We start from the raw sequence: 55,221 nt of genomic DNA, 5'->3' as shown, positions 1-55,221 counted from the left end.
CGGGCTGGTCGGCGCCGTTGCCGCCAAATATGGCGCGCCGCCGCAATGGACGGAAAAGAAGCCGAAGCCGGCCGCTGCTTATTGACCGCGTGCTCAGCCACACCCCGAGGCTGGGCTGACGGGACGGGCGGAGCCGGGATGGAAAAGCCTTGCTCCGTCCGTCCTTTGCGGGTGTTTTTCTCAGGCGTGTGACAGCAAAAGCCCCGCATCTTGATGCGGGGCTGGCTGTTGGGATTGTCATACCCGATCAGCGGCACTGACGGCGCGGGCCGTAATTTGGCTGATAGGTGTTGTCATAGGCGCGGTACGACCGATAGCGGGCGTAGCAATATTCGGCATGGGAGCTATAGCCACGCGAACCATAGGCTCGCGGTTGCGAGGCGATGATGCCGCCGATCAGAGCGCCGGCCGCCAGGCCGCCGATGATGGCCCCGGTATTGTCATGACGGTGATATCGCCGGTGATAGCGGCGATCCCAGCCGTAGCGGTCGTCACGATAGTAGTCGCGGTCGCGATAGTAGCTGCGGTCACGGTAGTAACGGCGATCGCTGTAATGTCTGCGCCTTTCACCATAGCGCGAGCAGACGATCGAGAACCTGCTGCAGCCGACGGTCATGATCCGGGCATCGTTATCCTCCGGCGCCGGCTGGGCCGCCGATTGCACCTGGCTCGGCACGAAGACCGGGCCTGCCGAAACCTGCGTTCCGGAGAAGGCCGTCGCTATCGACAGGGCAATGATGGCGAATCTGTTCATTTCACTTACCTTGCGTAAACGGATGTATCGAGGGCATAACGCGAGGGTAGGGATTTAGTTTCATTCTGGGAATGATGGAGGCATTTCTCGCCGAAATATTCGGCAGGAAGTTCAAATTGAAAGCAGTTGCTCAATTAGATCTTTATGGGCTTGCTGGTTCAATCCTGATGCAACGGCACTCCAGTGCGGAAGGATTATCATGCGGCTCTCCAGGCTTCTCGGCGTTCTCTGTCTCTCCACGACAGTGGCGCTTTCACCTCTCACCATTCTATCTACCGATCTCTCGCCTGCATTCGCCAAGGGCGGCAACGGAGGCGGCGGCGGTAACGGCGGCGGAGGAGGAGGCGGCGGCGGCAACGGCGGTGGCGGCGGCCATGGCGGCGGGAGCGGCAGCGGCAACAGCGGCGGAAGCCACGGCGGAGGCAGCGGCGGCAGCGGCAGCGGCAGCGGAAAGAGCAGCACCCACTCCAGCGGCAAGACCGAGAATGGCCGCAGCGCCAAGGGCGCCGGCAAAGCGGTCCAGACCGGCCAGGCCAGCAGGGCGAAGTCTGCCAAGCCGACCGTCAGCACGAAGGGCTCGGCCAAGAAGACGACCATCGCCTCGGCCCCTGCGGCAAAGTCGGCGAAGAAGCCAGCGGCCGAGCTTGCCAGTCTCAATTCACTCAAACGCAACTTCCATGCCCTGATGAACACGGCGGATCCACGCATGGCGGCGATCTCGGCATTCGCCACTGCCTATGCGCAGTACGAACTGGCCAACGGGGCTGCCCCGCCGGCCGACGATCCCGCTCTTGGCGACGCCGCGCTGGCGGCCGCGCTCGCTTCCGCTACCAAGACCGGCACGGTCAGCCCTGAGGCCCTAAGCTGGGCACAGGACGCACTCGGCGTCGGCACGGCGGTCGGCACGATTGACCAGATGCGGGAGACCATGGCGGTGCAGGCCCCGGCGGCGGAAACCCCTGCAGAGGGAACCGAAACCGAGACTAGCGATGCGGTCGAGGGCAGCGAGACGACAGATCCTACCGTGACCGCGGAAACGCCGGAAGCCGACACCGGCAGCGCCGAAGAGGTATCGGGAACGACCGAATCCACGCCGGCCATCGATCCGACTGAAACTTCGGCGTCGACGAGCGCGGAAACCACCGGCCTCTGATCTCACGTCTGGCATGACGTGCCCGATCAGCCTCGCTTGCCGCCGGCAAGCAGGCGAAGCTGGGTCTCGTCATGCACACCCTGCCGGTAAAGCTCGATGATGAGGGCGCCGAGACGATCGGCTTCCTCGCTTGACCTGTCGATATCCAGCCCGCTGCAAAGGGCTTCGTGGACACGCCTGCAAACAGCGAGGTCCTCCGAAGCGAGCGGTTCGTCACGCGTGCTGAACAGCTTGTCTGACATCGCCGTCTGCCCTTTTTCGATGCCGTGAATCGCTATTGCGAAAAAAGATAATTTCGCAAACCTTGCTTCGCAAGATGGGCGAACGTCTGAAATGAAAAACCACTGCAACGGTTCAAGATGTTGCAGCGCCCTATGCGTGTCCGAAAAAACACCCGGCGTTGAAATCGAGGCGTGCGAAGACGCGGGCGAGGGCATGGAGGTGGGCGGACTGACGGCATCAGCACGGATCTACCTGGTTGCCGGGTCCTTGCCGCCCTGCTGCGACAAGCGCAGTTCTTTCAGCCGCTTGGTCTTTTCCCGACGAGCCCGCTGCTCCGCCTCGATGGTTTCCTTGGCGGCTCGCTCGGTATTTTCGAAACGATCCTGCCGGTAAGCCTTTGATGAGGGTTCGCGTTCTCTTTTCATGGCCGCTAAACGCAAATCGGCGAAAACGGTTTCATGCGAAAGCCGTTTTACCGGAAAACGGCATGGCCGGCGGGCGCCTCGCCAGGCACCCGACGGCCTGGGTATCAGCCCTTGATGAAGGCGAAGATGTCGGGGTTTATGATATCGGCATGGGTGGTGCACATGCCGTGCGGGAGTTTCTCGTAGACCCTGAGCGTGGCGTTCTGCAGCAGCTTGGACGAGAGCAGGGCGGAAGCGGCGATCGGCACGATCTGGTCGTCGTCGCCATGCATGACGAGGGTCGGCACGGTGATGATCTTCAGATCCTCGGTGAAGTCGGTTTCCGAGAACACCTTGATTCCGTCGTAATGCGCCTTGGCGCCGCCCATCATGCCCTGGCGCCACCAATTGTTGATGATTGGTTCCGACACTTTCGCGTCCGGCCGGTTGAAGCCGTAAAACGGGCCGGCCGGCAGGTCGTGGTAGAACTGCGAGCGATTGGCGGCGAGCTGCTGGCGCAGGCCGTCGAAAACCTCGATCGGCAGACCGCCGGGATTGGCATCCGTCTTGACCATGAGCGGCGGCACGGCGCCGATGATGACGAGCTTGGCAACACGGCCCTGCGGCTGGCCGTGGCGAGCGACATAATGCGTCGCTTCGCCGCCGCCGGTGGAATGGCCGACATGAACGGTGTTCCTGAGATCGAGATGCTCGACGACAGCTGCGGCATCGGCGGCGTAATGATCCATGTCGTGGCCGTCGCCGACCTGGGTGGAGCGGCCGTGGCCGCGCCGATCATGGGCGACGACGCGGTAGCCCCTCTCGAGGAAGAACAACATCTGGGCATCCCAGTCGTCGGCGCTCAGCGGCCAGCCGTGGTGGAACATGATCGGCTGGGCGGTCTTCGGCCCCCAGTCCTTGTAAAAAATCTCGACGCCGTCCTTGGTTGTGACTGTGCTCATGTCATGACTCCTTGATTGGTTGGATTGGACTAAAACAGACCGTTGCAGGCGGGATCGACAAGGCCACTGGCAATCGTTACGCCAGGGGCCGGAGAACCGCGTCTGCGGGGATCAACATCGACTCAAGATAGGATGATGTGCTTATTGAGCACCTAGCTCTATTTTATTGATATGACAGATGTTTGATACTGCTTCGCGCTGCGAACATTCGTTTTATCCCCGGCATCTCGGTCGGGGCAAGCGGCCGAGATGCCGGCTGATGTCAGCAATGAGCCATTTTATTTCCAATCGTTCAATATATCTGTCGCGGTAGTTCGATATATCCGTTCGGCTAGGGTCGCGTTCCCTGTTGTTGTGCCGGGATTGCAGGCTGCGCTCGCGCTCACTTGAACGCGGATCGACGTCCAACCATCTATTTCTCTCGGAACAGCGCCATGGCGAACGATCGCAATCGCGATTGCTTGCCGGCGGCGGGACGGCCGTTGCTGCCGCCAGAGGATCAGATCATGGGCTACATGGATAAGGACATCGCCGCCGGGGATGACGGGGCGCTGATCGATGCCTATTCGCAATCGATCGCAGCCGCCGTCGACATGGTCGGGCCGGCGGTCAGCCGGATCGAGCGGGTCGGAGGCCGGCAGGGGCACGGGTCGGGCTTTGCCGTCTCGCCCGATGGCCTGATCGTCACCAACAGCCATGTCGTCGACGACGCCAAGCTCGTTCGCATCACGACGCCGGACGGATTCATCACCGAGGGGCGTGTGCTCGGCCGCGATATCGATACCGATATCGCCCTTGTTCGGACCAATGCGAGCACCGGGGCCTGGGCGAAGCTCGGCGATTCCCAGCGCCTGCGCAGGGGTCATATTGCGATCGCGATCGGAAACCCGCTGGGCTTCGAATGGACCGTCACTGCCGGCATCGTCTCGGCGCTCGGCCGCTCGATGCGGGCGGCAAGCGGCCGCCTGATGGAAGATGTCATCCAGACCGATGCCGCGCTTAATCCCGGCAACTCCGGCGGGCCGCTGGTGTCTTCGGGCGGCGAGATCATCGGGGTCAACACCGCCGTGATTCAGGGCGCGCAGAGCATCGCCTTTGCCGCGGCGTCGAATACGGCCAATTTCGTCGTCTCGGAAATCCTCCGCTACGGCCAGGTGCGGCGTGCTTTCATCGGGATTGCCGGCGACACGATCGTGCTGCCGCGCCGGGTGGCGCTTGCGGCGGGCACGGTGCAGACGACCTCCGTTCGCATCCGGCGTGTCGAGCCGGACGGGCCGGCGGCAAAGGGCGGGCTGCAGGAGGGTGATTACATCCTCGCCATCGACGCCAGCCCGGTCGGCGGCGTCGACGATATTGTCAGGCTGATGGATGGCAGCCGGATCGGCAGAGAAACGGAAATCCTGGTGTTCTCGGTGGCCGGACGGATCGAGAAGAAGATCTTGCTGTCGATGGCGCGGTCTTAAGCCGTGGGTGGCGACGAAGGCATAACGTTACGTCAGGCGCTGACCGCTTCCTGCTCCGTCCCGGAAAAATCCACGGCCGCGAAGGCCGCGGCCAGCACCTCCGGTCCGGCGCCGTTTTTTGCCGCGTCGGTGGAGAGGATCTGGCGGTAGCGCCGGGCGCCGGGCAGGCCGGTGAAAAGGCCGACCATGTGGCGGGCGACGTGCTGCAGCCGGCCGCCGCCGGCGATATGGCGCTCGGCATAGGCCATCATCCGCTTACAGAGCGCCGGCCAGTCAGGTTCTGCCGCCGGCGCGCCGAAGAAGCGGTGGTCGACGTCGGCAAGCACGGCCGCATTCTGGTAGGCCGCCCGGCCGAGCATGACGCCGTCGACATGGGCGAGGTGGCTCGCAGCCTCGTCCAGCGTGCGGATGCCGCCGTTGATGCCGATGACGACCTCGGGCCAGCGCTGTTTCATCCGGTAGACGATCTCGTAGTCGAGCGGCGGGATCTCGCGGTTCTCCTTCGGGCTGAGGCCCTTCAGCCAGGCCTTGCGCGCATGGATCCAGATCGCATCGGCGCCGGCATCGAGAACACGAGAGATAAGCGCGGGCAGGGCCTCTTCCGGCTCCTGCTCGTCGACGCCGATGCGGCATTTCACCGTCACCGGCACGGTCGCGACCGCCTTCATCGCCGCGACGCATGCGGCCACCGTCTCCGGCGTCAGCATCAGGCAGGCGCCGAAGGTGCCCGATTGCACGCGGTCGGAGGGGCAGCCGACATTAAGGTTGATCTCGTCATAGCCATAGGGTTCGGCGATCTTCACCGCCTCGGCAAGCTTGGCCGGATCCGATCCGCCGAGCTGCAGCGCCAGCGGATGTTCCGCCACGTCATGGCCGAGCAGCCGTTCGCGCGGGCCGTGGATGATCGCATCGGCGACCACCATCTCGGTATAGAGCAGCGCCTGGCGGCTGATCTGGCGGTGGAAATAGCGGCAATGCCTATCCGTCCAGTCGATCATCGGGGCGACCGCAAAAATCGGCCTTTTCTGCATCATCGACGTTTCTTGTTCCTTTGGTCGCAGGCTGCCGTGGCAGGGCGCCGCTCCTGCCGCGCGCCGGCGGATTATCGTAAAAGGCGCATATAACACCTGCCGATGCGATCGACAAATCGCCGCTGCCCGGAAACAGAAACGGCGCCCCTTGCGGAGCGCCGTCCATGCCGCAAAAAGCGGAAATCTGACTTACGAAGCCGAGATGTTGACGGCCTTCGGGCCCTTGCCCATGCGGTCCGGCTCGGTGTCGAAGGTAACCTGCTGGCCTTCGCGCAGCGACTGGATGCCAGAAGCCTGCAGCGCGGAGATGTGGACGAAAACGTCCTTTGCGCCGCCGTCCGGCGTGATGAAACCAAAACCCTTGTCCTGGTTGAAGAATTTTACGGTGCCTTTGGTGGCCATTGGGATCGTCCTTTTCCCTTAGTCTGTCTAGTATCCGCGCCCCCGAGAGGAAGCGGACGGCTTTAGCTTTCGCCCCGAATCGATGGGACGAAGGGTCAGTCGGAGAAGTCACGTACGGGGAAAGAACGTCTACGCAGGCGGGTATTCCCGCGTCTCCTTCCGTAACGGAAGGGATTGCCACATCAGTCCAGTCACCGGCATGCTAATGCCCGAGTAGGTGGATTCGTGCCATCATTTCGGTCAAAAGGCAAGCGCCATTATTGTGGCATGCCGCTTATCGTGACAGGAAATGCCGAAGATTCAGTTACTTGACGAAAAGTTGGCAGATGCTTGCACGGCTGTGCCATAGCGGGATCGGCGTGCCGAAACGGAACGAGGCGGTGCGCAGCAACCCTGCATTGCTCTTTGCTCGCGCTCGGTGCATGCGCTCTCTCTTTGCTGACATGCCGGGCACGCTTCTCTGACGAGCAGAAGAGGGGCAGCCCGCTTGGGTCTGCCGCCACCTACTGCGCATCCCCTAACAGCGCGGTCAGGCTCCAGGGAGCATCGCCTTTCTGATTGGCGATGTCGTCAACCTTCCAGCCGCCGTGTTCGCGCACCAAAGTATAGAAGAGCGTCACTTCCTCGCCGTTTTTGAACTGCACTTCCACCTCGGCCTTGTCGTCCAGCAGGATCGGCTGGCCGATCCGGACGTTGCTCGCTTCTCCGTCCTGGCCTGCAATGACAGGATCGAAATCGACCGCACCGACATCACCCTCCGGCGTGTTGTCGAGATCGGCCTGGAGAAGCTTGTTCAGGTGGTCGGAAAAGAAGATCGAATAGGGCGAGGGCGCCTCGGCATCGCTTCTATCGGTGTCGTAGCTGTAAAGCGCCTTGAGCAGCGCTTTCGGCGTTTTGTAGGTCTCCGCCGAGGCGGGCAGAGCCGCGAATGCCGAGACGGCAAGGGCGAGGATGAATGTGTGCAGACGCATGCGGCTCTCCTCGGATGGGTGGGGAATCATAGCCGAAACGGGCGTCGACGTGGAGCGGCATTTTCGGAGGCTACCGCATGGCCGCCGGCCTCGCCGTTTCCGGGCGGTGCCCGCGACGACCACCGGAAGAGTCTCACCGATGGGGCTTGCAAGACTGCTAGCCCCATCGCTGTTGAAAGCCGCCTACGACGCATCCCTGTGTCGGCGGCAACTGTCGTGCTAGATCAGCGCCTCATGCGCGAGGCTCGAAGACGACAGCTCGAAGACGTCCTTCACGGCCAGCGTGAAGTCGTGGCTGGTTGCGTTGCCGGCCGCGTCATAGGCTTCGGCGGTGAAGGTCAGGCTGTGGGTGCTTTCGTAGTCGATCGCCGCCTTGGTCTGGATCTTGTTGCCGACGAGCTTGAAGATGCCGTCGGCATTATCGGTCAGCCGCCACTTGACCACGCCGCCTTCCGGGTCGACGGCCGAGAGCAGGCCGACCGAGGTGCCGACCGCGACATTCTCGGAGATCGAGCTGCGCGAGAAGGCGAGCTTGATCGGCGCCTGGTTGGCGGGGGCCTCGTTGACGTCGAGGACGTTGATGGTGATGTCCTTCTCGACCGTGACCTTACCATCGGAGACGGCCACCTTGATCGTGTGCGACTTCGCCGTCTCGTAGTCCAGCGCCTTCGAGGTGACGACGCGATTGCCCTTCAGCCGGAAGTGATCGCCGGCGCCATCGATGAGCGTGTAGGTGAGGGCGTCACCATCGGCATCCTTGGCGCTGAGCAGGCCGACCGTCGTCCAGATCGGGGTGCTCTCGGAAAGGGCGGTTTTCGAGAGCTGGATATTGGTCGGTGCGGCGTTGTGATCGGCTGTGAACGTTCCCTTGGTGAAATCGTAGACGCCATCGGCAAAACGTGCGAACTCGACGTTGTTTAGCCGATCCGTCCCTTCCTTGGCGCTCGTCAGGAAGTGATCGCCGTTGTTCGTCGAGAAGGAATAGTTAGCGAAATTGCCGGAGAAGACCGCCGTGTCGATGCCGGCGCCGCCAAACAGCACGTCGTTGCCCGCGCCGCCTTCGAACCTGTCGTTGCCGTCAGTCCCGAAGAAATAGTCGTCGCCGCCGCCGGTCTTGACGTCCATGCCGAAGGCGCTGCCGAAAACATCGACGTGGCGGTTTGCCAGCTCGTCGGAGAGGTCGACATGGGCGCTGTCCGTCAATACCAAGGAGAGCACATCGCTCTCATAGCCCGGCTTGTCGTATATGACGATCTTGTCGAAGCTATCGAATTGGGCGGCCGAAGCGAAAACCTGGGCTCCTGCTGTTTCAAGAATTTCGACGTTTTTGATCGTGAATCCGGCAAGCCCGATGAACTCCTCTCCAGGGCCTAAAGTCGGCTCGATCACACGCAGCGTATCCGTGCCGGCGCCACCGTCGATCGTTCCGGAAAGCGCGGAAGAGTGTGACTGCAGGTTGATGGCATCATTGCCGTCGCCGGCGTCGATATCGAAGGCCTCAGGAGCGGTGGAAACATTGTCGCCGTCGGTGATTTTGTCATCGCCCGCGCCAGCCCGGATGACGTCATTTCCAGCGCCGCCGGAGATCTGGTCTTTGCCCGTGCCACTGTCGAAAATGTCGTTACCACCAGCGCCGGTCAATCGGTCATTGCCGCCGCCGGTCTTGACGTCGATGCCGAAGGCGGTGCCCTTGATGTCCGCCCCATGGTTTGCAAGTTCGTCGGAAAGATCGAGATGCGCGCTGTCGGTCAACGTCAGCTGGGCGAGGGGGTTGTTCTCGCCCTCCTTATTGACAATCTTGTTGAAGCTCTCGAACTGCGCGGCCGACCCGGAAACTATCGACCCCGCGGTTTCAAGAATTTCGACATTCTTGATCGTCAGGCCGGTAAGCCTGGAAGTCTGCAGCTTGTCGGTGCCGGCGCCGCCATCGATTATTCCAGAAAATGTGACAGCGTAGGTCTCCAAGTCGATGCTATCATTACCGTCACCCGCATCAATATCGAAGACTCCGGACTGTTCGATGGAAAAGACATCGCCATCGACGATTATATCGTCGCCCGTTCCGCCCCTGATGACGTCATTTCCGGCTCTACCGTAGATATAATCGTTGCCCTCACCACCGATCAGCAAGTCATTGCCATCCTTGCCGTCTAAGACATCATTTCCCGCGCCTGCGTTGAAAATGTCGTTGCCGTCCGTCCCGTAAAAGCGGTCTTCGCTGCTCCCGGTCGTAACGTCGATGCCCGAGACTCTGCCATAGATGTGTACTGTGCCGCTTGTCAGTTCGTCGGAGAGGTCGACATGGGAGCCATCTGTCAAGCTCATGGTGATGTCCATGCCTTGATATTGACCGACGATCTTGTCGAAGCTTTCAAGCTGTGCGGTCGATGCGAGCACAGTCTGTGGCCCGGTTTCGAGGATTTCGAAGTTCTTGATCGTCAGGCCCGTGATATCGGCGGCTTGCAGTTTGTCGGTGCCGGTGCCGCCGTCGACTGTTCCGGATACCGTAGTGAAGGTACCCTTCGATACAGCCACAGTGTCATTGCCAATACCGCCATCGATATTGAAAGTCTCAGGGACGTCCGAAAAAAAATCGCCATCAACAATTGTGTCGTCGCCCGCGCCACCCTTGATGACGTCATTGCCGAGGCCGCCGAACAGCCGGTCATTTCCGTCCCCACCATTCAGCGTGTCATTGCCGGTTCCACCATCGAGCAAATCGTCGCCGATTCCGCCGCTCAGCGTGTCTGCGCCGCCGCCACCCCGTATGGTGTCCTTGCCTGCGCCCGTTGTGATGACATTGGCACTTGCTGAGCCTGTCACCTCCGCGGAAATTGCTCCCAGCTCATCGGCGAGGTCTGCCGCGCCGGAACCCGAAACCTGAAGGGTGACCGCGGCGAGAGGATTCGCTTCGGAGTAGCGGATCACGTCGTAAGCTTCGAACTCGGCGCCGGTTTTAGTAATCGGTGCGCCGTTCGTATTCAGAACATTCAAGGCCATATTCAAACTTTCCAAAAGATGTGTTGCTCTCTGAAAGAGCGGATGACGGGACGGTGGCCTCATTCGGAGATTCGGCAGCCGTAAGTTGGAAGCTGCCAGCACTGGAGCGGTGCTGGTTTAAGCGGGGCGCGCGCCGACGCATTCTGTCGGCGCGGCTGATTTGATCGAGCCGTTCGGAGGGGGCCGCGTCCAAGGGCATAGGGTGCGCCCTTGATCGGCGGTGGCGCGGGCTAGATCAAGGCGTCGTGCAGCAGGCTCGACGGCTCGAAGACATCCTTCACGGCCAGCGTGAAATCGTGGCTGGTGGCGTTGCCGGCCGCGTCATAGGCTTCGGCGGTGAAGGTCAGGCTGTGGGTGCTTTCGTAGTCGATCGCCGCCTTGGTCTGGATCTTGTTGCCGACGAGCTTGAAGATGCCGTCGGCATTATCGGTCAGCCGCCACTTGACCACGCCGCCTTCCGGGTCGACGGCCGAGAGCAGGCCGACCGAGGTGCCGACCGCGACATTCTCGGAGATCGAGCTGCGCGAGAAGGCGAGCTTGATCGGCGCCTGGTTGGCGGGGGCCTCGTTGACGTCGAGGACGTTGATGGTGATGTCCTTCTCGACCGTGACCTTACCATCGGAGACGGCCACCTTGATCGTGTGCGACTTCGCCGTCTCGTAGTCCAGCGCCTTCGAGGTGACGACGCGATTGCCCTTCAGCCGGAAGTGATCGCCGGCGCCATCGATGAGCGTGTAGGTGAGGGCGTCACCATCGGCATCCTTGGCGCTGAGCAGGCCGACCGTCGTCCAGATCGGCGTATCCTCGGAGAGGGCGGTTTTCGACAGCTGGATATTGGTGGGTGCGGTATTGCTAGCTTTGAACGTTTCCGTCGCGAAATCATAGACGCCGTCGGCAAAGCGGGCGAATTCGATGTCCGTCAGCGTATCCGTCCCTTCCTGTGCGCTCGTCAGGATGTGATTGCCGTTGTTCATCGCGAAGGAATAATTGGCGAAATTGTTTGAGAAGACCGCGGTGTCGATGCCAGCGCCGCCGATCAATTTGTCATTACCGGTACGGCCGTTGAGGGTGTCGTTGCCGCCGCTGCCGTCGAAAATGTCGTTGCCGGCGGTGCCGACAAGCTCGTCGGCGCCGCCGCCGGTCTTGACGTCGATGCCGGAGGTACGACCGGTAATGAAGGATCCAAGATCTCCCAGTTCGTCGGAAAGATCGAGGTGCGCACTGTCCGTCAAGGCTAAGCGAGCGCTCTCATTGTAGGCCGGATCGGCCCACCGGACGATCTTATCAAAGCTTTCGAACTGTGCGCTCGTGCCATCGACCAAAAATCCTGCTGTTTCAAGGACTTCGATGTTCTTAATCGTCAGACCTGCCAACGTGGAGGCTTGCAAGGTATCAATACCAGCACCGCCATCGATTGTTCCGGAAACCAGCGGATAATACCTTTGTACAGTTATGGCATCGTCGCCGTCGCCTGCATCGACGTCGTAGACCTCAAGGGCAACATCAAACAGTTCACCATCGGTGATAAGATCGTTGCCCGCGCCGGCTCTGATGACGTCATTCCCGGCGTTGCCCGAGAGTTGGTCATTACCGTCACCGCCATTCAGAATGTCATTGCCATCTCCGCCCGTGAGCAAATCACTGCCATCGCCACCATTCAGAGCGTCGTTGCCATCCCCCCCATGGATCCAATCGTTTCCGGCGCCGCCGTTCAGCATGTCTGCGCCGTAACCGCCCGCGATTTTATCGCTGCCTGCGCCCGTGGTGATGATCGAATCGCCGCCGCCGAAGTCGGTTACATCCGCAACCGCCGAGCCCAGTTCGTCGGAAAGGTCTACCGTCCCGGAATCTGAAAGGAACAGAATAACCGGGGAGAGAGGGTCGGTTGGCGAGTTGCGGATGACGTCGTAGGCTTCGAACTCAGCGCCGGTCATGGTTGTTATGAAACCATACGTGTTGAGGATATTCAGAGGCTCATTCGGTGGAGTGTCGCTGATTGTGAAGCTTTCCGTGGCGAAATCGTAGAAACCATCGGCAAAGCGAGCGAATTCAACGCCTATCAGCGTATCCGTCCCTTCCACAGCGCTTGTCAGAATGTGATCGCCATTGTTCAACGCAAAGGAATAATCGGCGAAATTGCCGGCGAACAGCGCCGAGTCGATGCCGAGACTGCCGTCGATGGCGTCGTCACCAGCGCCGCCGGTCAACTTGTCATTGCCGGCATTGCCGTTGAGGATATCGTTGCCGCCGCTGCCGTCGAAAATGTCGTTGCCGATGGTGCCCGTAAACGCGTCGTCGCCGTCGCCGGTCTTCACGTCGATGCCGAAGGCATCGCCGGCGATGAACGATCCGAGATTTCCGAGTTCATCGGAGAGATCGAGGTGAGAGCTGTCCGTCAGTGCCACAGAGGCGCGAAAATCTTCGAACGGATCGGTCGACCAGACGATTTTATCAAGGCTCTCGAATTGTGCGCTCGAACCGGCGACCGCTACTCCTGCCGTCTCAAGGACTTCGATGTTTTTGATCGTCAGGCCCTGGAGCGAAGTGGCACGTAAGATATCGATCCCGGCGCCGCCATCGATCGTTCCGAAATTCCATGGAGCGAATGTTTCTATGGCTATGTAATCGTCGCCGTCTCCGGCGTCGATGTCGATGACCTCCGGGGTCGAGCCGAAAAGCTCACCATCGTCGATCGTGTCGTTGCCCGCGCCGCCTTTGATGACATCGTTTCCGACGTCGCCGGAGATCCGGTCATTGCCATCGCCGCCATTCAGCGCGTCGTTGCCAACTCCGCCATCGAGCCTGTCGTTTCCTGCGCCGCCGTTCAGCGTGTCTGCGCCGTCACCGCCTGAAATGGTGTCGTTTCCTGCGCCTGTCGTGATCACATTGTTGCCGCTTGAGCCCGTCACATTTGCGGAGCCCGAGCCCAGTTCGTCGGAGAGGTCAACCGTCGCGGAATCCGAGATGACCAGGTCAGCCGCGACGAGAGGATTGCTTTCAGAGTGACGGATGACGTCGTAGGCTTCGAACTCAGCGCCAGTCTTGGTAACCGTGGTGCCGTTGGTGTCCAGGATATTCAGCGGCGTCCCCGGCTCGGTGTTGTTGACCGTGAAGGTTTCTGTCGCGAAGTCGTAGACGCCATCGGCAAAGCGCGCGAATTCAACGCCCGTCAATCTATCCGTGCCTTCCAGAGCGCTCGTCACGACGCGGCTGCCATTGTCGATCGTGAGGGAATAAGCGGTGAAATCGCCCGCGAAGACCGCCGTGTCGATGCCATCGCCGCCATTTACGGTGTCGTTGCCGCCGCCGCCGGTTAATTTGTCGTTGCCGGCATTGCCATCGATGGTGTCACTGCCGCCGCTGCCGTCGAAAATGTCGTTGATGTCACTGCCGTTGAAAACGTCATTGCCGCCGCCGGTCTTGGCGTCAACGCCGAAGCCGGTGACAAAAGCTCCGAGATTTCCCAGCTCGTCGGAAAGATCGAGGTGGGCGCTGTCCGTCACCGCCAATGATGGGCGAGCATCAGAGAACGGAATGGTCGATCCGACGATCTTATCAAAGGTTTCGAACTGCGCGCTCGAACCGAGAATCGGAAATAAGTCCGCTTGAAGGATTTCGATATTCTTGATCGTCAGGCCATTGAGCGATGAGGCTTGCAACGTGTCGATCCCGGCGCCGCCATCGATCGTCCCTGCTATCTGTGAAGCGAAACGCTCGATGGTTATGGCATCGTTGCCGTCGCCGGCGTCGATGTTGATGATTTCCGGCTGCGGCCCGGCAGGACCCCATACAAAGCCAAAACCACCATCGGTGATCCGATCGTTGCCGTTGCCGCCCATCAATTTGTGATTACCGGCATTGCCAGAGATCGTGTCGTTTCCATCTCCACCGTTCAGCGTGTCATTGCCGTCGCCGCCCGAGATGGTGTCGTTGCCCGCTCCCGTGGTGATCGTGTCGTCGCCGCTCGAGCCGGTGACGTTTGCCGAGACCGAACCTAATTCATCGGCCAGATCCGCAACGCCGGAATCGGAGACAACTAGAGTAATAGGTGCGGAAGAATTTGCTGCGGAGTAACGAATGACGTCGTAGGCTTCGAACTCGGCGCCGGTCTTGGTGACTGTGGCGCCGTTGGTGTCCAGTATATTCAAGGCCATATTTAAAATTATCCCCAATAGATGCGTTGTACTTCGAAAAATCAGAACTCCGCGGAAGAACTGTTTTATTGGTTCGGCGGAAGACAACCCCACGGGGATCTATGCCAATCATTAATGATGTTTTCAATGAAAAATTGTGATTTTTTCTTGATTTTTTAACGAAAAACTAAGGCTGAAATACTGGCAAATAACTCTGAATTCGCAAACCAAAAGTGGTATTTTAGTCTTTTAATTTATACGTCCTTCCTGCATATATAATTCTCGCTATAAGTGCGACTATTCTTCCCGGCGTGCTTCAGCATTGCCGCTCAGTAAGACCGGCGATCGGCCTGCCCGTCCCGGCACCGGGCGGGAGGGGCATTCCGGCAAGCGCACAACTAACGCTTTGTTGACCGGACTTGGTTCCGGAACATAATAAGAACATCTAATATTCTGTCGGCAGCGAGGGCCCATGTGCGGACGCATTTTCGTCAAGACATCGCTTGAAGAATTGATCAGCAATTTTCCCTTTGCCGTGAAGAGCGGGGATATCGATGGACTTGGAAATCGCTTTCCCCGCTGGAACGGCGCGCCGTCACAGGATTATCCCATTATCATCAGGGACATTGTGCGCGAACCGGATACGTCAGGCCCTATGTTCGTCGTGGCGCGATGGGGTCTGATGCCCTCCTGGGCCAAGCCCGGCGGCCGGCCGCCGCCGGTCAATATCCGCTGCGAAGGGATCAGCTCCAACGGCATGTTCCGTGCCGCCTACCGCTCGCGCCGCTGCCTGGTGCCGATCAATGGCTTCTTCGAATGGAAGGACATTCACGGCACCGGCAAGAACAAGCAGCCCTATGCCATCGCCATGAAGGACGGCTCGGCCTTCGCGCTCGCCGGCATCTGGGAGACCTGGAAGGACGAGAAAGGCGTGTCCATCCGCAACTTCGCCATCGTCACCTGCGCGCCGAACGCGATGATGGCGGAGATTCACGATCGCATGCCTGTTATCCTGCATCGCGAGGATTACGAGCGCTGGCTGTCTCCCGAGCCGGACCCGAACGATTTGATGAAACCTTTCCCGGCGGAACTGATGGTGATGTGGAAAATCGGCCGGGATGTCGGCTCGCCGAAGAACGACAGGCCCGACCTCATCGAAGAGGTCGAGGACGATTCCGAGCCGACGCTGATCTAGGATACTTCCGGCAAGCCGCGGCGATCTTGCGTCCGGAATTGCTCTGATGTCACCGGCTCGGGCGGGAGCCATTCACGAAACCATGCGGCAAACACATCCTCACGAGGAGAGGACCACGCATGCAAGACGATATCGCAACACTCCTGCGGTCGTTCCTCAACAATGCCCTTCGCAAACAGTCTCAGCGCCGCATTCGGGATTTCGGCGGCTATCAGGTCGGCAAGCGCCGCAACCTGCATGTCATCGAACCGATCGCGCGGGATACCGCGGAATTTCTCTGCACCTATCTCTGCATCAGCCTGCGCGGCGAACCGGCGAGCAAGGAAGGCGTCGCCTCCGCCATCGCTGCAGCCTTGAGGAACGTCTCCGACGAGCTTGCCTTCAAGCTGACCCGGCACAGTGACGAGGCGTGGACGACCCTCTGTCATTCTGTGGCGGAGTTTCTGGAGGGCTGCCTGCAGATCGATCATAGGCCCTATGACGGCTCCCTGACCGCGCAATCGGACTATAATGGCTGGAAGAGCTGGGAGTTGATCACCAGTGGCGAGAAGCCGAAGGGCAAATGGAGGCACGCCTGGAAGGAAAAGCCCGGCGACGATTTCATCGGTTTTGACGGCGGTGCCTGCATGGGACGGATCTTCAAGATCGACCTGATGGATTCGAGTGAGCGCTGGTATTGGCTGATCGCCGCCGATGGCAGCCCCCGGCGCGGCTGGCCGGCGGCGGGGTATGAAGCGAGTGCGAGGAGTGCAGCCTGTCGGGTGGAGCGAATTTATTTTGCGCTGGCGAGGGGCGAGGAGAGGATGGGGTTTGGGTGAGGGGAGGCTAGGCCAGCTTGATGAGGCCGGCTTCGGTCGGACGGAAGCCGCAGGTGCGATAGAAGGAGGTCAGGTGCGGCTCGAAATCGACATGCAGCCATTCGGCGCCGCGCTCGCGGGCAATCCGCGTGGCTTCCCTGACCAGTTGCGTGGCGATGCCCTGCCGGCGCATGTCGGGGTGAACGCAGGTGTCGAGAAGGAAGGCATGAATGCCGCCGTCCCAGGCGACGTTGACGAAGCCGACGAGCCTGCCGTCGTGATAGGCGCCGATATGGGCGAGGCTGCGGGGCAGGATACTGGTGAAGTCAGGTGCTTCCGATGTGTTCCAGGCGGCGTACCAGAGTGTGGTGAGTTCGGCGGTCGAGGGGAAGGGGTCAATGCGGAGGTCGGGCATGGGTAGGAACCGGTTCGTTTGTCGCGGCGCTTGCTGGGTTTTTCTGCCGATTGCGGTCACTTCGCAATAGGTTTCATCTCTGCGGCGGGCAAACTCCCTCTCTGCCTTGACATGAGTCGGGTCACTTCTCCTCCGTCATTCCTGTGCTTGTCACAGGAATCCAGCCACGGCGCGTCCGCGCCGTGAATGACACTCCCACTGAAAAGGAGTCTCCCGCGCCCAAGGACTTAGGCGCACTGGATTCCTGCGACAAGCAGAGGAATGACGGAGGAGTGGGGCGGCGGCCGAGGAAGGCGTCGCCAGTCTTTCAGGAGCAAAGAAATTTGCCGAGATCACGGTGCGCTTTTAACGTTGAAGTTCACCGCCCCGGCCGCCCGGTCTTCCCCCTCGTACGCCCCTTGCGCTTCTGCTCGCCCGGCTCCTCGTAGCTCCCGGCGCCGACGCGTCCACGCACCACCGGCCGCACGCCGTCATCGCGTTCCGGCTGGCCTTCAAGCAATGGCGAGAAGTGCTTTGTGCCCTTTGAGGCCTCCGGCTTTTCCGGCACGCGGCCGGTCACCGGCTTCTCCGTGCGGCCGACCGTCATCTCGTCGAGGTCGTTCTTGCGGAAGAGGCTCTTGCCGGCAGGGGTGGTGGGGTCGCGGCCCATTTCGTCGAGATGGGGTTTGCGGAAGAGGGGCGTGGTCGTGTCGGTGCCTGGGCCCATGTCGTCGAGCGAGGGCCTGGAGAAGTAGGAGGATGTCGCCCCCTCATCCGCCCTCTCGGGCACCGACCGGGGTCGAGCCGCTTGTCTCGACCCGTCCTCCGGACCCCCGGCCGGGAGAAGGGACTCGCGGGTGGCCTTGGCGTTCCGCTTGATACCTTCCATTGCCTTCGATTCTTCGCGCGCCATCGGATCGTCCATGACCGCCAGCTCGGCGGCCTTGAGGCGTTTGATTTCGTCGCGCAGGCGGGCGGCTTTTTCGAAGTCGAGGTCGGCGGCGGCGTCGCGCATGCTTTTTTCGAGCGCATTGAGATGGGTCTGCAGGTTGTTGCCGACCAGGTTGCCGCCGTCGGCGAAGCCTTTGCCCGAGACGCCGGAGATATCGGCGCGGACGTGGTCGCGTTCGTAGACGCTGTCTAGGATGTCGGAGATCTTGGCCTTGACCGATTCCGGCGTGATGCCGTTTTCGAGGTTATAGGCCATCTGCTTTTCGCGGCGGCGGGCGGTTTCGTCCATGGCGCGCTGCATGGAGCCGGTCACTTGATCGGCATAGAGGATGACTTTGCCGTCGACGTTACGGGCGGCGCGGCCGATGGTCTGGATCAGCGAGGTCTCGGAGCGCAGAAAACCTTCCTTGTCGGCGTCGAGGATGGCGACGAAGCCGCATTCGGGAATGTCGAGGCCTTCGCGCAAGAGGTTGATGCCGACGAGCACGTCGAAGGCGCCGAGGCGGAGGTCGCGGATGATCTCGATGCGCTCCAACGTGTCGATGTCGGAGTGCATGTAGCGCACGCGCACGCCCTGCTCATGCAGATATTCGGTCAGGTCCTCGGCCATGCGCTTGGTCAGCACGGTGCACAGCGTGCGGTAGCCCTTGGCGGCGGTTTCGCGGATCTCGCCGAGCACGTCGTCGACCTGGGTGCGGGCCGAGCGGACCTCGACCGGCGGGTCGATCAGGCCGGTCGGGCGGATCACTTGCTCGGCGAAGACGCCGCCGGACTGTTCCATCTCCCAGGCGCCGGGGGTGGCCGAGACGGCGATAGTGTCGGGGCGCATGGCGTCCCATTCCTCGAAGCGCAGCGGCCGGTTGTCCATGCAGGAGGGCAGGCGGAAGCCGTATTCGGCCAGCGTCGCCTTGCGGCGGAAGTCGCCGCGGTACATGCCGCCGATCTGCGGCACGGTGACATGGCTTTCGTCGATAAAGACGAGGGCATTGTCGGGAATGTATTCGAAGAGGGTCGGCGGCGGATCGCCGGGGTCGCGGCCGGTGAGATAACGCGAATAGTTCTCGATGCCCTGGCAGGAGCCGGTCGCTTCCAGCATCTCGATATCGTAGCGGGTGCGCTGCTCCAGGCGCTGGGCCTCCAGCAGGCGGCCGGCCTTTTCCAGCTCGGCGAGACGAAGGCGGAGCTCTTCCTTGATCGATTTGATGGCGCCGTTCAGCGTCGGGCGCGGCGTCACATAGTGCGAATTGGCGTAGATTTTCACCGATTTCAGATCGCCGACCTTCTGGCCGGTGAGCGGATCGAACTCGGTAATGGCGTCGATCTCGTCGCCGAACATCGAGATGCGCCAGGCGGCATCCTCAAGGTGGGCGGGAAAGAGTTCGATCGTGTCGCCGCGCACACGGAAAGAACCGCGCGTGAAATCCATGTCGCGGCGTTTGTATTGCTGGGCGACGAGATCGGCCAGCAACTGGCGCTGGTCCAGCCGGTCGCCGACCGACATCTGGAATGTCATCGCCGTATAGGTCTCGACCGAGCCGATACCGTAGATGCAGGAGACCGAGGCGACGATGATGCAGTCGTCGCGTTCGAGCAGCGAGCGCGTCGCCGAGTGGCGCATGCGGTCGATCTGCTCGTTGATCGAACTTTCCTTCTCGATATAGGTGTCGGAGCGCGGCACATAGGCTTCCGGCTGGTAATAATCGTAGTAGGAAACGAAATATTCCACCGCATTGTCGGGGAAGAAGTTCTTGAACTCGGAATAGAGCTGGGCGGCCAGCGTCTTGTTCGGCGCCAGGATGACGGCCGGGCGCTGCGTCGCCTCGATCACCTTGGCCATGGTGAAGGTCTTGCCGGAGCCGGTGACGCCGAGCAGCACCTGGCTGCGGTCGCCATTCTCCAGCCCCTCGACGAGATCGCGAATCGCGGTCGGCTGGTCGCCGGCCGGCTCGTAATCCGACTGCATGCGGATGGCGATGCCGCCTTCGGATTTGTCCGGCCGGGCAGGGCGGTGAGGCGTCCAGATCTTGCCGTTCTTGTGCAGCGGATTGCCGCTCTCGATCAGCTTCGACAGCGCCTCGACGGTGGCGGTGACTCCGCCGGGCGAGATGTTGCCGGCATCCTCCAGCGAGATATCGAGGCCGGCGACCGGGTTGAGCCCGGCAGCGGCACGCGTCTTCGGATCGCTGGATCCGCCGATCGAAACACCGCGGGCGGTCTTGCCCACCGTCGCCTTCTTGTTGACGCTGACGGCTTCGGAATGCTTGCGCGCCGCGTTTTCCACCGCCTTGCGATGCTTGCCCGCCTTGGAAGCAATGTCGCGCTGGCTCTCGACGCCCGATGCTTCCGCATCCGCCTCGAGCTGCTTCACCCAATCGGCAACCGAGCCTGAAAGCGGGGCGCCTTCAAAGGACGATTGCGGGGCTTCCTCGAAGCCATTCGGGGCGGGGGATTTCTTCGGAGATTTGGCCATGGCGGGAATATGGAGAGAGTCAGCGCGAAAGGGAAGAGGGAAGGGTACAAAAGGGAAACGAATGAATCGTTCGGATTGGTGAACAATGTTGAGGCGCGGCCAGCAAGAGCCGGCATCGGTCCTCGATTGGGTAAATAAAAAGTCTGTGGTTGAACAGCGGGTCGTCTCCCGCATTGCGCGTGGCAATGTTACAGCTATTGCGGGAATTGGGGACTATTCATGAAAAAGATCATTATCGCATTCGCGGCGACGGCGGCGCTCGCCGGCTGTGCCAAACGTCCTGACGCCATCGTTCAGGTCGATATTCCAATGGCGGCTTATACGAACCTCAGCTGCGAAGCTCTCGCTGGTGAATTCAAGAAGGAGCGCGCCAAGCTGGACGATTTGTCGAAGCAGCAGATCAGTGCGGCGAATGGCGATGCCTTCGGCGTCTTTCTCGTCGGCGTCCCGATCGGTAGCGTTGCCGGAGGAGACAAGGAAGGCGAAATTGCCGCCTCAAAAGGCAAGGTTTCCGCCATGCAGTCCGCCGGCATGAGCAAGGGCTGCAAGTTGCCCGGCTGACGGCGCGTCGTCGTGGCGACGGAGGTCGGACCGACCAAATTCGGGCGTTGGCCATCGATGACGATTCTGCTGCTCGCAGCTCCCGGGTCAGGGCAACAACCAGCGGCTCCTTGTGGCGTCCGGCCGGCATGGCAGGCTTTGTAAGCCGGCTCTTCCAAAGGACGCCGGCGAGGCCTGCCGTTCACGGTCGCGTGTCGTACCGGAACTGGAAACGGCCCTTGGCAGTTACTGTCCTGTCGACCCAGCCTCAGGTGCCACTGCCATTAACGACCATTCCGCCTTCTGGAAGAAACCGATTTCGATCGATCTTGATACCGGCGAACGGCTGGTTCTCCGCTCACCGCAGGATGCGCTTTATGCACTGGTCTCCGACTGGCCGGTCAACGGCGGTGTCCATCAGCAGAGGGCGATTGATTTCTGCCGTGCCTGGCTTGCGGGCCGCATGCCGGCCGAGACGGTGCGGCAGGCTTTTATCCTGGCGGCGCTGGAAGCCGGTGTTCCGATCAATGATGATGAAGATGGCGGCGGTATCTCGGCTTTGAGCCCGCCGATGTAAAGCGAGCCGATGTGCGGTCTGGATCCGGACAGGTGGCATTCCGCCAATCGACAAAGTTTCCTTTGATGTATTGCAAATATTGTTCGCGCTGTGTTTGTGGAGATCGCAGCGTATATACGGTTTGATTCTTGGGAGATATTACTGAATGAGATTGAAAATTTTTGTTGGCGCTGCCCTGCTGGCGCTTGCCGGCTGCAATGCTCCGGTCTCGCAATCCGTTGCAGATTCGCAGCGTCCGCCCTCGAATGAAGTCCGGCAGAACTTCATCAATATTGTGTTCAAGAGAACTTATAGACACGAAGCAGGAGAAGTCGTCTGGGCGCGCATTTCCAGTGTGGTTCTGCTCGACCCCGAAAAACAGATTTATGCGTATTGTGTACGGATCGTGCCAAAGCACGGTTGGGGAGACTGGGCCTATCTTGGCGTCTCATTCACAGAGGGCAAAGTGCTGGGCGCAACGGTGAATGACGATCGCTGCCACGACAAGCGGCTGCGTTACTACCCGTTTCCTGAGATGAACGGCATGAAGACCTGACGCGGGGCGACGGCGGCGCGGCTTTCTCCAAACTCTCTCACGCTGAGGTACACAGCTCGCAGGCAGAGCCTACAAGCACAGAGAGTGACTTTGTTGCCTGCAGTGGTCGCCATGCGGAAAGCTCGATCCATGAATTCTGGCAGAGAAAGATCCAAGCCGAATGAAAAATAAATACCTTGTCTGCGCTGCCCTGCCGGCACTGGGCAGCTGCCAGACGCCGGCGCCGCAATCGATTGCCGATTCCCAGCGGCCGCCTTCCAACGCAGTTCGACGCGAGTACGTCGATGCTCTGAGGGGAACCATTAAGCCGGGGAACTTCATAAAGGCTGAGATTTCAAGCGTCGTTCTGCTGAATCCAAAAAAGCAGATTTATGCTTATTGCACGCGTACGACGGAACGCAGCGATCCGAACTGGTCCTACATCGGACTGGGGTTGCAACACGACATGATATTGCACCTGAGAAAGAACGACTATCGCTGCCATGATAAACGGCTGCGTTATTATGATTTTCCGGAGTTGCGGTACACGAAGTACTGAGGCCGAGCACCTTCCCTTGGACGTGGTCAGCATCAAAGATCGCTGCGGGGTCGGCCGGGGCAGATCGCTCAGCGCTTGACCAGCACGTGCGCACGCACCGGCTGCTCGATGCCTTTGAGCGTCAGCGTGCGCTCCTCCGCTCCGGCAATGAGCGCGGCGGCCTCTGCCGCCGTTTCGGCGGAGACGAGGATCTCGCCGGCCGCCGCCTGGGATTCAAGTCTCGCGGCCTGATTGACGACGCCGCCGATGGCAGTGAAATCGGTGCGGAAGCTGGAGAATTCGCCGATCTGCACCTCGCCGGAATGAATGCCGACGCCGACACCGAGGGGGCGGCCGGGCAGGGCGTCGGGCGCCAGGCTATTCAGCGCCGCGGCGCAGTTTCGCTGGATCGCCTGCGCCGCCAGGATCGCTGCGGCTGCGTGATCCTTCCTGATGATCGGGAAATTGAAAATCGCCATCAGGCCGTCGCCCATCTGTTTGTTGACGATGCCGTCATGCGCCCAGATCGCCTGGGCGCAGCGATCCTGGAAGAGGCTGACGATTTCACTTAAGCGCACCGCCTCGATCCGCTCCGAGAGATCGGTAAAGCCCCTGATATCGGCAAACAGGATGGTGGCGTCGACAGTGATCTGGCGCTGCTTTTTGACATATTGGAAGGATCGTTCGCAGATCGTGCAGATATCGGGGTTCATCTTGCTGCGGGTGATGCCGAAGGCGCGGAAGGGCAAGGCGAGCGGGCCGCCGATGGGGATCGGCATATGCATCTGGTCCCAGCAGCCACGGCAGATCCTGGCGCTGCCGTGGCTGGCCTGCTCCCCGTAAGTGGATTCTGTCGTCATATCGCACAATCCGTCCACACTGGCCGACACCAAGCTTCCGTCAGTCCTGTAATTTTTGCAACTCTTCCATTTGGCTCGGGCTCAGCTTTGCCATCCCCGCGCGATGATTGCCCGAACTCCCGACGCGGGGCCGTTGCTGCAACGGACGGCCGTGGAAATACGGTCACACTTGTTACTCCCACTGTTCGAATTCCGCTGCGAAACTATGTCCGACCAATGCGCGAAGAACCGCGGTTCGATGAAGAGGCGCGGAAAATCGCCCCAATGAGGAGATCGAAGCGATGACTGCAACAGCCGAGAATGGAACGGGCGGACAGTCCATGCAGAAACCCGCGGTGGTATCGCCGGATGCCTGGGAGGCGGCCCGCAAGCAGCTGCTGGTGAAAGAAAAGGCCCAGACCCGTGCCCGTGATGCGCTCGCCGCCGAACGTCGGCGCATGCCGTGGATGGCCGTCGAGAAGAATTATGTTTTTGAAGGGCCTGAGGGCAAGGTCAGCCTGCTCGACCTGTTCGAGGGCAGGCATCAGTTGATCGTCTACCGCGCCTTTTACGAGCCCGGCGTTTTCGGCTGGCCCGATCATGCCTGCCGCGGCTGCTCGATGGTGGCCGACCAGGTCGCTCATGTCGCCCATCTCAACGCCCGCGACACGAGCCTGGTCTTCGCCTCGCGCGCGCCGCAAGCCGAGATCGCGCGGCTGAAGGCGCGGATGGGATGGAGCATGCCATGGGTGACTATCATCGACAGTTTCGACAAGGATTTCGGCGTCGACGAATGGCACGGCACCAATGTGTTCTACCGCGACGGCGAACGCATCTTCCGCACTTATTTCGTCAATAACCGGGGTGACGAACAGATGGGCGGCACCTGGAACTATCTCGACATTACGCCGCTTGGCCGGCAGGAGGTCTGGGAGGATTCACCCGAGGGCTATCCGCAGACGCCAACCTACAAATGGTGGAACTGGCACGACAGCTACGTTCCGGATGCGGCGCCGGACAAGAAATGGGTCGAAGTTTCCGACGCCGGCGAGGCGGCGTTCCGGGCAGAGAGCGCCAACGAGAAGCCTTGAGCAAGATCCGCTGCGACCACTGGGATCTCTCCACCCGAGAACGGCCGGCAAAACGGTTGCCCTGCTGGCCGCAGGCCGTGCATAGTGGCGGCGACGCGGAGGGGCCGATGACCAGATTGCATGCGCTTGTTTTGATGATGCTTCTCGTGCCTGCCGCAGCACAGGCGGAAAAACGCTGCGGCTGGCTGGACAATCCGGCGACGGCGACCTGGTCTCTCAATGACGCCGCCGGCGGCTGGATCATCATGGAGAACGGCAGCGGCTACAGGGCCAAGGGAATGAATCATATTCCTGATCTGACGACCGGCGAATATGTTTACACCCATGCCGTCCATGGCTATGCCTGTGCCTGCATGGAGGTCGACACGGATGGCGAGGGGGGCATCAGCCGCATTCGGTCCGTGCGGCAACTGCCGCTTTCCCGATGCCGGAGCGATCCCGCCCTCGGCTGGTTCCTCAATAAGGATCAGTGACGACGCAGCGAAGGCCCGCCGACATCTCCCGGCTTCCTCGCTGCGTGCGGTCTTGTGAAATTGGTTACCATTTTCCCGACGCATCTCTTCGGAAACGGAAACCTTCGAGCGTGAGTCCGCGTTATCTCGGTGGCCGACGGTGCGCCTGCCGGCGAGAACGGGAGGAGGACGTTTCATGAAAGTCATGATCGTGGAAGATGAGGGTTTTATCGCTCTGGAGCTTGAACGCATCGCGCAGGATGCCGGGCACCAGACGGTCGGGCCGGTTTCGACGGTGGAGCAGGCTCTTGCCTATGCCCCGAAAAGCGACATCGCGCTTGTCGATCTCAGCCTCGCCGACGGCCAGAGCGGCGCCCAGCTCGCCCGCCGGCTGATCGACCGCTATGGCGTCGACGTCATCTTCGTGACCGGCAGCCCGGAGAATGTCGGAAACGGTATCGAAGGCGCGCTCGACGTCATTCCCAAACCCTTCACCGACGACAGGATTGCCGGCGCGCTCTCGCGGGCGCAGGCTTTGCGCAGGGACTTCGATGGCAGCAATGCCATCATGTGACCGCGCGAGCGTGGCGGCGCCCAGACGGTGGCGCTGAAGGAAGGGTGACGGGGCTACCGCTATATAATGGCGAAGTCGTCGCTGCTGCCGGCTCCCGCGTTCAACCGTCTGGCGGCAAGTTCGATAAAGGTCTTGACCAGAGGCGGCAGGTGCCGGCTGCTGGGATAGACGACGTAGAGGCCGCCGGCCGGAGTCGTGTAACCGTCGAGAACGCGGCACAGCCGCCCATCCCTGATGAAGGCATTGGCGACCCCATGGGGCAGTCGGGCGATGCCATAGCCGGCGATCGCTGCGGCCATGACCGCCTGCATTTCATTGGCGGCGAAGCGCCCCGAGACCGTGACCGTTTCCTGTCCTTCCGGGCCTTCGAGCAGCCATTGCGCATGGGTGGATTGGCCGGCGATAACGCAGTCGTGGCGGACGAGATCTGCCGGGCGATCGGGCGCGCCGCAACGGGCGAGATAGTGGGGGCTCGCGCAGAGCACGCGATGGGTAGAGCCGAGCTTGCGGGCGATCAGCGTGGAATCCTCCAGGATGCCGGTGCGGAAGGCGAGGTCTATGCCGTTTTCGACGAGGTTCAGCCTGTCGTCGGTCAGCCGCAACTCGACCCTCGACTTGGGGTAGGTCACCAGAAGATCGAAGATCGCATCCTGCAGGAAGTGGCCGCCGAAGCCGACCGGCGCCGATATGCGGATCGTGCCGGCGGGCTCCGTCCTTGCTTCCGCAAGACGCAGGTTGGCGCCTTCGATCGTGCGGAGCGCCTGGCTGCTTTCCTCGTAATAGAGGCGGCCTGAAGCCGTCGGGCTGAGGCTGCGGGTCGTGCGCTGCAGCAGGCGCACGCCGAGTTCTCGCTCGAGAGCGGCAATGCGTCGGCTGACTGTTGTCTTCGGCATGCCGAGCAGGCGCGCCGCAGCGGTGAAGCTGCCGGCTTCAATGACGCGGGCGAAGATCATGATATCGTTGAGGTCGAGCATTGTAGCCTGAAATGGTACGATGTTTTGCAATTATAGGCCATTATGGCTCAATGTGATAGGCCCTAACTTTGCTCCATCAGTCACAAACAAGGAGCAGACAGATGAGCAACATTAGACGCGTTTTGGTCACCGGCGCCACCGGCCAGCAGGGTGGCGCGGTCGTGCACGCGCTTCTCGCACGGGGACACCGAGTCAAGGCGATCTCACGCAGGCCGGACGGCGACGGCGCAAAGCGGTTGGCCGCGGCAGGGGTCGAGGTCGTTGCCGGCGACCTGGATGACGGCGCATCTGTGGCGAAGGCTGCAAGCGGCGTCGACACGATGTTCCTGATGGGCAACAGCTACGAGGCCGGGACGGAAGCGGAAACGCGCCAGGGCATCACCGTCGCCAATTCGGCGAAGGCCGCCGGCGTCGGTCACCTGATCTATTCCTCCGTCGGCGATGCCGACAAGAAGACCGGCATTCCGCATTTCGACAGCAAGTATCTCGTCGAGAAGCATGTCGCCGGCCTCGGCATCCCCTATACGGTCAGCGCGCCCGTCGCCTTCATGGAAAACACGGTGGCACCTTGGGCGATCGACGGGCTCCGACAGGGCGTCTATGCGGCAGCGCTGCCGCCCGCACGCGTGCTGCAGCAGATCACCCTCAAGGACATCGGCGCTTTCGTCGCAGCACTGGCCGAGCGGCGCGAACAGGTGTTCGGCAAGCGTTTCGATATTGCCGGCGACGAATTGTCTGGCGAGCAGCAGGCGAAGATCCTGTCCGAGGCGCTCGAGCGGCCGATACGCTACCAGGAACTGCCGATCGCCGCGATGCGGCAGCAGAGCGAGGACGCGGCGCTGATGTTCGAATGGTTCGATCGCACCGGCTACGACGCCGATATCGCCGCCCTGCGCCGGGATTTTCCCGATGTCGGCTGGCACAGCTATGCCGATTGGGCGCGCGGCTTCGACTGGAGCGTTCTCGGCAAGGCGGCCACCTGATACACTCTCCGTCGCCCCGGCCTGAACCGGGGACGACGGAGAGCCGGATCCGCCTCGCCCAAGGCGACGGATCGCTCAGCTCTGCGGCGATCGACCATCGTTCTTGAAGAGGGAGGCTTCGATGCCATCGAGTTTCAATGTCGAAAGTGCGGATGGTTATGAGCGGCTGATGGGGCGCTGGAGTAAGAGGCTGGCGCCGATGCTGATCGATTTCGCCGGGTTGGCGGATGGGGATCGTGTGCTCGACGTCGGCTGCGGCACTGGCAGCCTGACATTTACGCTGGCCGAAAAGCCAAGCCTGCAAGAAATTGCTGCGATTGATTATTCGCCGGTTTTCGTCGAGGCGGCAATGCGGCGCAATACCGATCCGCGCATTGCCATTCGGCAAGCCGATGCCTGCGCGCTGCCGTTCGAGGATAATCGCTTCGACAGGGCGATGTCGCTGCTCGTGCTGCATTTCGTGCCGGAGGCGGGCAAGGCTGTTTCGGAAATGGCCCGTGTCGTGCGCCCGGGCGGTGTGGTCGCCGCCGCCGTCTGGGACCATTACGGCGGCATGCCGGTCATGCGGATGATGTGGGACACGGCTGTCATGCTCGACGAGGACGTGCTGCCGCTGCGTCGCAAATATTGCTTCCAGCCGATGATGCGGCCGGGGGAGATGAAGCAGAGTTTTGTCAGCCAAGGCCTTGTCGACGTCGAGGAGACGTCGCTGCTGATCCGGATGGAATACGGCTCCTTCGAGGACTATTGGGGGCCGATCGCCGCAGGCGAGGGGCCGCTCGGCAAGTATGTCTGGGGGCTCGAGTCAGCGAAGCGAAAGGCGCTCGGCGTTGCCATGAGAGCCGCATATGAAGCCGGCGAGCCAGATGGGCCGCGGTCGTTTGCGTCGGTGGCGTGGGCATGCCGGGGCAGGGTGGCGACTGGCAAGGGTAGCGGTTTAACGATCGCGAGATAGCAAGCATGCGCCAGCGCCTCAGAGAGCCTCATCCTGAGGTGCCCTGCAGGGGCCTCGAAGGACGAGGCGGGTGCTGGGCGTGAGATGGATGCAAGAAGCAGCGTTGCGGCGTGCTTCGAGGCTTCGGCCTTTGGCCTGCGCGCCTCAGCATGAGGGACGTTGGAGGATGCCGCGCCAAGGCTTCAGAGAGCCTCATCCTGAGGTGCCCCGCGGGCGTCAGGGCGAGTGCAATGGCGGCGAAGGGATGCGAGAAGCGATGTTGCGGCACGCGCTTCGAGGTTTCGCCTTGCCGGGCTGCCCCCACAGTATGAGGAGTCTGTGCCGCGCCCCAAATCATGAACACTGGCGACCGTCAATTCCGGCGCCTGCTACGGCGAATAGGCGCTAGCCTGCGGTAAATCCGCGGCCTGTTTCGCTTGATCCGTGCCTCATCGGGACGGTCGGCCTTTAGGGTCGTCACGACTTTGCAGGCGCAGACTCGATCGTAAAAGGTCTGTCCTTCCCAGACGATGAACGGCCAAATCCACCATGCCGTCACCGCCAGGGCCCCAGACAAGGTAAGATTTGCCGATGCTATCGTCAGAGGGCTCGTATCCCTCGCGGAACATTCGAAGCAAGGCGTCGAAGTCTTCCGTGGGATAGATCGGAAACAGCGAGATTGCGAAAGCGACGGCGCTGAAAAGCAGATTCGGGCTGAATTTCAGGATTTCGCGTTTAAACGCGGTGCCGAGATCTGGAGTTTTTCCATCGACGGACTGGACTCTCAGGAATACGAGCGCCTTTCCGAACGTGCGGCGACCGTTCGCGGAAAACCAGGCGAAAGCCAGGGCGATCAGCGCGGTGTTGGCTATGCCGGATAACAAGCTGCGATATGCCGGCAAGGTTTTGGTCACAGGCTTGTTGTCTGCGTCAAGACGAATGGTCAGCTCCGGGGACCACAACAAGCCGTCCGTATCTGCGGCAACGCCTGTTCGCAGATATCTTTGCTTTCCCAAACCAAAGTGTGTTTTCTCGCATATATCAGCGCCGCGAATTTCTCCGGTTTTCAACGGCCATCCAGCTTCAATTCGTTTTGCAAGCTGATCGGGGATCGCCTCGGTGCACTGCGTGGATGTCCAACCGTGGAAAAGGAGGTCCAGGGGGGACGTCGCGGAAAAGTAGTAGACGGCAATGAGGATGGCTGCCTGAAAGATGGTGACGTCGACGATATAGGCTGCGAAGCGTCGCCAGAAGTAGCGGGAAGGGAAAGTGATGTTTTGCGGCATCTGCGGTGTATTGTCCATGTCGCCCCTATGTCCACACTACGTGATCCAGCACGATTCGTTTCAACATGAAGTAGCGAAAATGCGTGGTCTTTGTCACAGAGGCATCGTGCTCCTGCTAGTCCAGTTCCGGTGCAATTTCTGGCCCCGGAAAGCAGGCCGGGGGGCGAGCTGCCGGCCATCGGCATCCTCTCGGTGGCGGAAGGTCGCAACCGTTCTCGCGCGCGTTTCGGGACTTGTCGCCGAACGCCTTCATGCTAGGTAGGGCTGCCGGCATAGATCTCCTCCTGCTGGATCAATAGTTCTTCCCACAGCCCCGAGTTACCCCATGTCCTTTTCTCCCGCAGCCGTCTGGCCCGTCGTCATGCTGTTTGCCTCCAACATCTTCATGACCTTTGCCTGGTACGGGCATCTCAAGCACAAGAGCAGCGCCATCTTCCTCGCCATTGTCGTCAGCTGGGGCATTGCCTTCTTCGAATATTGTCTCGCGGTGCCGGCCAACCGCATCGGCTCGGCGGTCTATACGACGGCGCAGCTGAAGACGATGCAGGAGGTGATCACGCTGATCGTGTTTTCCGGCTTTTCAATCTTCTGGCTCGGCGAGAACCTGACCTGGAACCACGCCATCGGCTTCGCGCTCATCGCAATCGGAGCATCCTTCATCTTTCGGGCCTAATTTGTAGTTTTTTCAATAGATTACAAATCGTCCATGTCTCGTTATCGCCGCATTTCCTACAGATTGCCGTCGCAATCGGCTGGCAGCCTATCACTATTCATTGATCAGGAGGTGACCGGCCATGAGCCTCTCTTTTCCGACGATGGCGGCGATCCGGTTCGGTTATGGATTCCGGCCGGGCGAGGCGCCGCCGCAAAGCAAGGATGAACTGATCGGGCAGCTATCCATAGGGGCCGCGGCAACGCCGGATTTTCCGCTTGGCGGCCCCGACATGCGTCACCGCGCGATCCTCAGCCTGCAGGAGCAGTTGAAGCAGATCCGCCAGCAGGCGAAGACGACGGAAGACGATCCGGCGCGGCGCGAGATGCGCAAGGGCGTGCAGCGCCAGGCGCAGCAGCAATTCCAGCACGACGCGAACCTGCGGCTGATGCAGGCGGTGCTGTCGCCCTACGGCTTCTACGAGCGGCTTTCGACCTTCTGGACCGATCATTTCTCCACCAGCGCCAACAAAAGCCTGCCGATGCGCCTTATCGTGCCGCTCTATGAGGCCGAGGCGATCCGGCCGTTCATATCCGGCAGGTTCGGCGATCTGCTGCGCAGCGCCACTGCTCATCCCGCCATGCTGATCTATCTCGACCAGGCGGATTCGCTCGGGCCGGATTCGGCCGGCGGCATGAAGCGCAACAAGGGGCTGAACGAAAATCTCGGCCGCGAACTTCTGGAACTGCACACGCTCGGCGCCGGCAGCGGCTATACCCAGGCGGACGTGACGGCCGCCGCCATGGTGCTGACGGGGCTTACCATCGACCGCAAGGAGATGGACATCGCCTTCCGGCCGAATATTTCCGAGCCCGGCGCCCATGAGGTGCTCGGCGTCAGCTATGGCGGGCGCAAACGCTCGCGCGACGATTATCTCGACATGCTCGACGACCTCGCCGTTCATCCGAAGACGGCTGCGCATATCAGCCGCAAGCTCGCGGTTCACTTCGTTTCCGATCAGCCCGACGAGGGCATGGTCTCCGACATGGCGGCGGCCTGGAAGAAGACGGATGGCGATCTCACCGCCGTCTACACCGCCATGCTCGATCATCCCGCTGCCTGGCAGAACGAAGGCGCCAAGGCGCGCCAGCCCTTCGATTATGTCGTTGCCGGCCTCAGGGCGCTGAATGCCGGGCCGGTCAACGGCGTCGTCGGCAGCTTCCTGGCCGCCAATCAGCAGGGCACGGATGACGGCGACATGGCGGCGAATACACCCGGCATGGCCGGATCGCCGGTGCCGACGGATCCCGCCGGCGAGGCCAGGGACAAGCGTCTCAAGGCCTTCCGGACGGCGCGGGCGCTGGGGCAGGGAGCGCTGAAGCGCATGGGCCAGCCGACCTGGCTGCCGCCGAGCCCGGCCGGCTTCGAGGAAGGCTTTTCCGCCTGGATCACCGGCAGCCAGCTCGCCGAGCGGCTGGCCTGGGCAAGGCGGGCCGCAGCGCAGTTCGGCCGCGACGAAGACCCGCGCGAATTCCTGAAATCGACGCTTGCCGATGCGGCGCGCGACGAGACGATCCGCGTGGTGTCGCAGGCGCCGAACAAGATCAGCGGGCTGACCCTGGTGCTGGCATCGCCCGAATTCAACCGCCGCTAAGCAGACTTTCGTTGGCAAGCCAACGCTTCCTCTGCTTAGCTCATTTGTTTTGTCGCAGGTTCTGACCGGAAAACCGCTGGACACCTTTCCGGAACCTGCTCAGGAGGCCCCGCCCATGACGCTGTCGATGAACAGGATTTCGCTTTCCCGCCGCGGCTTTCTGACCTCTGCCTGCTGTCTTGCCGCCGCGCCCGTCTTCACACCCGTCACCTTCGCGGCGATGCCTGGTGATAACCGCTTCGTCACCATCGTGCTGCGCGGCGCGATGGACGGGCTGGATCTGGTGCAGCCCTACGGCGATGCCGGCTTTGCGGCGCTCCGGCCGACGCTGGCGCTGACGCCCGAGACCGGGCTTCTCGATCTTGACGGGCATTTCGGGCTTAACCCGGCCGCCGCGGACCTGCTGCCGCTGTGGAAGAGCAAGGAGCTTGCTTTCGTGCACGCCGTCTCGACACCCTATCGTGACCAGCGCAGCCATTTCGACGGGCAGGACATGCTGGAGTCAGGCGGCGAGCATGTTGCCGAGGAAAGGACCGGCTGGCTGAACCGCGCCCTTGCCGTTATTCCGCGTTCCGATGCGCGCAAGGCGATCGACGTCAATACCTCGACGGAACTGATCCTCTCCGGGCCGAACGAGGTCGATGTCTGGGCGTCGGATTCCAACCTGGCGCCGGCGCGTGACGAGATGCAGTTCCTGGCGCGGCTCTATGCCGGTGATCCGCCGTTTGCCGCAGCACTTGCCGAGGCGACGCGGGCCGATACCGCCTCGATGATGACTGAGCCGGACGGCCAGCGCGGCGCAAAGGTGGCCGATGTGGCGGCACTCGCCGCCAATATGCTGAAGGGTGATTACCGCATCGCCAGCTTCTCGATCTCAGGCTGGGACACGCATATCGGCCAGGCCGGCCAGTTCAAGCGGCCGGCGCAGGACTTGGCGCAGGCGATCAACACGCTGAAGACGACGCTCGGGCCGGAGATCTGGACGAAGACGGTGGTGCTGGCGATGACCGAATTCGGCCGCACCGTCCGCCAGAACGGCTCTGGCGGCACCGACCACGGCACCGGCGGCTGCGCCCTGCTATCAGGCGGCGCCATCAACGGCGGCCGCATCCTCGGCAAGTGGCCCGGGCTCGGTGACGGCCAGTTGCTCGACGACCGCGATCTGATGCCGACGGCCGACGTGCGGGAGGTGGCGGCGGCGATGCTCTACCGGCAGTTCGATGTCGGTGTGGGTGATCTGACCGGGAAGATCTTTCCGGGGATGGGGTTCGATAAGGGGTCGCAGTTTTTGAAGGTGTGAGTGGGCAGCTTCCTCTTCTCCCCAGCGGGGTTCCGGGCGTTCGTCGCTGCAATCGATTCGCCGGATCGATTGCTCGGGCTGGGCCCGACCGCTCTCACTCCAATACATCGTAAAGCCGGAAGATGAAGCTCACCTGGTAGAGCAGGTTGGCGACGACGAAGACGGTGTGGAAGCGGCGGCTGGGGGTCCAGGCGGCGATGGCGCAGAGGAGGATGTAGGCGATGTTGCGGGCGGGGTATTCCCAGCCGAGCGAGAGGATGCGCTCCGGTCCCTTGATCGCCGTATCGAGGATGTCGACGGCGTAGATCAGGCCGAGGATGCCGAAGAACCATTTGCGACGGGAAATGAAATATTCCTCGTAGCCGCCGTATTCGTCAAGTGATGCCGGAAAGAGCAGGGCGCAGAGCAGGAAGAACAGGCCGCAGAAGCAGATGAGGAAGAGATAGATGCCGAAGCCGATGGCGGGGACCGCCTGCAGGCGATATTCCCACCACCAGATGTGAATGATGAACAGGAACAGGGACAGCGCCCAGCCGAGATGGACCGGATAGACTTTTGCCTTGGCGGGATGCTGGACGATGCCGGCAAGCCCGGTCAGCAGCCGCGCAAGCGAAAGGCTGATGACCATGCCCATCACCACCTTGATGTGAAGGAAGACCTCCGGCGAGCTGACCGTTTCCACGCTCTCGACCCCTGATCTGTCACTCCTCGGGGACTTGTTTCGGTTTGCCCTCTTCGTCGAGCGCCACCATGATGAAGGTGCCGGCGGTGACCTTTTCCATCTTGGCGTAACGGGCACGGTGCGCCCAAGCTTCGACGATGAGTGTGATCGAGGTGCGCCCGACGCGCTCGATATCGGTATAGACCGACAGCGTGTCGCCGATCTTGACCGGCAGTTCGAAGGCCATCTCCTTGACGGCGGCGGTGACGACGCGGCCCTTGGCGCGCTCGGCGGCACGGATGCCCGATGCAAGGTCCATCTGCGCCATGACCCAGCCACCGAAAATATCGCCGGCGGGATTGGCATCGCCGGGCATGGCGAGGGTGCGCAGCGTCAGTTCGCCTCTCGGCTTGGCGGCATCGGTCATTAAGGGTTCTCCATCTGATGTTGGTCATGGGGCCGGCGATTCATCGAGATCACCCTAGTGCATGATCGCGAGCCGTGTCAGGGGTTTTCCCAGAGTCGACAGCAAAGTTCGCGGTCACATTCCGGATAACATCGTTTGTGGAAAATAACGGGTGATGCCGATCTAAATTCCATTCCAATTCAACGAGTCGATTTTTACAACCAACACCTCTCCCGACGTTGTTTTAAGTCAACTCTAAATAAGCTTTACGCTCCAGTAATTCCGGTGGTGCAGAATGAGACAGATCTCTCATAAGAATCGCCGGGAACCTCATGCGCAACGTCAAGATTTCCACCCGTCTTTATTGCCTCGTCGGCTTCACGCTTGCCGTGCTCGCGGCGACGATGGTCTTCTTTCTGAACTATTCCTACTCCGAGCTGGAAGAGGAGCGGAAGGCAGGGCTGGCGCAGCTCGATGCGACAGCGCTCGGCATCTTCGACAAATATTACAAGATGGAGCAGGCGGGCACGATGACCCGCGAGCAGGCGCAGACGGCGGCCAAGGACGTGATCGGCGCGATGCGCTACGGCGCCGACGGCTATTTCTGGATCAACGACATCCATCCCAAAATGGTGATGCACCCGATCAAGCCGGCGCTGAACGGTACCGATATCTCCCAGATGAAGGACCCGACCGGTAAGTTCCTGTTCGTCGAGTTCGTCAATAAGGTGAAGAAGGACGGCAAGGGCTTCGTCGATTATTACTGGCCGAAGCCGGGCGCCGATGAGCCGGTGCTGAAATATTCCTATGTCGCCGGTTTCGAGCCCTGGGGCTGGATCGTCGGCACTGGCGTCTATGGCGACGACCTTGCGGCGCTCTATCGCCAGAATGCGATGTGGGCCGCCGTGGTTTGCCTGATCGGCGCGCTGGCGACGATCGCGATCGCGTTCGCCATCGTGCGCAGTGTGACGGCGCCGATCGCGCGGCTGAAGACGGCGATGAATGCGATCGCCGCCGAAGAAGCATCGGTGGAGATTGCCGGCAGCGAGTGCCGCGACGAAGTGGGCCAGATGGCCAAGGTGCTACTGGTGCTTCGCGATTCCGTCGATGAGCGCAGCGCGTTGCGTGGGCGTGAAGACGAAAGGCAGCGCCAGATCGAGGACGAACGCCGCGGCAACGAGGCGAGTCTGCGCTCGGCTTCCGAGCGGCAGAGCCGCGCCATGCAGGCGCTCGGCGTCGGCCTGGAGAAGCTTGCGGGCGGCGATCTGACGGTTGCGATCGGCGATATCGGCGACGATTACGCCAAGCTCAGGAACGATTTCAATGCGGCCGTCGATGCGCTGAACGGCGTCATCCATGCGATTGCCGAATCGAGCCGCGTGGTCAACGACAGCGCCTCCGATATCAGCGAAGCGACCGGCAATCTGTCGAAGCGGACGGAACAGCAGGCGGCGGCACTCGAAGAGACGGCCGCAGCCCTCGACGAGATCACCGCGACTGTCAAGACGGCATCGGAGCGGGCGAACGAGGCGCGCGAGATGGTGGCCGAGACCAAGGCGAGCGCCGGACGCTCCGGCGAGATCGTCCGCAATGCGGTGACGGCGATGGGCCGGATCGAGGAATCCTCAAGCCGCATCAACCAGATCATCTCGGTCATCGATGAAATCGCCTTCCAGACCAATCTTCTGGCGCTGAATGCCGGCGTGGAAGCGGCGCGGGCCGGCGAGGCGGGCCGCGGCTTTGCCGTCGTTGCCCAGGAAGTGCGCGAGCTTGCGCAGCGCTCGGCCAACGCCGCCAAGGAGATCAAGGAACTCATCCGCCGGTCGGCGACCGAAGTCGAGGGCGGAGTGGCGCTGGTGCGCTCGACGGGCGATGCGCTGTTGGAAATCGAGGCCTTGGTCAATCAGGTCAACGATCACGTCGCCTCGATCGCGACGGCGGCGCGCGAGCAGTCGACCGGACTCAACGAGATCAACAGTTCCGTCAACCACATGGACCAGATGACGCAGCAGAACGCGGCGATGGTCGAGGAGACGACGGCGGCAAGCCGCACGCTCGCCGACGAAAGCACTCAGTTGAAGACGCTGCTCGCGAATTTCCGCCTGCGCGGAGCGGAGCAGCAGCGGGACGGTCGTTACACACGGGCAGCGTGAGTTCGGCAGCAGTTGGAAGGCGGCGAAAGCCGCCTTTTTCAGTTCCGTCGCGTCCAGATTGTGCCGGTAAGTTTTCATTCACCGTTTTTAATTAAAATTGGACCGAGTTTTTTCGGTCACTCTGCGGCCGGCCCACGGAAGCGATAAGAGTATGGCGTTTGTTTCCTTTCCTCGGCGAGCCTTCCTGCCCGTGCTGCTGTCGGCGGCGCTGACGACCTGTTCGATCAGCGACGGACTCGTGCCGCCGGCCAATGTCGACAACGGCACCAGGGTCAGTTCGATTTCGCCGTCACGGGGTGCCGCGCGCATGGCGCCGGCCGTGCGCATGGCGCCGGTGGAAAGCCAAGCGTCCTATCCGGTTTCCGGCGCCCCGGTCGGCAACACGCAAGGTTCGGTCGATTATCTCGATACGCCGAACCTCGCCGGTACCGGCCATGCGGCTCGCGCGCCGGGGGCGCAGGGACGAAAACTGCCGATGATCGACAGTGACGAGGCGATGGCGGCCGGCCAGTCGAAAAGCAACTGGGGCGGCACGCAAAACCTCGCCATCCCGTCCGGCGGCGTCAACATGGATGATGAGCTCGGAGCAGAGCCCGTCGTCGGACTGGCGCAGGAGCAACAGCAGCAGATCGCCGAGGGCAACGCTAGCGAGCCGGTCGTTGACGGCATCGGCACCGACAATCCGACGCAGCTTAACCAACCGATGCGCCAGCCCGCACCGCAGGCAGTGCCGCAGCCGGCCGCACAGGCTGAAATGAGCCGGGCGCCCACCTGGAGCGACGGCAGTCCGGTCACGGCGCCATCCCGCGTTCCTGAAGAGGACGAGGCCGAGGAAGTGGCGATGCTGCGGCCGAACAATCCGATGATGAGCGAGCCCGCCGCACCGGTCGACCCGAGCATCATGCCGGCTTCCGAGCTTGCCTGCCGGCGCGAACTGAAGCGCATGGGCGTGCTCTTCGACGAAAAGCCGCCGATCTCGAACGGACCGGCCTGCCAGGTGCCTTATCCGGTATCGCTGAAGGGACTTTCCGGCAATATCGGCGTGAGGCCGGCCGTGACGCTGAACTGCCAGGTGACGCTCGCCTTCGCCAAATGGGTGAAGAACGAGCTGGCGCCGTCGGCCCGCTACCGCTACTGGAGCGGCATCAGAACGATCCAGCCGCTCGGCGGCTATTCCTGCCGGCGCATGAACAACAGCCGTCAGCGATACAATCCGATGTCGGAACACGCCCGCGGCAACGCCATCGACGTCGGCAAGTTCGTGCTGAAGAACGGCCATGAGATCGACGTGCGCAAGAAGGGGCTGTTCTCGCTGCGCGAGGGCCGGCTGCTGAAGGCGGTGCGCACGGATAGCTGCCGCTACTTCAACACTGTGCTCGGGCCGGGCAGCAACCCGGAACACTGGAACCACTTCCACTTCGATCTGCGCTCACGTAAGAGCGGCAAGGTCTATTGCGACTGAGCTTGTCGCATGTGGGGCAGTGGCGCAGTCACGCGGCATGAAGTCCACCGGCAGAAAAGGGTTCATCCCCGTCGCCGGGCGCGCTATAGATCGGCGAGGCGGATTGCCGTTTGAGAGTTTGATTCATGAGCTATGAATTTCATGTCGGCCAGAAGGTGGTCTGCATCAACGACACCTTCAAGCACGTCAGCATCGACCAGCTGATCCGCAAGGGCGAGATCTATACGATCCGCTGGGTGGGCGAATATACCCATTATGTCGACGGCACGTTCATCGGGGTGAAGCTTGCGGAAATCCATCGCGGCAATGATGACGGGCCGGAAGGCTACGGTGCGGCCGATATGCCCTATCGCGCGACGCGCTTCCGGCCGCTGGTGAAGGACAAGATCGCATCGCTGCGCAAGCTGCTCGCCCCGACGCCCGATGCGCCGACCGAGCCGAAGGAAAAGGTCAGGAAGAAAGAGAAGGTCTGAGGCCGCTCTGTCCCGGCTGGCCGCGTTCCTGAAAGGCGGCGATCCGATCGGCCGTCTTCCTGCTGAGGAACAGCCCGGTCTCCTTGCTGACATCGAGCGCGCCGCTGCCTTGCCTGAAGGCATCGGTTATCGCCCGGCGGAAACCGCTGAGCTCAGGCTCGCCGGCGCCTTCGCCGGGCGGATAGGAGGTCAGGGCCAGGAAGACATCCTCTGGCTCGGTGATCCGCATGCTTGCCGGATACTGCGACATGGCGACGTTTCCGAATTGCGTCCGCATCATTTGCTCGGCGGCGTCATATCCAAAGGCTACGGCGGCCGGATCGGTCGGCGCGCTGCCGAAGACGGTCGTCAGGCGATAGATCTCGCGCATATTGCCGATGCCGTTGGTGGTGACCGCGAGAAAGCCGCCCGGTTTCAGCACCCTCGCCATCTCCGCGATGCCGGCGGCGGGGTCGGGCAGGTGATAGAGCCTATGCATGGCAATCACGAGATCGAAGGCGCCGTCTTCGAAGGGAAGTGCGGCGGCATCGGCCCGGCAGCCTCGCACGGAACCGAAGGGCAGTGCGCCGCAGCTCGCGCCACCGCCTCGTCGACCATGCCTGGCGAAAGGTCGGCGAGCGTCAGGTGCAGATTCTCCGGCAGCAGACCCGCCGTTGCCGCCCAGAACCATGCCGGCCCGCAGCCGACGTCGAGGACGCGATCTGCCGGTTTCAAAAGCAGTTGCGCGGCAACCCATGGAAACCAGCCCGTTTCGGCGATGGTGTATTCGGTATGGAGCCTGGCGCGGGCGGCGAGCTTGCGGCTGTCGCCATATTGTCCCGCATTGCCTTCGGTTATGGAGGACATCTCAACTCTCCGTCTTCCTCGTGAAGCCCCGAGCCTCAAGGCAAGCCTATAGGGGGCCTCCGTCCCGGGCAAGACGTGACTGCGCAACCGGTCGAGCCTGCCTGCGCGCTGGCAAAATAAATCGTATCCGATTAAATCGGAATAGTATTGACGTTGAATTCGGTTCGGCGTATTAACGCGCATCCGATTTAATCGGATACGCTAAAAATCAGCAAACCGAAAGGATACGACAATGACTGAGAAGCTTCTTTTCGCCGGCAAGACCCACATCGCCGGCGGTCGCAACGGCTATGCCCGCAGCAGCGACGGCACGCTCGACATCAAGCTGCCGCAGCCGCATCCGGCGGCCGAAAACCTGTTCGGGGCCGCCTGGTCGGCCTGCTATATCGGTGCCATCGAGCTCGCCGCCGCACAGCGGAAGATCACCTTGCCAGCCGGTCCCGAGGTCGATGCCGAGATTACGCTCAACGGCGATAACGGCTCCTACTTCCTGCGTGCACGGCTCAATGTCAGCCTTGCAGACATCGACCGTGAGATCGCACAGGAACTGATCGAGGCGGCCCACGGCATCTGCCCTTACTCCAAGGCGGTCCACGGCAATATCGACGTCGAAACCAAGCTTGTCTGAACGGGAAGGGCCGGCCTCGCGCCGTCACCTTCAAGCGGGGGTCTGCCGATCGGCGGCAGACCCGCTTCTGAGCCAGCAGCCAAACCCGCCGATCCGGAGAACATGCCATGATCAACAGCCACGCGGAACCGCGCCGGGCCTATGACGAGTTTTCGCTGGTACTCGATCCCGATGTCTACGAGCCGTTGCCTGACGATTGGCTGATCGGCATCACCGATGTCGTCAGCTCGACCGCGGCGATCCGATCGGGACGCTATGAAGACGTCAATTATGCCGGCGCATCGATCATCGCCGCCCTCGGCAATGCCTGGGGTTCGTTCGATTTTCCGTTCGTATTTCGCGGAGACGGAGCAGCCTCCGCCTTGCCGGCGAACGGCATCATGGCGGCGACATCGGCCTTGCGTGACGTCGCGGGCTTCGCCAAAGCCGAGCTTCATCTCGACCTGCGTGTCGGGCTCGTCACCGTCGGCGAAATCCGTGCCAACAGGCGAGACGTCAGGATCGCGCGCTACGCCGCTTCCAAGAGCGCGACCTATGCGATGTTTGCCGGAGGCGGGCTCAAATGGGCGGAGCAGCAGATCAAGAACGGCCGCTTTCTGGTCAAACCCGGCCGTTATGCGATGAAGCCTGACCTGTCGGGCCTGAGCTGCGACTGGGCGCCGTTCCCGAGCCAGCGCGGCGAGATCCTGTCATTGTTGGTCGAGCCGCGCGACCACACGCGCCCGGAGGTGTTTGCGGCGCTGGCAAGACGCGTGCTCGCGGTTTTCGATGCCGCGCCGCGCCGGTCCCATCCGCTTTCCGGACGGACGGGTATGGCAAGAGAGAAGCAGGTCAGCGCGAAACGCTGGTCGGAGGTCGCCTCCAATTCGGATTTCCGCAAGTTCGACGACGGCCTGCGCCTGACGCTGGACTGCGCGCCGGACCAGATCGACAGCGTCGAAGCCATGCTCATTGCAGCGCGGGCGCGCGGCGAGATCGACTTCGGGCTGCACCGCCAGTCTCACGCGCTGATGACCTGCCTCGTGCCATCGGGGCGGCCGGATTCGCATCTGCATTTTCTCGATGGAATGGGCGGCGGTTACGCGAAAGCGGCCGCGATGATGGAGGAGGGCGCGCTTGCGGAGGTTCGGCAGCGTGCGCTGTAGGTGTGGCGCCACTTCTCCGCGTCATCATGCCTGGTTGTTCGTTTTCGGTCTGAGCAGGTTTAAGAGCATTTCACCAAGCTGAGGCGGCGCCAGTTCGGTTTCGCATTCTATCTCCGCGGCGGTAAACCATCTGAGCGCCGTGTGTTCATCGCCGATAAGTCGCGGAGAGTCCTGCCATCGGTCGACGTGATAGACATGGAAGGTGGCGGATGCCCCGGGCGGGCTTTCCGAAACGAAATCTCCGGCAAACAGCCAGTGCTGCGGCGTCACGCCGATTTCTTCCAGCAATTCCCGGCACAGTGCTGTCTCGGCGTCTTCGCCGTCTTCGACGTGACCGCCCGGCAGGCTCCACCGATCCGGGTGCGTCCTGCGCTCCGAACTTCGCCTGGCGAGAAGAACGCTCCCATTTCCAATCAATGCGCCGATTGCGATCTCGGGCATGTCACCAGGTGCCGACATGTGCCGCGATCATGATTTTTGCGGTTCCGCCTGCGCCCGCAGCAGGTTGTCGCGCAGCCGCGTCACCGATTTCTGCACGACGGGGAAATCGTCGCCGAGGCCGACGGCGTCGATCAGGGCGGAGCCGGGATCGGTTTCGAGAAGATCGCGCCCCGCTGGTGTCAGGCTGACACGCACCTGCCGTTCGTCGGCGGGATCGCGATGGCGGGTGATAAAGCCGGCCGACTCCAGCTTCTTGAGAATGGGCGTCAGCGTGTTGGATTCGAGGAACAGTTTTTCTCCCAGCATGCTGACCGTCTGATCGTCCTCCTCGGAGAGAGCCACCATGGCGATATACTGGGTGTAGGTCAGGCCGAGCGCGTCCAGGATCGGCTTGTAGGCGCGGCCGAAGGCGAGATTGGCCGAATAGACCGCAAAGCACAGGAAGGTCGAAAGCTTACGGACCTCACCGCCACTCCCAGGAGAGGCGGGTACAGACTGTTTTGCGGCTTTGGACGTGGGCATGGGGATATCCTGTCTCGGTTGCTACCGCAATTATATATATCGCATCCGATTAAATCGCAATGGTGATGGCGTGATTTCAGGTGACCACCCGGCCGTCGCCTACAGCAGAGCTGCCGACGGCGGCCAGATTCGGCGTCGGACGTATCAGCCGAATTTTTCAGCACGTCCAAGTCCTTTGGCGCGGGAGACTCACTTTAGGTTCGTCTGGAGTCAATCCACGGCGCGGACGCGCCGTGACTGGATTCCTGTGACAAGCATAGGAATGACGGAGGCGGGGGCGGTCTGCTCCATCGGCCTTTGGCCCGCGTAGCCTTGCGGCGAGAGCAGATGGGCAAGTAGTCGCCGCATAGCCTTGCATGGCCGGTGCTTTCACGCGACAAAGCCCGGATGAGCATTCCCGCGACACATCCCTTCGCCTTCGATCCCACTTACGGCATGCAGCTCGACGAACTGCTTGCGGTCGAGCCGCCCGAGGAGCCGGATGGTTTCGACGCATTCTGGGAGACGCGATATCAAAAGGCGCTGACGGTCGATCCGCAGCCGGCGCTTTCCCGCAGCGAGATCACCCACCCCGACTGGCACGTGCTCTACCTGGTCTATCTCTCCACGGATGCGTTCCGGATCGGCGGCTGGCTGCTGCTGCCGCGCGAGGGGGAGGTGCGGCGCGGCCTGGTCGTCGGGCATGGTTACGGCGGACGCGAGCGTCCGGATTTCGACCTGCCGGTCAGCGAAACCGCGCTCATCTTTCCCTGCTGCCGCGGGCTGTCGCTCAGCGCTCATCCGCCGATTTCCGAGAATCCTTCCTGGCATGTGCTGCACGATATCGACAGGAAGGATTCCTATATCATCGGCGGCTGTGTCGAGGATATCTGGCTTGCCGTCTCGACGCTCGTTGCGCTCTATCCCTGGCTGTCAGGGCATATCGGCTATAGCGGCATCAGCTTCGGCGGCGGCGTCGGGGCGATGGCGATCGCCTATGATGACCGCATCGACCGCGGGCATCTCGCGCTTCCGAGCTTCGGGCACCAGTCGCTGCGCCTCAAGCTGCCGAGCGTCGGCAGCGCCCAATCGGTGCAGGAATATCAGGCGGAACATGGAAACGTGCTGGAGACGCTGCGCTTCTTCGATGCGGCGACGGCCGCGAGGCGGATCAGGGTGCCGATGCTGACGGCGGTGGCGCTTTTCGATCCTTCGGTCGCGCCGCCCTGCCAGTTCGCTGTCGCCAATTCGATACCGAAATTTAATGAAATCTTCATCCTGGACGCCGGGCATTTCGACTACCCTGGAAGTGCTGATCAAGAGGCGGTTCTCCGCGACAAGATCGGACAGTTTTTCAGGGTGTCATGAACCGCGAATATCTGCGCTGGTACAGTCAGCGTCTGCATCGAGACATGGAGATGCTGGTGTTCGGCCATGCCGGCGCCAAGGTGCTGGTTTTTCCGACGCGGGAAGGGCGCTTTTTCGAATATGAGCAGCTCGGCCTGGTCGCAAGCCTTGCAGACAAGCTGCAGGCCGGCCATCTCCAGCTCTATTGCATCGAGGGCCTGGCGGCGGACAGCCTCTACGGCTTCCACCGCCATCCGGCCGAGCGTATCCGCCGGCATGCGGCACTGGAGGATTATATCCTCAACGAGGTGCTGCCGCTGATGGCGGCGAAGAATTCGCATGACTGCACCATCGTGCATGGATGCAGCCTCGGCGCCTTCCAGGCGGCGAGCCTCGTCTTCCGCCACCCGCATCTCTTCCGCAAGCTCGTCGCCTTTTCCGGGCGCTACGACCTGACGATGAAGGTGGAATCCTTCAGCGACCTGTTCGACGGCTATTACGACGACAGCGTTTATTTCCACACGCCGACACATTTCCTGCCCGGCCTCGGCGCCGACTGGCGGCTCGACAGGCTGCGCGAGATCGACATCGTGCTGACCATCGGCGATGCCGATCCCTTCATCGACAACAACCGCTATCTCAGCCGGCTGCTGGGCGAGAAGAATATTCGCCATCAGCTGCATGTCTGGGACGGCCGCGCTCATCGCGCTGGCGCCTGGCGGAAGATGGCGCCACTTTATATCTGAATACTGTCGGTCACGGCCAACATAAAGCCGCCGTTGCCACTGGCGCGTCCCAGAGCGAGCTCTCCTCGTCAGTCAGCAAAGCGAGGGTAACGGACAGTCCCTGCATGTCGAGGGAAGTGACGTAGGTTCCAACAAGCGAGTGCTCGATCGGGATGCCGCTCTCCTCGATGAAGCGGCGGGCGCCGTTATAGGCGAGGTAAAGTTCGGCCGGCGGCGTGCCGCCGAGGCCGTTGACGAAGAGCAGCGCCCGGGCGCCCGGCGTCACGGCGATGTCACTGATGATCGTCTTGCAGAGATGGCCGATGACGGCGTCGGCGGTGGCGAAGGGCTGCCTGGCATGGCCGGGCTCGCCGTGGATGCCGACGCCCATTTCCATCTCGCCGGGTTCGAGCGCAAACGTCGTGCGCTCGGTCTGCGGCACCGTCACGCCGTTCAACGCCACCCCCATCGAGCGGATGCGTGTGTTCAACCCTTCGCCGAGCTGCTTCAGCTCGTCAAGCGGCATGCCGCGTTCGGCCGCAGCACCCAGGATCTTTTCGACGATCAGCGTTCCGGCGACGCCGCGACGGCCTCGGCTTTCGCCTGTTCTCGACGTTTCGATATCATCACTGACGATGACCATGTCGAGGCGGTGGCGCTCGCCAGCCATCTCGATGGCCATTTCGAAATTCATCAGATCGCCGTCGTAATTCTTGACCACGAGCAGGCAGCCGGCGCCGGTATCGGCTGCTTCGATGGCGGCAATGATCTGGCTCGGCGTCGGCGAGGTAAAAATATGGCCGACACAGGCGGCGTCCAGCATGCCGTGGCCGACGAAGCCGATATGCATCGGTTCATGGCCGGCGCCGCCACCTGATATGAGCGCCACCTTGCCCGATGTAAGATGGCGGCGGCGGATGAATCTGCGCTCCGGCCCGAACATCACGAAAGTCTCATGGGCGCGCACGAAGCCTTCGACGCTTTCGGCGACCATGGTTTCCGCAGTGTTCATGAACTTCTTCATCAAGCCCCTCCCAAGGCCAAAGGCATTACGTTACGTCTAGCGTCTCACTCGTCATTCCGCACCCGATATCGCGACGATCTTCTGCACCAGATCGGAGATCGCCTCTTCCAGCAGGCGGTTTTTCCTGTCGTCGCCGAAATCCGGCACCATCAGCGACAGGTGCCGCAATTTCTCAGAGTGGCCGAGATCCGGCAGCTTGCCAGGATGGGCGGCCTGATAGGCTTCGAGGAAGCGTTCCTCCTCAGTGGCGCTGAAATGGCAGACGCGGACGATCGTCGCGAGATGGCGCGCCGGCAGCGGCGTCGCATAGGTCGGGCTGGTGATCTGGGTGACGAAGCTTCGGTGTTTTCCAAGTGCCGTTGCCAGGCGCTGGCGCGTGCCCGACGGCCTGTTGTCGATGATCTGCGCTAGAATGGACTTGTAGGCAATTATGGCGTCTTCGGTGTCTTCGCGCGCCATCCTACTCTCCGGCTGCCCTTGTGCCATCGGCGTTGAGCCCGATGATCGCCGATCTTATCGCGTGACGCCCGGCCGGCGCCACGGAAAAATGCCTGAGACCGGCGGCGAGCAGTCCGGGCAGATAGCTCGGATTGCCGGCCATGTCGCCGCAGATGCTGACGGGCTTGCCGACGGTCAGCTTCACCGCCTGGGCAATCAGTCGGAGCACGGCGGGTGCCGCCTTGCCGGCATCGGCATCAATGTCGTCGCGGGTCCATGCGGCGAGATATTGCGCGAGATCGTTGGTTCCGAACGAGAAGAACGCGGCAGATCCAAAAGTGTCGAGCATCAATGCGGCTGCCGGCACCTCGACCATCATGCCGATCGGCGGCATCCGGTGCAGCAGGGCGCGGCGGCCGAGCTTTTCGGCTTCCTCGCGGAACAGCTCGCGCATCCTGTCGATCTCGTCGGGAAAGGTCACCATCGGCAGCATCACCGAAAGCCTGCCGAAGACGGCGGCGCGCAGCAGGGCGCGGGCCTGGACGCGGGCGATTTCCGGCCGGGCAAGCAGCAGTCGGATGCCGCGCGGGCCTGGGGAGAGAGCCGGCAGATCTTCGAGGCCGGCGAGCGGCTTGTCGCCGCCGATATCGAGCATGCGGATCGTTACTGGCCTGTCGCCCGCTTGCTCCAGCACCCGGCGATAGATCGCCAGCTGCCGTTCCTCATTGGCGGCATCGGCGATCGAGGTGACTGAAAATTCCGAGCGCATCAGGCCGACGCCTGCCGTTGCCGGATCGAGCGCATCGATCTCGGCGGGATCGTTGATGTTGATGGAGAGCAGGATCGGCACGCCGTCCGCCGTGCGCAGCTCGCCGCTGGCGATTTGCATTTCGCCGGTAGGTGCTTGTGCAGGTGCCAGCGGCGGGATCAGCATACCGCCTGCCTTCAGGATGACCGCACCGGCGTTGCCATCCACGCTGACAGGGTCTCCGTCTGCGGCCGAAAAGCGGCCAGTGCCGACCACCATCGGCACGGATTTCGTCCGGGCGAGCAGGGCGACGTGGCCGGCGGTGCTGCCTGCAAACAGCGCGATGCCGCCGCCTTTGGACCAGTCGTGGGCGAGAAAGCGGCTGGGCTCCATGTCCTTGCCGACGAAGACCGAGCCGGGCGGGAAATCGGCGATCGGGGTGCCTGCGAGCGCGCCGAGCACGCGGTTCTTGATGTCGAGAATATCGACTGCGCGCGCCCGCATCTGCTCCTCGTCGGCCGCTTCGAGTTCGCCGATATAGGCGTCCAGGGTGGCGACCCAGGCGAAGACGACGTTTTCGTCGCCCTGCATGCGTGCGCCCGTCGCCTCCGCGATCGTCGGATCGCGCAACACCTCGATCTGGAAATCGATGATATCGCGGCTTTCGGCGTCGGCACCCTCGGCAAGGTGTTCGAGTTCGCCGATCGAGATATCGATCGCCTTTTCCAGTGCGCCGAATCCGCCAATGGTTCCGGGTGCGGCAGCGTCCGGCCGTTCGGCAGCGGAAGGCGCCTGCGGCTCCTCCGCGAGAAAGGCCGGGCCGGATGCGATGCCCGGGGATGCGCTCTTTGCTTTCAGCTTAAGCGGTTCGGCCATGTTTCTTTTCCTCATCGAAGTTGCGCTCGATGAGTTCCTTCAGCGCGCGGATCGCCTCTTCGGCGAGGATGCCGTCGGCGCGGATCCGGAGGATCGATCCTTTGCGGATCCTCGCACCCATGATCTTGATGATGCTCTTGCCGTTCAGCCAGACATCGCTGCCGTTGACCGCGATCTCGATCGAACAGGGGAAGGATTTGGCAAGCCGCGTGAAGGTGACGGACGGGCGAGCATGCAGCCCGACGCCGTGCTTGACCTCCACCTCCGTCTGGCAGTTCACCTTAAATGGCTCGGGCAATGGCTCGGGCTCCTGTTTTTCTATTCGCAATCCGCTGGTCATCAGGGGGACAGTTCCTCGGCTGTAGCGACGACCTTGGCCAGGGACGCGCCACCCGACGCTTCGGCGGCAGCGATGACGGCTCCCTCGACCAGCGGCGCGTTGCAGATGGAGACGAGGCCCGAGCGGGGAAGCCCCAGCATTTCGATCGCCATCTCGCTGTTGGTTTCGGCGCCGCCGAGATCGACAAAGACGGCGACGCCGGCATCGGACCAGGCGGCCTCGATCGCTCTTAGGATGCCGCCGGCATTGGTCCCAAGCTCGCCATGGATGTTGCCGCCCGACCAGGAGAGCGGCACGCTGTCGCCGACCATCTGCCGCACCATGTCGGCGATACCCCTTGCCACCAGCGGCGAGTGGGAGACGATGACGATACCCACATTTGCGGTCTTTCCATTCATTCCGGACGGTGCTCCCCGAGATAGCGGCAGATCGCCGTCGTTAGCAGCGCGCAGCTCGACGCGCCGGGATCGACATGGCCGATCGAACGGTCGCCGAGATAGGCCGCGCGCCCGCGCATTGCCTTCATGTCGGCGGTGCGGGTGGCGGAGCGTTCGGCCTTGCGGGCGATGTCACCGAGTGGAGAGCGATTCTCCAACGCGGCATGCACAGGATAGAGCACGTCGAGCAGCGTCTTGTCGCCGGCATGCGCGCGGCCGCGCCTTGCGACGGCATCGATCGCCTGTTTCAGCACCAGCGAAAAATCGGCCATTTCCTCGCTTTTGCGAAGCTCACGGCCGATCTCCATCAGCAGTGTGCCGTAGAGCGGGCCGGCCGCGCCGCCGACATTCATCACAAGCGTCAGGCCGATCTTTTCCACGGCGTCAGCGAAGGGCAGGCTGGACAGGCTTTCGCCTTCGGCGCTCACCGCCTCGCAGCCGCGCCGCATGTTGGTTCCGTGATCGCCATCGCCGATGGCACGATCGAGCGCGCAAAGGTGATCGGTGTTTTCCGCGATCGTCGCGCGGCACACCTCGATCAATCCCGCAACAAGCATCGGTTCCGCCTGCACTGCCATCCTCCCTGCCATCGCATCTCCCGCGCGGCTCTCAAACCTTACTCTGGTCAGGCGAGGCTTGCCACCACGCCGAATGCGCCGGCAACCGCGACGGCACCGGGATCGGCAACGCCCACCAGATCTCTTTCACCGACATAGGAGGCGCGTCCGGCGCCGGCCTTCGTCATCGCCTTGGTCGACTCCGCACCCGCTGCCGCAGCCCTGGCCGCCGCGGCGACATCGCCGGAGGCGAGCGCCTGCAGGGCAGGCGACAGCGCATCGACCATCGTCCGGTCGCCGACTGCGGCTCCGCCATAGAATGTCATCCTGTCCAGCCCGGCAAGGAGGGCTGCCGATATATCGGCTCTGTCGGCCATGGCCTTTGCCGCGGCGGTGAAGAAGATCGACAGCAGCACGCCGCTCGATCCGCCCATGCTGGCGCCAAGGATATCGCCGAGCGAGGCAAGTGTTGCCGCCGGCCGGTCGAGCGGCAGCGTGTCGAGGCGAGCAAGCACGCTGCGGGCGCCTGACGCCACCGTCGAGCCGGTGTCACCGTCGCCGACGCGGCCGTCCAGCCGGTTGAGTTCGCTTTCCCGAGAGATAAGATGCTCGCAGAGCGCCGTGATTAGGCGGCGGATGCGGGCGTTCTCCCCGGCCGCAGCTGGGCCGTTCAAGCCGGCCGCCGTCCTCGGTGCGGCGATGATCCGGATCTGGTGGCGTTCGACTGCCGGCATCCAGGCATGCGGCTCGACCGCCGCCATCAGCGCCGCATCGCGAGCGTCATCCAGCCGAATCAGCGACAGCGAGAAGCCGTTCATGTTGAGCGCGGTCATCATCGGCCCCGGCCCGATGGTCAGCCGGACGCAGCGGCCAAGCGGCGACGACAGCACGGCATTGGCAATCACAGCCATTTCGAGCGGCGGCACCGCGCCGAGATTGTTGATGAGGAGGGCATGGCTTTCCGCCTCGCGCAGCGCAGGCGACAGGCGCGCCACCATGGTGGCGACGATATCTGCAACCGGCTGCAGCGTGATGCGCTCGACGCCAGGCTCACCGTGTATGCCGAGGCCGAGTTCGCCTTCGTTCCTGCCGAGGCGGTCCTCATGCACCTGGCCAGGCACGCTGCAGGTGGAGAGTGACATGCCGAGCGAGACGATGTCGCCGGCAGCAGCTGCGGCATGGGCCGCGACCGTCTTCAGGTCGTCGCCCCTTTCGGCGTGGTAGCCCGATATCTTATGAACGAACAGCGTGCCGGCGACGCCGCGCGGCTGGTTGATACCGGGAATGGCGATGTCGTCGGCAACGATGACCATCTCGACATCGAAGCCCTCGGCGCGCGCCCTTTCGGCAGCTAGACCGAAATTCAGGCGGTCGCCGGTGTAGTTCTTGACGATCAGCAGGGCGCCCTTCGGGCCGGTCACGGCGCGGATCGCCGTCAGTACGGCGTCGACGCTTGGCGAGGCGAAGATTTCGCCGGATACCGCCGCCGTCAGCATGCCCTTGCCGACGAAGCCGGCATGGGAGGGCTCATGGCCTGCGCCGCCGCCCGAGATGATCGCCACCTTCGACTTGTCCCAATCCGCGCGCAGGATCACCTTGATATCGGGGAAGCTGTCGAGGCGGGCGAGACGATCGTTGCTGCTCGTCAGAAGCAGACCATCCAGAGCTTCGGTGACGATGTTTTCCCTGCGGTTGAAGAAGTGTTTCATCGATTGAGACCCGTCTTTGTTTTTCATGCCATCGTCATGCCTGTTTGTCGGTCAGGAAAGGCGCTGTCCAGCCGCATCGAAATAAAGCGGATCGCGTAGCGTCAAGCTGATCCGGTCGCCCGGCGCGATCGCCAGATATGGATCCGCAAGTGTGACGAGCTTGTGATTGCCGGCCCTGATGTGCAGATGGTTCTGGTCGCCCAAATGTTCGATCCAGTCGATCTCGGCATTGGCATCCTTGCCGACAATGATGTCGAGATGTTCGGTGCGGGCGCCGACGGTCTTCGTGCCGGCCGGCGGCTGGCCGCCGGGCAAGAGGTCCGCCGGCAGAAGGTTTATGTGCGGCTGGCCGAGGCGGGCGGCGACATGCAGGTTGGCGGGATTGCCGTAGATCTCGCGCGGCGTTCCCACCTGCATCAGCCGCCCCTCGGCGACGATGCCGATGCGGTCGGCCATGGTCATGGCTTCCACCTGGTCGTGGGTGACATAGAGCAGCGTCGAGACCAGCTCCTTCTGGATGCGCTTCAGCTCCAAGCGCAGTTCGGCGCGCAGCTTGGCGTCGAGCGAGGAGAGCGGCTCGTCCATCAGATAGATCGCCGGCCGGCGCACCAGCGCCCGGCCGATGGCGACACGCTGCATCTCGCCGCCAGAGAGCCTAGTCGAGCGGTTCTCCAGCTTGTGATCGATCCGGACCATGCGCGCGACTTCGCGGACGCGCCGGTCGATCTCCGCCGCACTCAGCTTGCGGATCGGCGCCTTCAGCGGGAAGGCGAGGTTCTCGTAAACCGTCATATGCGGATAGAGCGAATATTGCTGGAAGACGAAGGCGACGTCGCGCTCGGCGGGCGCCTCGGCGGCGACATTGCGGCCGCCGATCTCGATGCGGCCACTATCGGGCCTTTCGAGGCCGGCGATCAGCCGCAGCGTCGTGGTCTTGCCGGCGCCTGTGGGACCGAGCAGCACGACGAACTCGCCATCGCGGATCGAAAGATCGAGATCGGCCAGAGCCTGGGTGTCGCCAAAGCGCTTGGTAAGGTTTCTTAGGACGACATCAGCCATGCCGGGTCTCCTGATAGAGCTGGGAAGGCACCGCGCGGCCCGACGTGCAGTCGAAGAGCGCGAGTTTAGCCGGGTTGAATTCGAGGCCGACGGTCTCGCCGATCCGGAAGCTGCGATTGGCGGGAACGCGGGCCTTAATCAGGCCGCCCTGGGTTTCCACGGCCACGACCTGGTTGGTGCCGAGATATTCGCTGCCATAGACGGCGCCGCGAAGCGCCGAGGCATCGCTGAAGCGGATATGCTCCGGCCGCACGCCGAGCGCCAGCTCGCTTTCGGCCATATCCTGGTGGATCTCGGGAACGGCGACATCGACGCCGTCGAGCAGGATGGAGCGGTCGCCACTCTTCAGGCCCGAGGTGAAGCGCATGAAGTTCATCGGCGGCGAACCGATGAAATCGGCGACATGCATGGTCGCCGGCTTGGCGTAGATTTCCTGCGGTGTGCCGAACTGCTCGATGATGCCATGGTTCATGACGGCAATCTTGTCGGCCATCGCCATCGCCTCGTGCTGGTCGTGGGTGACGTAGACGGTGGTGGCGTGGATGCGGTTGTGCAGTTCGCGCAGCTCGTGGACCATGATCTCGCGGAACTCGGCGTCGAGCGTGCCGAGCGGCTCGTCCATCAGGAAGCACTTCGGACGCCGGACGATGGCGCGGCCGAGCGCCACGCGCTGCCGGTCGCCGCCGGCAAGCCCCGAGACCGAGCGGTTGAGAATATGGTCGATCTGCAACAGGCGCGCGGTCTCTTCCACGCGCTGACGGATTTCGGCCTTGGGCATGCCCTGCGACAGCAGCGGGAAGCCGATATTCCTACGCACGTTCATATGCGGATAGAGCGCGAAGAGTTGGAAGACGAAGGCGATGTCGCGGGCGCTGGCGCGGTTGAAGGTGACGTCCTCGCCGTCGAGATAGATCTTGCCACTGCTCGGCAACTCGAGGCCGGCGATCATGCGAAGCGTCGTCGTCTTGCCGCAGCCGGAAGGCCCGAGCAGCGCCAGGAACTCGCCGTCATGGACGGTGAAGCTCGAATCCTGAACGGCGACGAAGCTGCCGAACTCCTTGCGGAGATTTTCGATCCGGATATCCGCCATGGTTTACTCCGGGAATTTCGAAACGATGATGAACATGACGGTGCCTATGAGCAGAGTGATCAGCGAATAGGTGTAGAGCACCAGCAGGAAGGGCTGGAACAGCATCAGGAAGCCGAGCCCGATCAGCACGGTGGCGATGGCCTCCATCGGGCCACGGCGCAGGAAGAGGGGCCGTTTCGGACGGGCAGGGGTGCGAGCGCGTGTTTCGATCAGATGGCTCATTTGCGGACGGCTCCGAAGGTGATGCCGCGCAGCAGCTGCTTGCGCAGGAGAATGGTGAAGACGAGGATCGGGATCAGGAAGATCGTCGTGCCGGCGGCGACCGCCGGCCAGTCTTGTCCGCCTTCGCCGATGATCGTCGGGATGAAGGGCGGCGCGGTCTGGGCCTCGCCCGAGGTCAGAAGGGCGGCGAAGGCATATTCGTTCCAGGCGAAGATCAGGCAGAAGATCGCGGTCGCGGCAATGCCGGTCGTTGCCTGCGGCAGCACGACCTTGCGGAAGGCCTGCAGTCTCGTATAGCCGTCGATCATCGCCGCTTCCTCGTATTCGCGCGGGATTTCGTCGATGAAGCCCTTGAGCAGCCAGACGGCGAGCGAGACGTTGACGGCGGTGTAGAGCAGGATCATGCCGAGCGCCGTGTCCGATAGGCCGAGTTCGCGATACATCAGGTAGATTGGGATGGCGACGGCGATCGGCGGCATCATCCGCGTCGACAGGATGAAGAACAGCAGGTCGTCGGCAAGCGGTACCTTGAAGCGGGAGAAACCATAGGCGGCCAGCGTGCCGAGGAAGACTGCGAGGAAGGTGGAGCCGAAGGCGATGACAAGCGAATTGACGAAGCGCGGCAAGAAGTTCGACGGGCCGGCGATCACCATGTTGCGCTTGCGCGTCACCTCATCGCAGGTGCCGACCGGTGCCGGCAGCGAGGCGATATAGTCGGGCGTTTGACGCGTACGTGTGGTGAAGAGGTTGCAATAGCCTTCGAGCGACGGCGTGAAGACGATCTTCGGGGGATAGCTGATCGAATCCGGCGGCGACTTGATGCTGGTCAGGAAGATCCAGATGAGCGGGATGAGGGTGATCAGCGCGTAGAGCACGACGATGGTGCCGGCGATGCGCTTGCTGGACGGGCTCGGTACGACGACCGAATGGGCGGAGTTGGCGGCGCTCATCGTTGCTTCACCTTGTTCAATGCCTTGACATAGATGTTGGCGAGGCCGAACACCGCGACGAAGAGGATGATGGCGAAGGCCGAGGCCCGGCCGGTCGCCCAGCTTTCGAAGGCGGCGCGCTTCAGCGTAATCGAGGCGACCTCGGTGACCGAGCCCGGACCGCCGCCGGTGAGCAGCGTCACCATGTCGAACATCTTGAAATTCTCGATGCCGCGGAAGAGCACGGCGAGCATGATGAAAGGCAGGGCCATCGGCACGGTGATCGACCAGAATTGCCGCCATGGCGAAGCACGGTCGACCTCGGCCGCCTCGTAGATATAGTCGGGGATCGAGCGCAGGCCGGCGAGGCAGATCAGCATCACATAGGGCGTCCACATCCAGGTATCGACAATGATGATTGCCCATGGCGCCAGCGTCACGTTGCCGAGCATCTGGATATCCGATGTTGGAATGCCTGACACCAGCGACACGGCATAGGCGAAGAGGCCGATCTGAGGCTCGTAGAGGAAGCGCCAGAAATTGCCGACGACGGCAGGCGACAGCATCATCGGAATCAGGATGATCGTTGTCCAGAAGGCATGGCCGCGGAACTTGCGGTCGATGAGATATGCGAGCGTAAAGCCGATCACCGTCTGAAGCACGATCGTCCAGAAGACGAAGTGCGCAGTGGTCTGCATCGCCTGCCAGATATCGGGATCGTTGAGGACGCGTTCGTAGTTTCCAAGGCCGACGCCCTGGACCGGCGCATTCGGCCGGTTGGCGCGGTAATTGGTGAAGGAGAGATAGACCGCCCAAAGCAGCGGGAAGATGTTGATGGCCAGCAGCAAGGTGATGGCCGGCGCAATGAACAGCCGGGCGATCGCCCTGTCGGAGAGGCCGTGAACGCGTCTGGCGACCGAGACCGGCGTTGCTCTTGCTGTCGCATCGGCCGCCTTCTCGACAATGGAGGAATGGGAAATGGTCAATTTTTCACCCGGTCTATTGGGATATGGAAGATCTGGCGGCCCGGCTCGTCTGCCAATCCGGGCGCCATCCTGGTCAGGATGGCGCGCAGAGGATGCCGACTGTCGCGTCGTCCGGCACTAGATCTTGCCGTCGTCCTTGAAGACGTCGCTCCAGTCCTTCACCAGGCCATCGAGTGCTTCCTGGGCGGTGCCGTTGCCGGCGACCACGTAGTTATGGACGCGCTTCTGCATGGCCTGCAGCAGCGAGGCGTAGCTTGGCTCGGCCCAGAAGTCCTTGACGATCGCCATCGAGTCCAGGAAGGCCTGGGCATAGGGCTGGCTCTTTGTAAAATCCGGCGCGTTGACGACGGAGTTCAGGCAGGAGAACCCGCCGAGCTCCCACCATTTGGCCTGCACTTCGGGCTGTGCGAACCACTTGATGTATTGCAGGGCGACGTCGCGCTTGTCGGAGTAGGAGACCACCGAGATGCCCTGGCCGCCGAGCTGAGCGAAATGCGCCTTTTCAGCAGGATTGGGGAAGAAGCCGATCCTGTCGCCGCCGACCTTCTCGTCCTTGTAGAGGCCGGGCCAGGTGAAGGCGAAGTTCATCTGCATCGCGACTTGGCCGGATTTGAAGGCGTCGGCGGATTCGACCATATAGACGTTGGAGCTGCCGGGCGGAGTGCAGCAATCATAGAGCGACTTGTAGAATTCGAGACCCTTGACCGCGTCGGCCGAGTTGACGAAGCCCTCCATGTCGTAAGGCTTCTTCGGGTTGTCGTACTGGAAGCCCCAGTCGTAAAGGACGTTGGTTACGCCCATGGTGATG

Annotated in this window: 55 protein-coding genes and 1 pseudogene (2 of these 56 cut by a window edge); 24 read left to right on the top strand and 32 right to left on the bottom strand. The window is 62.1% G+C overall.

Annotated elements, in window-relative coordinates:
• A protein-coding gene (locus tag K6M89_RS15690; protein ID WP_222140059.1) for a DUF3313 domain-containing protein crosses the window boundary here: on the top strand, window positions 1-85 show its 3' portion. The gene continues 779 nt to the left of window position 1, outside the view; only the last 85 of its 864 coding nucleotides appear in the window; its start codon lies beyond the left edge, outside the window; it ends in the stop codon at window positions 83-85.
• Window positions 86-247: 162 nt separating this feature from the next.
• On the opposite strand, the gene K6M89_RS15685 is transcribed toward K6M89_RS15690, so the two are convergent.
• A complete protein-coding gene (locus K6M89_RS15685; RefSeq protein WP_222140058.1) occupies window positions 248-754 on the bottom strand; it encodes a BA14K family protein in 507 nt (168 codons plus the stop codon).
• A 199-nt stretch (window positions 755-953) separates the two neighbouring features.
• Here K6M89_RS15685 and K6M89_RS15680 point away from each other — a divergent pair, with 199 nt between their 5' ends.
• A complete protein-coding gene (locus K6M89_RS15680) occupies window positions 954-1,907 on the top strand; it encodes a prolipoprotein diacylglyceryl transferase (RefSeq protein ID WP_222140057.1) in 954 nt (317 codons plus the stop codon).
• 26 nt (window positions 1,908-1,933) lie between these two features.
• Here K6M89_RS15680 and K6M89_RS15675 read toward each other — a convergent pair whose 3' ends face one another.
• The 3 genes from K6M89_RS15675 to K6M89_RS15665 all read right to left on the bottom strand — a co-directional run bounded on the left by K6M89_RS15675 (window position 1,934) and on the right by K6M89_RS15665 (window position 3,495).
• A complete protein-coding gene (locus K6M89_RS15675; RefSeq protein WP_010031346.1) occupies window positions 1,934-2,149 on the bottom strand; it encodes a hypothetical protein in 216 nt (71 codons plus the stop codon).
• A 228-nt stretch (window positions 2,150-2,377) separates the two neighbouring features.
• Entirely contained in the window at window positions 2,378-2,554 is a 177-nt protein-coding gene (locus tag K6M89_RS15670) for a hypothetical protein (protein WP_010031344.1), read from the bottom strand.
• Between the two features lie 104 nt (window positions 2,555-2,658).
• Window positions 2,659-3,495, bottom strand: coding sequence for an alpha/beta fold hydrolase (locus K6M89_RS15665; RefSeq protein WP_097584323.1), 837 nt, complete (start codon window positions 3,493-3,495; stop codon window positions 2,659-2,661).
• Window positions 3,496-4,001: 506 nt separating this feature from the next.
• Here K6M89_RS15665 and K6M89_RS15660 point away from each other — a divergent pair.
• Entirely contained in the window at window positions 4,002-4,958 is a 957-nt protein-coding gene (locus tag K6M89_RS15660; RefSeq protein WP_222140069.1) for a S1C family serine protease, read from the top strand.
• A gap of 32 nt (window positions 4,959-4,990) precedes the next feature.
• Here the strand turns inward: K6M89_RS15660 and dusA are convergent, their stop codons facing one another.
• The 5 genes from dusA to K6M89_RS15635 form a co-directional block, all read right to left on the bottom strand.
• A complete protein-coding gene (gene dusA / locus K6M89_RS15655; protein WP_222140056.1) occupies window positions 4,991-5,992 on the bottom strand; it encodes a tRNA dihydrouridine(20/20a) synthase DusA in 1,002 nt (333 codons plus the stop codon).
• 186 nt (window positions 5,993-6,178) lie between these two features.
• Window positions 6,179-6,391 carry a cold-shock protein gene (locus K6M89_RS15650; protein WP_003540801.1) on the bottom strand — a complete coding sequence of 71 codons (213 nt, stop codon included), beginning with the start codon at window positions 6,389-6,391 and terminating at the stop codon, window positions 6,179-6,181.
• Between the two features lie 503 nt (window positions 6,392-6,894).
• Complete coding sequence (locus K6M89_RS15645; protein WP_222140055.1) at window positions 6,895-7,362, bottom strand: DUF3828 domain-containing protein; 468 nt, start codon at window positions 7,360-7,362, stop codon at window positions 6,895-6,897.
• A gap of 219 nt (window positions 7,363-7,581) precedes the next feature.
• The gene (locus K6M89_RS15640; RefSeq protein WP_222140054.1) at window positions 7,582-10,362 is read right to left on the bottom strand and encodes a metal-binding protein; all 2,781 of its coding nucleotides are present in this window, start codon (window positions 10,360-10,362) and stop codon (window positions 7,582-7,584) included.
• A 230-nt stretch (window positions 10,363-10,592) separates the two neighbouring features.
• Complete coding sequence (locus K6M89_RS15635) at window positions 10,593-14,516, bottom strand: metal-binding protein (protein WP_222140053.1); 3,924 nt, start codon at window positions 14,514-14,516, stop codon at window positions 10,593-10,595.
• Window positions 14,517-14,967: 451 nt separating this feature from the next.
• Here K6M89_RS15635 and K6M89_RS15630 point away from each other — a divergent pair, with 451 nt between their 5' ends.
• On the top strand, window positions 14,968-15,690 hold the full coding sequence (locus K6M89_RS15630) for an SOS response-associated peptidase (protein WP_222140052.1): 723 nt from the start codon (window positions 14,968-14,970) through the stop codon (window positions 15,688-15,690).
• Window positions 15,691-15,809: 119 nt separating this feature from the next.
• A complete protein-coding gene (locus tag K6M89_RS15625; protein WP_222140051.1) occupies window positions 15,810-16,508 on the top strand; it encodes a hypothetical protein in 699 nt (232 codons plus the stop codon).
• A gap of 7 nt (window positions 16,509-16,515) precedes the next feature.
• Here the strand turns inward: K6M89_RS15625 and K6M89_RS15620 are convergent, their stop codons facing one another.
• The gene (locus tag K6M89_RS15620; RefSeq protein WP_222140050.1) at window positions 16,516-16,902 is read right to left on the bottom strand and encodes a GNAT family N-acetyltransferase; all 387 of its coding nucleotides are present in this window, start codon (window positions 16,900-16,902) and stop codon (window positions 16,516-16,518) included.
• Window positions 16,903-17,260: 358 nt separating this feature from the next.
• On the bottom strand, window positions 17,261-20,302 hold the full coding sequence (gene uvrB, locus K6M89_RS15615) for an excinuclease ABC subunit UvrB (RefSeq protein WP_222140049.1): 3,042 nt from the start codon (window positions 20,300-20,302) through the stop codon (window positions 17,261-17,263).
• A gap of 219 nt (window positions 20,303-20,521) precedes the next feature.
• Here uvrB and K6M89_RS15610 point away from each other — a divergent pair, with 219 nt between their 5' ends.
• The 4 genes from K6M89_RS15610 (at window position 20,522) to K6M89_RS15595 (ending at window position 22,492) form a co-directional block, all read left to right on the top strand.
• Entirely contained in the window at window positions 20,522-20,863 is a 342-nt protein-coding gene (locus K6M89_RS15610) for a lipoprotein (RefSeq protein ID WP_222140048.1), read from the top strand.
• Between the two features lie 112 nt (window positions 20,864-20,975).
• On the top strand, window positions 20,976-21,419 hold the full coding sequence (locus tag K6M89_RS15605) for a DUF982 domain-containing protein (protein ID WP_313140147.1): 444 nt from the start codon (window positions 20,976-20,978) through the stop codon (window positions 21,417-21,419).
• A 145-nt stretch (window positions 21,420-21,564) separates the two neighbouring features.
• Window positions 21,565-21,954, top strand: coding sequence for a hypothetical protein (locus tag K6M89_RS15600; protein WP_222140047.1), 390 nt, complete (start codon window positions 21,565-21,567; stop codon window positions 21,952-21,954).
• 160 nt (window positions 21,955-22,114) lie between these two features.
• On the top strand, window positions 22,115-22,492 hold the full coding sequence (locus K6M89_RS15595; RefSeq protein WP_222140046.1) for a hypothetical protein: 378 nt from the start codon (window positions 22,115-22,117) through the stop codon (window positions 22,490-22,492).
• Window positions 22,493-22,560: 68 nt separating this feature from the next.
• On the opposite strand, the gene K6M89_RS15590 is transcribed toward K6M89_RS15595, so the two are convergent.
• Window positions 22,561-23,331, bottom strand: a complete 771-nt coding sequence (locus tag K6M89_RS15590) for an adenylate/guanylate cyclase domain-containing protein (RefSeq protein ID WP_222140045.1) — start codon at window positions 23,329-23,331, stop codon at window positions 22,561-22,563.
• Window positions 23,332-23,612: 281 nt separating this feature from the next.
• Between K6M89_RS15590 and K6M89_RS15585 the strand changes: the two genes are divergently transcribed.
• The 3 genes from K6M89_RS15585 (at window position 23,613) to K6M89_RS15575 (ending at window position 25,427) form a co-directional block, all read left to right on the top strand.
• Window positions 23,613-24,401: a DUF899 domain-containing protein gene (locus K6M89_RS15585; RefSeq protein WP_222140044.1), complete on the top strand. Its 789-nt coding sequence runs from the start codon at window positions 23,613-23,615 to the stop codon at window positions 24,399-24,401.
• 107 nt (window positions 24,402-24,508) lie between these two features.
• Window positions 24,509-24,874, top strand: coding sequence for a DUF4087 domain-containing protein (locus K6M89_RS15580; RefSeq protein ID WP_222140043.1), 366 nt, complete (start codon window positions 24,509-24,511; stop codon window positions 24,872-24,874).
• A gap of 175 nt (window positions 24,875-25,049) precedes the next feature.
• Complete coding sequence (locus tag K6M89_RS15575) at window positions 25,050-25,427, top strand: response regulator (RefSeq protein ID WP_183837543.1); 378 nt, start codon at window positions 25,050-25,052, stop codon at window positions 25,425-25,427.
• Between the two features lie 59 nt (window positions 25,428-25,486).
• Here K6M89_RS15575 and K6M89_RS15570 read toward each other — a convergent pair whose 3' ends face one another.
• The gene (locus K6M89_RS15570; RefSeq protein WP_222140042.1) at window positions 25,487-26,401 is read right to left on the bottom strand and encodes a LysR family transcriptional regulator; all 915 of its coding nucleotides are present in this window, start codon (window positions 26,399-26,401) and stop codon (window positions 25,487-25,489) included.
• A 101-nt stretch (window positions 26,402-26,502) separates the two neighbouring features.
• On the opposite strand from K6M89_RS15570, the gene K6M89_RS15565 reads away from it, so the two are divergent.
• Both K6M89_RS15565 and K6M89_RS15560 read left to right on the top strand, forming a co-directional pair.
• Window positions 26,503-27,384: an NmrA/HSCARG family protein gene (locus K6M89_RS15565; protein WP_097579669.1), complete on the top strand. Its 882-nt coding sequence runs from the start codon at window positions 26,503-26,505 to the stop codon at window positions 27,382-27,384.
• 121 nt (window positions 27,385-27,505) lie between these two features.
• A complete protein-coding gene (locus K6M89_RS15560; RefSeq protein WP_222140041.1) occupies window positions 27,506-28,339 on the top strand; it encodes a class I SAM-dependent methyltransferase in 834 nt (277 codons plus the stop codon).
• 428 nt (window positions 28,340-28,767) lie between these two features.
• Here the strand turns inward: K6M89_RS15560 and K6M89_RS15555 are convergent, their stop codons facing one another.
• Window positions 28,768-29,622: an RDD family protein gene (locus K6M89_RS15555; protein WP_313140145.1), complete on the bottom strand. Its 855-nt coding sequence runs from the start codon at window positions 29,620-29,622 to the stop codon at window positions 28,768-28,770.
• Between the two features lie 307 nt (window positions 29,623-29,929).
• Between K6M89_RS15555 and K6M89_RS15550 the strand changes: the two genes are divergently transcribed.
• The 3 genes from K6M89_RS15550 to K6M89_RS15540 all read left to right on the top strand — a co-directional run bounded on the left by K6M89_RS15550 (window position 29,930) and on the right by K6M89_RS15540 (window position 33,210).
• On the top strand, window positions 29,930-30,277 hold the full coding sequence (locus K6M89_RS15550) for a DMT family protein (protein ID WP_127430320.1): 348 nt from the start codon (window positions 29,930-29,932) through the stop codon (window positions 30,275-30,277).
• 121 nt (window positions 30,278-30,398) lie between these two features.
• Window positions 30,399-31,910, top strand: coding sequence for a DUF1800 domain-containing protein (locus K6M89_RS15545; RefSeq protein ID WP_222140040.1), 1,512 nt, complete (start codon window positions 30,399-30,401; stop codon window positions 31,908-31,910).
• A gap of 115 nt (window positions 31,911-32,025) precedes the next feature.
• Window positions 32,026-33,210, top strand: coding sequence for a DUF1501 domain-containing protein (locus K6M89_RS15540; protein WP_097579871.1), 1,185 nt, complete (start codon window positions 32,026-32,028; stop codon window positions 33,208-33,210).
• Between the two features lie 94 nt (window positions 33,211-33,304).
• Here the strand turns inward: K6M89_RS15540 and K6M89_RS15535 are convergent, their stop codons facing one another.
• Window positions 33,305-33,892 (bottom strand): hypothetical protein, encoded by a 588-nt coding sequence (locus K6M89_RS15535; protein ID WP_222140039.1) that lies wholly within the window; start codon window positions 33,890-33,892, stop codon window positions 33,305-33,307.
• A 19-nt stretch (window positions 33,893-33,911) separates the two neighbouring features.
• Window positions 33,912-34,298 (bottom strand): acyl-CoA thioesterase, encoded by a 387-nt coding sequence (locus tag K6M89_RS15530; RefSeq protein ID WP_222140038.1) that lies wholly within the window; start codon window positions 34,296-34,298, stop codon window positions 33,912-33,914.
• Between the two features lie 311 nt (window positions 34,299-34,609).
• Here K6M89_RS15530 and K6M89_RS15525 point away from each other — a divergent pair, with 311 nt between their 5' ends.
• From K6M89_RS15525 to K6M89_RS15515, 3 genes are all read left to right on the top strand, one after another.
• The gene (locus K6M89_RS15525; protein WP_222140037.1) at window positions 34,610-36,430 is read left to right on the top strand and encodes a methyl-accepting chemotaxis protein; all 1,821 of its coding nucleotides are present in this window, start codon (window positions 34,610-34,612) and stop codon (window positions 36,428-36,430) included.
• 151 nt (window positions 36,431-36,581) lie between these two features.
• Entirely contained in the window at window positions 36,582-37,892 is a 1,311-nt protein-coding gene (locus K6M89_RS15520; protein ID WP_222140036.1) for an extensin-like domain-containing protein, read from the top strand.
• A gap of 125 nt (window positions 37,893-38,017) precedes the next feature.
• A complete protein-coding gene (locus K6M89_RS15515; protein ID WP_097579677.1) occupies window positions 38,018-38,365 on the top strand; it encodes a CAP-Gly domain-containing protein in 348 nt (115 codons plus the stop codon).
• On the opposite strand, the pseudogene K6M89_RS15510 reads toward K6M89_RS15515, so the two are convergent.
• Window positions 38,343-39,211 (bottom strand): annotated as a pseudogene (locus K6M89_RS15510) (class I SAM-dependent methyltransferase). The gene K6M89_RS15515 and the pseudogene K6M89_RS15510 sit on opposite strands and share 23 nt — an antisense overlap.
• A 232-nt stretch (window positions 39,212-39,443) precedes the next feature.
• Here K6M89_RS15510 and K6M89_RS15505 point away from each other — a divergent pair.
• A complete protein-coding gene (locus tag K6M89_RS15505; protein WP_011425797.1) occupies window positions 39,444-39,839 on the top strand; it encodes an Ohr family peroxiredoxin in 396 nt (131 codons plus the stop codon).
• Window positions 39,840-39,946: 107 nt separating this feature from the next.
• Window positions 39,947-40,984, top strand: a complete 1,038-nt coding sequence (locus tag K6M89_RS15500; RefSeq protein WP_222140035.1) for a DUF3095 family protein — start codon at window positions 39,947-39,949, stop codon at window positions 40,982-40,984.
• 24 nt (window positions 40,985-41,008) lie between these two features.
• On the opposite strand, the gene K6M89_RS15495 is transcribed toward K6M89_RS15500, so the two are convergent.
• The gene (locus K6M89_RS15495) at window positions 41,009-41,425 is read right to left on the bottom strand and encodes an NUDIX hydrolase (RefSeq protein WP_097579680.1); all 417 of its coding nucleotides are present in this window, start codon (window positions 41,423-41,425) and stop codon (window positions 41,009-41,011) included.
• Between the two features lie 27 nt (window positions 41,426-41,452).
• Window positions 41,453-41,947: a MarR family winged helix-turn-helix transcriptional regulator gene (locus K6M89_RS15490; protein WP_222140034.1), complete on the bottom strand. Its 495-nt coding sequence runs from the start codon at window positions 41,945-41,947 to the stop codon at window positions 41,453-41,455.
• Between the two features lie 387 nt (window positions 41,948-42,334).
• On the opposite strand from K6M89_RS15490, the gene K6M89_RS15485 reads away from it, so the two are divergent.
• Together K6M89_RS15485 and K6M89_RS15480 are read left to right on the top strand one after the other, a co-directional pair.
• On the top strand, window positions 42,335-43,294 hold the full coding sequence (locus K6M89_RS15485; protein ID WP_222140033.1) for an acetylxylan esterase: 960 nt from the start codon (window positions 42,335-42,337) through the stop codon (window positions 43,292-43,294).
• Window positions 43,291-44,019 carry an esterase family protein gene (locus tag K6M89_RS15480; protein WP_222140032.1) on the top strand — a complete coding sequence of 243 codons (729 nt, stop codon included), beginning with the start codon at window positions 43,291-43,293 and terminating at the stop codon, window positions 44,017-44,019. The genes K6M89_RS15485 and K6M89_RS15480 overlap by 4 nt, the downstream gene beginning before the upstream one ends.
• A gap of 10 nt (window positions 44,020-44,029) precedes the next feature.
• Here K6M89_RS15480 and dhaK read toward each other — a convergent pair whose 3' ends face one another.
• The 13 genes from dhaK to K6M89_RS15415 all read right to left on the bottom strand — a co-directional run.
• Window positions 44,030-45,022: a dihydroxyacetone kinase subunit DhaK gene (gene dhaK / locus K6M89_RS15475; protein ID WP_222140031.1), complete on the bottom strand. Its 993-nt coding sequence runs from the start codon at window positions 45,020-45,022 to the stop codon at window positions 44,030-44,032.
• Window positions 45,023-45,073: 51 nt separating this feature from the next.
• Entirely contained in the window at window positions 45,074-45,481 is a 408-nt protein-coding gene (locus tag K6M89_RS15470; RefSeq protein WP_010001912.1) for a hypothetical protein, read from the bottom strand.
• A 1-nt stretch (window position 45,482) separates the two neighbouring features.
• On the bottom strand, window positions 45,483-47,084 hold the full coding sequence (locus K6M89_RS15465) for a putative PEP-binding protein (protein WP_222140030.1): 1,602 nt from the start codon (window positions 47,082-47,084) through the stop codon (window positions 45,483-45,485).
• Window positions 47,068-47,424: an HPr family phosphocarrier protein gene (locus tag K6M89_RS15460; protein WP_097579686.1), complete on the bottom strand. Its 357-nt coding sequence runs from the start codon at window positions 47,422-47,424 to the stop codon at window positions 47,068-47,070. Before K6M89_RS15460 ends, K6M89_RS15465 begins: the two co-directional genes overlap by 17 nt.
• Window positions 47,424-47,822 (bottom strand): dihydroxyacetone kinase phosphoryl donor subunit DhaM, encoded by a 399-nt coding sequence (dhaM, locus tag K6M89_RS15455; RefSeq protein WP_222140029.1) that lies wholly within the window; start codon window positions 47,820-47,822, stop codon window positions 47,424-47,426. The genes K6M89_RS15460 and dhaM overlap by 1 nt, the downstream gene beginning before the upstream one ends.
• On the bottom strand, window positions 47,819-48,439 hold the full coding sequence (gene dhaL, locus K6M89_RS15450; protein ID WP_097579688.1) for a dihydroxyacetone kinase subunit DhaL: 621 nt from the start codon (window positions 48,437-48,439) through the stop codon (window positions 47,819-47,821). The genes dhaM and dhaL overlap by 4 nt, the downstream gene beginning before the upstream one ends.
• Window positions 48,440-48,486: 47 nt before the next feature.
• The gene (locus K6M89_RS15445) at window positions 48,487-50,127 is read right to left on the bottom strand and encodes a dihydroxyacetone kinase subunit DhaK (RefSeq protein ID WP_222140068.1); all 1,641 of its coding nucleotides are present in this window, start codon (window positions 50,125-50,127) and stop codon (window positions 48,487-48,489) included.
• Window positions 50,128-50,178: 51 nt separating this feature from the next.
• A complete protein-coding gene (locus tag K6M89_RS15440) occupies window positions 50,179-51,186 on the bottom strand; it encodes an ABC transporter ATP-binding protein (protein WP_222140028.1) in 1,008 nt (335 codons plus the stop codon).
• On the bottom strand, window positions 51,179-52,276 hold the full coding sequence (locus tag K6M89_RS15435) for an ABC transporter ATP-binding protein (RefSeq protein ID WP_222140027.1): 1,098 nt from the start codon (window positions 52,274-52,276) through the stop codon (window positions 51,179-51,181). The genes K6M89_RS15440 and K6M89_RS15435 overlap by 8 nt, the downstream gene beginning before the upstream one ends.
• Window positions 52,277-52,279: 3 nt before the next feature.
• Window positions 52,280-52,498 carry a hypothetical protein gene (locus K6M89_RS15430; protein WP_222140026.1) on the bottom strand — a complete coding sequence of 73 codons (219 nt, stop codon included), beginning with the start codon at window positions 52,496-52,498 and terminating at the stop codon, window positions 52,280-52,282.
• The gene (locus K6M89_RS15425) at window positions 52,495-53,448 is read right to left on the bottom strand and encodes a carbohydrate ABC transporter permease (protein WP_222140025.1); all 954 of its coding nucleotides are present in this window, start codon (window positions 53,446-53,448) and stop codon (window positions 52,495-52,497) included. The genes K6M89_RS15430 and K6M89_RS15425 overlap by 4 nt, the downstream gene beginning before the upstream one ends.
• Window positions 53,445-54,413, bottom strand: coding sequence for a carbohydrate ABC transporter permease (locus K6M89_RS15420; RefSeq protein WP_222140024.1), 969 nt, complete (start codon window positions 54,411-54,413; stop codon window positions 53,445-53,447). The genes K6M89_RS15425 and K6M89_RS15420 overlap by 4 nt, the downstream gene beginning before the upstream one ends.
• A gap of 117 nt (window positions 54,414-54,530) precedes the next feature.
• Window positions 54,531-55,221 carry the 3' portion of an ABC transporter substrate-binding protein gene (locus K6M89_RS15415; RefSeq protein WP_097579695.1) on the bottom strand. The gene runs 635 nt beyond the window's last position, so the window shows 691 of its 1,326 coding nt (coding positions 636-1,326); its start codon lies beyond the right edge, outside the window; it ends in the stop codon at window positions 54,531-54,533.

The organism is Rhizobium croatiense, from assembly GCF_019793465.1.
Lineage (GTDB): Bacteria > Pseudomonadota > Alphaproteobacteria > Rhizobiales > Rhizobiaceae > Rhizobium > Rhizobium croatiense.
Note: the sequence above shows the minus strand (reverse complement) of the source record. Positions and strands in the feature narration are given on the sequence as shown.

What these genes read in the sequence shown, in the direction of transcription:
- K6M89_RS15645 (WP_222140055.1), bottom strand. Translation starts at nt 7,362, where the DNA reads ATGCGTCTGCACACATTCATCCTCGCCCTTGCCGTCTCGGCATTCGCG.
- K6M89_RS15660 (WP_222140069.1), top strand. Translation starts at nt 4,002, where the DNA reads ATGGGCTACATGGATAAGGACATCGCCGCCGGGGATGACGGGGCGCTG.
- K6M89_RS15650 (WP_003540801.1), bottom strand. Translation starts at nt 6,391, where the DNA reads ATGGCCACCAAAGGCACCGTAAAATTCTTCAACCAGGACAAGGGTTTT.
- K6M89_RS15520 (WP_222140036.1), top strand. Translation starts at nt 36,582, where the DNA reads ATGGCGTTTGTTTCCTTTCCTCGGCGAGCCTTCCTGCCCGTGCTGCTG.
- K6M89_RS15490 (WP_222140034.1), bottom strand. Translation starts at nt 41,947, where the DNA reads ATGCCCACGTCCAAAGCCGCAAAACAGTCTGTACCCGCCTCTCCTGGG.
- K6M89_RS15630 (WP_222140052.1), top strand. Translation starts at nt 14,968, where the DNA reads ATGTGCGGACGCATTTTCGTCAAGACATCGCTTGAAGAATTGATCAGC.
- K6M89_RS15440 (WP_222140028.1), bottom strand. Translation starts at nt 51,186, where the DNA reads ATGGCTGATGTCGTCCTAAGAAACCTTACCAAGCGCTTTGGCGACACC.
- K6M89_RS15515 (WP_097579677.1), top strand. Translation starts at nt 38,018, where the DNA reads ATGAGCTATGAATTTCATGTCGGCCAGAAGGTGGTCTGCATCAACGAC.
- K6M89_RS15620 (WP_222140050.1), bottom strand. Translation starts at nt 16,902, where the DNA reads ATGCCCGACCTCCGCATTGACCCCTTCCCCTCGACCGCCGAACTCACC.
- dhaK (WP_222140031.1), bottom strand. Translation starts at nt 45,022, where the DNA reads ATGAAGAAGTTCATGAACACTGCGGAAACCATGGTCGCCGAAAGCGTC.
- K6M89_RS15575 (WP_183837543.1), top strand. Translation starts at nt 25,050, where the DNA reads ATGAAAGTCATGATCGTGGAAGATGAGGGTTTTATCGCTCTGGAGCTT.
- K6M89_RS15530 (WP_222140038.1), bottom strand. Translation starts at nt 34,298, where the DNA reads ATGACCGATGCCGCCAAGCCGAGAGGCGAACTGACGCTGCGCACCCTC.
- K6M89_RS15675 (WP_010031346.1), bottom strand. Translation starts at nt 2,149, where the DNA reads ATGTCAGACAAGCTGTTCAGCACGCGTGACGAACCGCTCGCTTCGGAG.
- K6M89_RS15680 (WP_222140057.1), top strand. Translation starts at nt 954, where the DNA reads ATGCGGCTCTCCAGGCTTCTCGGCGTTCTCTGTCTCTCCACGACAGTG.
- K6M89_RS15465 (WP_222140030.1), bottom strand. Translation starts at nt 47,084, where the DNA reads ATGGCCGAACCGCTTAAGCTGAAAGCAAAGAGCGCATCCCCGGGCATC.
- K6M89_RS15550 (WP_127430320.1), top strand. Translation starts at nt 29,930, where the DNA reads ATGTCCTTTTCTCCCGCAGCCGTCTGGCCCGTCGTCATGCTGTTTGCC.
- K6M89_RS15600 (WP_222140047.1), top strand. Translation starts at nt 21,565, where the DNA reads ATGAGATTGAAAATTTTTGTTGGCGCTGCCCTGCTGGCGCTTGCCGGC.
- dhaL (WP_097579688.1), bottom strand. Translation starts at nt 48,439, where the DNA reads ATGGCAGTGCAGGCGGAACCGATGCTTGTTGCGGGATTGATCGAGGTG.
- K6M89_RS15430 (WP_222140026.1), bottom strand. Translation starts at nt 52,498, where the DNA reads ATGAGCCATCTGATCGAAACACGCGCTCGCACCCCTGCCCGTCCGAAA.
- K6M89_RS15670 (WP_010031344.1), bottom strand. Translation starts at nt 2,554, where the DNA reads ATGAAAAGAGAACGCGAACCCTCATCAAAGGCTTACCGGCAGGATCGT.
- K6M89_RS15560 (WP_222140041.1), top strand. Translation starts at nt 27,506, where the DNA reads ATGCCATCGAGTTTCAATGTCGAAAGTGCGGATGGTTATGAGCGGCTG.
- K6M89_RS15580 (WP_222140043.1), top strand. Translation starts at nt 24,509, where the DNA reads ATGACCAGATTGCATGCGCTTGTTTTGATGATGCTTCTCGTGCCTGCC.
- K6M89_RS15425 (WP_222140025.1), bottom strand. Translation starts at nt 53,448, where the DNA reads ATGAGCGCCGCCAACTCCGCCCATTCGGTCGTCGTACCGAGCCCGTCC.
- K6M89_RS15570 (WP_222140042.1), bottom strand. Translation starts at nt 26,401, where the DNA reads ATGCTCGACCTCAACGATATCATGATCTTCGCCCGCGTCATTGAAGCC.
- dhaM (WP_222140029.1), bottom strand. Translation starts at nt 47,822, where the DNA reads ATGAATGGAAAGACCGCAAATGTGGGTATCGTCATCGTCTCCCACTCG.
- K6M89_RS15525 (WP_222140037.1), top strand. Translation starts at nt 34,610, where the DNA reads ATGCGCAACGTCAAGATTTCCACCCGTCTTTATTGCCTCGTCGGCTTC.
- K6M89_RS15505 (WP_011425797.1), top strand. Translation starts at nt 39,444, where the DNA reads ATGACTGAGAAGCTTCTTTTCGCCGGCAAGACCCACATCGCCGGCGGT.
- K6M89_RS15585 (WP_222140044.1), top strand. Translation starts at nt 23,613, where the DNA reads ATGACTGCAACAGCCGAGAATGGAACGGGCGGACAGTCCATGCAGAAA.
- K6M89_RS15480 (WP_222140032.1), top strand. Translation starts at nt 43,291, where the DNA reads ATGAACCGCGAATATCTGCGCTGGTACAGTCAGCGTCTGCATCGAGAC.
- K6M89_RS15625 (WP_222140051.1), top strand. Translation starts at nt 15,810, where the DNA reads ATGCAAGACGATATCGCAACACTCCTGCGGTCGTTCCTCAACAATGCC.
- K6M89_RS15590 (WP_222140045.1), bottom strand. Translation starts at nt 23,331, where the DNA reads ATGACGACAGAATCCACTTACGGGGAGCAGGCCAGCCACGGCAGCGCC.
- K6M89_RS15545 (WP_222140040.1), top strand. Translation starts at nt 30,399, where the DNA reads ATGAGCCTCTCTTTTCCGACGATGGCGGCGATCCGGTTCGGTTATGGA.
- K6M89_RS15540 (WP_097579871.1), top strand. Translation starts at nt 32,026, where the DNA reads ATGACGCTGTCGATGAACAGGATTTCGCTTTCCCGCCGCGGCTTTCTG.
- K6M89_RS15495 (WP_097579680.1), bottom strand. Translation starts at nt 41,425, where the DNA reads ATGCCCGAGATCGCAATCGGCGCATTGATTGGAAATGGGAGCGTTCTT.
- K6M89_RS15565 (WP_097579669.1), top strand. Translation starts at nt 26,503, where the DNA reads ATGAGCAACATTAGACGCGTTTTGGTCACCGGCGCCACCGGCCAGCAG.
- uvrB (WP_222140049.1), bottom strand. Translation starts at nt 20,302, where the DNA reads ATGGCCAAATCTCCGAAGAAATCCCCCGCCCCGAATGGCTTCGAGGAA.
- K6M89_RS15610 (WP_222140048.1), top strand. Translation starts at nt 20,522, where the DNA reads ATGAAAAAGATCATTATCGCATTCGCGGCGACGGCGGCGCTCGCCGGC.
- K6M89_RS15685 (WP_222140058.1), bottom strand. Translation starts at nt 754, where the DNA reads ATGAACAGATTCGCCATCATTGCCCTGTCGATAGCGACGGCCTTCTCC.
- K6M89_RS15555 (WP_313140145.1), bottom strand. Translation starts at nt 29,622, where the DNA reads ATGGACAATACACCGCAGATGCCGCAAAACATCACTTTCCCTTCCCGC.
- K6M89_RS15485 (WP_222140033.1), top strand. Translation starts at nt 42,335, where the DNA reads ATGAGCATTCCCGCGACACATCCCTTCGCCTTCGATCCCACTTACGGC.
- K6M89_RS15470 (WP_010001912.1), bottom strand. Translation starts at nt 45,481, where the DNA reads ATGGCGCGCGAAGACACCGAAGACGCCATAATTGCCTACAAGTCCATT.
- K6M89_RS15595 (WP_222140046.1), top strand. Translation starts at nt 22,115, where the DNA reads ATGAAAAATAAATACCTTGTCTGCGCTGCCCTGCCGGCACTGGGCAGC.
- K6M89_RS15435 (WP_222140027.1), bottom strand. Translation starts at nt 52,276, where the DNA reads ATGGCGGATATCCGGATCGAAAATCTCCGCAAGGAGTTCGGCAGCTTC.
- K6M89_RS15640 (WP_222140054.1), bottom strand. Translation starts at nt 10,362, where the DNA reads ATGGCCTTGAATGTTCTGAATACGAACGGCGCACCGATTACTAAAACC.
- K6M89_RS15665 (WP_097584323.1), bottom strand. Translation starts at nt 3,495, where the DNA reads ATGAGCACAGTCACAACCAAGGACGGCGTCGAGATTTTTTACAAGGAC.
- K6M89_RS15500 (WP_222140035.1), top strand. Translation starts at nt 39,947, where the DNA reads ATGATCAACAGCCACGCGGAACCGCGCCGGGCCTATGACGAGTTTTCG.
- K6M89_RS15460 (WP_097579686.1), bottom strand. Translation starts at nt 47,424, where the DNA reads ATGACCAGCGGATTGCGAATAGAAAAACAGGAGCCCGAGCCATTGCCC.
- K6M89_RS15445 (WP_222140068.1), bottom strand. Translation starts at nt 50,127, where the DNA reads ATGAAACACTTCTTCAACCGCAGGGAAAACATCGTCACCGAAGCTCTG.
- K6M89_RS15635 (WP_222140053.1), bottom strand. Translation starts at nt 14,516, where the DNA reads ATGGCCTTGAATATACTGGACACCAACGGCGCCACAGTCACCAAGACC.
- dusA (WP_222140056.1), bottom strand. Translation starts at nt 5,992, where the DNA reads ATGATGCAGAAAAGGCCGATTTTTGCGGTCGCCCCGATGATCGACTGG.